Raw genomic sequence first — 57,671 nt, forward strand, 5'->3', positions numbered from 1 at the left:
TACGGGAAACGGTCACCACGGCACCTTCGGGAAACGGTCACCACGGCACCTTCGGGAAACGGTCACCACGGCACCTTCGGGAAACGGTCACCACGGCACCTTCGGGAAACGGTCACCACGGCATCGCGACGCCCCCGTTCGGGCGGAGGATCTGGCCCGTGGTGAAGGCCGAGGCGTCGGACGCCAGGTGGAGGACCGCATGGGCGATGTCCTCGGGTGCGCCCACACGGCCCAGGGGCGACATGCGGGCCATGACGGACTCCGTGTGCGCCTGGGACGCGCTGTCGTGGCGGTCGGTCATGGGGGTGCGGATCCAGCCCGGGGCGACGGCGTTGACGCGGATACCGTGCCGGCCCAGCTCCGTGGCCAGGGTCTTCGTCAGCTGGACCACCGCCGCCTTGGCCGCGCCGTAGCAGAGCAGCCCCGGGCCGCCCGTGTCGACGGCGTCCGAGGCCATCGTGACGATCCTGCCCCGGACGCCCTGGGCGATCATCAGACGGGCCGCTTCCTGGCAGGCGTACAGGACTCCCTTGAAGTTGACGTTCAGTACCCGGTCGAGGTCCTCGTCCCGCGTCTCCAGTACCGGACTGCTGTGCATGATCCCGGCGATCGTGGCCAGGACGTCCAGACGCTCGCACGAGGCGAGGGCCTGTTGCAGCCCGTGCCGGTCGGTGACGTCGAGTGTGTGGGTGTGCGCGGTGCCGCCGCTGTCCGCGATCAGGGCCGCCGTCCCCTGCAGGCCTTCGGTGTCTCGGTCGGCGCAGTGCACCGTCGCGCCCGCCTCGGCGAACAGAAGGGCCGAGGCGCGGCCGATGCCGCTCGCCGCGCCGGTGACGAACACCGTGCGGCCGGTGAGGTCGTACGCCGTGACGGGCATACAGGCGACCGTACGAGCATGTCTGACGGGTCGTCAATTGGTGCGGCCGTGCCGTGTCGGGGAGGGGGCGGGGCCCGGCTGGCAGGTGGGGCACCAGTAGGTGGGACGTTCCCGGGAGCCGTCGCCCTGGTCGGCGACACGGATCGAGGTACGGCATCGGAGGCAGGGGCGCGGGGCGCGGCCGTAGACGAAGAGGTCCTGGCCGCGGCGGCCCGTCGTGCTGCGGATGGGGCGGTCGCGGTTGGCCTCCAGCAGCCTCTTGGCGAGGGCGGGCAGCTTCGCGGCGCGCTCGGGGGGCAGGTCACCGGCCGGGAGCCAGGGGGTGACGCCGAGCAGGAAGCAGAGCTCGCTCTTGTAGACATTGCCGATGCCGGCGAGGTTGCGCTGGTCGAGCAGGGCTTCGCCGAGTTCCCGGGCGGGGTCCTTCAGGACGTTGGCGAGGGCCTGGTCGGGGTCCCAGTCCGGACCCAGGAGGTCGGGACCGAGATGGCCGACCGCGCGCTGTTCGTCGGCCGTGCGCAGGAGCTCCAGGACGGGGAGGCGGTAGCCGACGGCTGTGCGCTCGGTGTTTCCGAGGATCGCGCGGATCTGGTGGCCGGGGCCGCCGCTCCAGCGCTGGCCGTTCCCGTACACCTTCCAGGAACCGTCCATCCGCAGGTGTGAGTGGAGGGTGAGGCCGCCCTCGATGCGGGTGAGGAGGTGTTTGCCGCGCGCGGTGACGTCCAGGACGGCGCGGCCGGTGAGGTCGGCGGTGGCGAAGCGGGGCACCCGCAGATCGCTGCGGGTCAGCACCTGGCCCGCCAGGGCGTCGTCCAACCGCTTCGCGGCCTGCCAGACCGTGTCACCTTCGGGCATGGGTCAAGGGTGACACGAAGGCAGTACACCGGGCCGGTACGGCCGCGGGCTTCCGGCCGTCACGCGCGCAGGCGCAGTCCTCGGGGTGTCGCGATGAATCCCGCTCCTTCCAGGAGGTTGCCGATGGGGGAGGTCAGGGCCTGGGCGCCGTTGACACGCTCGACCGTGACGGTGCCGAGCGAACCCGCCCGGGCCGCCGCTGCGAGGGCTTCGGCGGCGCTGTGCAGCCGGGGGTCGTCGGCGGGATCGCCGTCCGGGTCGGCGGGCCAGGCCAGCAGGGTCTTGCCGCCGCGCTCCATGTAGAGCGTCAGCTCACCGTCGACCAGGACCACCAGGGAGCCCGCTTTGCGGCCCGGCTTGTGCCCCGCGCCGGTCGGCGGCTCGGGCCAGGTCAGCGCGGCGCCGTACGCGTTCGCCGGGTCGGCCGCCGCGAGCACCACGGCCCGGGAGGCGCCGTCGGGGCGGGTACGGCGCCCCGGGAACCCTCGGTCGTACGCTGCGCGGCCGCCGTTCTGCCAGGGCGGGGCGGGCTGCGGGGGGTAGTCACGGGGCGACACCCACTCACCCGGGGCCGGCTTGGGGGTGTCGTAGGAGGCGTCCAGGTCGGGGAAGCCGTCGGGGCCGGGGGTGTCGACGTGTTCGTGGGAGGAGCCGGAGTCGTCGTCCGGGCCGGCGAAGTCATGGGCGGGAAAGTCACGAGCCGGGAAGTCCTGGGCGGCGAACGGGTCGGGCGCGGAGCCGGGAGGCGGGCCCGGCAGGTCCTCGCCGCGGTCACGGGCGTTGGACACCGCGCGCAGGCGGTCCACCGCGCCGTCCATCGCGAACTGCGCGGCGCCCAGGCCCTCCACCACGTAGCCGCGACGGGCCTGGCCGCTCTCCTCGAAGACCGACAGGACGCGGTACACCGCCGAGAAGCCGCCTTCGACACCCTCCGCCGAGACCGCGCCCCTGGTGACCACGCCGTGCCGGTCGAGGAGGGTACGGGCGAGCGCGTGGGCCCGCACGGTGGGGTCCGGTTCGTGCGCCGGGAGCAGCGACCAGCGGCCGGCGACCGTCGGCGGACCCGAGCGGGACGAGGTGCGGGCCGCGGCTGTCAGGGAGCCGTAGCGGCCGCGCGGCACGGAACGCTTGGCTCGGTGGGCCGTCGAACCGGCGGTGCGGCCCGAGCCGAGCAGGGAACGCATCGGGGCGAGCGTGTCGTTCGTCAGACGGCCCGACCAGGCCAGGTCCCAGAGGGCGTCGGCCAGTTGCGGATCGCCCGCCTCGGGATGGGTGGTGGCCCGGACCTGGTCGGCGATCTGGCGGAAGAACAGGCCGTAGCCGCCGGAGAGGGTGTCCAGGACGGACTGGTGCAGGGCGGTCAGCTCCAGGGGGTGCGGGGGCGGCAGGAGCAGCGGGGCCGCGTCCGCCAGGTAGAGCGAGACCCAGCCGTCCTTGCCGGGGAGGGAGCCGGCCCCGGCCCAGACGACCTCTCCGGCGGCGGTCAGCTCGTCCAGCATGGCCGGGGTGTAGTTCGCGACTCGGGAGGGCAGCACCAGCTTCTCCAGGGCGGAGGCCGGGACGGAGGCGCCCTGGAGCTGTTCGACGGCCCGGACCAGCCCGTCGATGCCGCGCAGGGAGTGGCCCTTGCCGATGTGCTGCCACTGGGGCAGGAACTGGGCGAGCGCGGCCGGCGGCACCGGTTCCAGCTCGTGCCGCAGGGCGGCGAGGGAGCGGCGGCGCAACCGGCGCAGCACGGCCGCGTCGCACCACTCCTGGCCGATCCCGGCCGGGTGGAACTCGCCCTGGACGACCCGGCCCGCCGCGGCGAGGCGCTGCAGGGCGCCCTCCGTGACGGCGGTGCCCAGTCCGAAGCGCGCGGCGGCCGTGGCCGACGTGAACGGGCCGTGGGTGCGGGCGTAGCGGGCGAGGAGGTCACCGAGCGGATCCTTGACGGGCTCGGTGAAGGCTTCCGGGACGCCGACCGGCAACGCCGTGCCCAGGGCGTCGCGCAGGCGGCCCGCGTCCTCGATCGCCGCCCAGTGGTCCGCTCCCGCGACACGGACCCGGATGGCGCGGCGGGCACCGGCGAGTTCCTGCGCCCACTGCGGCTCGGCGCCCCGCTCGGCGAGCTCCGCGTCCGTGAGCGGGCCGAGCACGCGCAGGAGGTCGGCGACTCCCTCGGCGTCCTTGACACGGCGGTCCTCGGTGAGCCACTGCAGCTCCCGCTCCAGCTCGGTCAGCACCTCCGCGTCGAGCAGTTCGCGCAGCTCCGCCTGGCCCAGCAGCTCGGCCAGCAGTCGCGAGTCCAGGGAGAGGGCGGCGGCGCGGCGCTCGGCCAGCGGGGAGTCACCCTCGTACAGGAACTGGGCGACGTAGCCGAAGAGCAGAGAGCGCGCGAAGGGGGAGGGTTCGGCGGTGGTGACCTCGACGAGGCGCACCTTGCGGGACTCCAGGTCGCCCATCAGCTCGACGAGACCGGGCACGTCGAAGACGTCCTGGAGGCACTCGCGGACCGCCTCCAGAACGATCGGGAAGGAGCCGAACTCGCTGGCCACCTGCAGCAGCTGCGAGGCGCGCTGCCGTTGCTGCCAGAGCGGGGTGCGCTTGCCCGGGTTGCGGCGCGGCAGCAGCAGCGCACGGGCGGCGCACTCGCGGAAACGGGAGGCGAACAGGGCCGAGCTGCCCACCTGGTCGGTGACGACCTGGTCGACCTCGCCCTTGTCGAAGACGACGTCGGCGGCGCCCACGGGGGCCTGCTCGGCGTCGTACTCCCGGCCCATCTTCACCGGCTCCTGGTCCAGCAGGTCCAGGCCCATCAGGTCGGCGTCCGGCAGGCGCAGCACGATGCCGTCGTCGGCGTGCATGACCTGCGCGTCCATGCCGTACCGCTCGGACAGCTTGGCGCCCAGCGCCAGTGCCCAGGGGGCGTGCACCTGGGCGCCGAAGGGGGAGTGCACGACCACGCGCCAGTCGCCGAGCTCGTCGCGGAACCGCTCGACGACGATCGTCCGGTCGTCGGGGATGTGGCCGCAGGCCTCGCGCTGCTCGCGCAGGTACGACAGCACGTTGTCCGCCGCCCACGCGTCCAGACCGGCGGCGAGCAGCCGCAGGCGGGCGTCGTCCTCGGGCAGCGAGCCGACCTCACGCAGGAATGCGCCCACCGCCCGGCCCAGCTCCAGCGGACGGCCCAGCTGGTCGCCCTTCCAGAAGGGCAGCCTGCCGGGCACACCCGGAGCGGGGGAGACCAGGACACGGTCGCGGGTGATGTCCTCGATGCGCCAGGAGCTCGTGCCGAGGGTGAACACGTCGCCGACGCGGGACTCGTAGACCATCTCCTCGTCGAGCTCACCGACCCGGCCGCCACCCTTCTTGGGATCGGCGCCCGCGAGGAAGACGCCGAAGAGCCCGCGGTCGGGGATCGTGCCGCCGGAGGTGACGGCCAGGCGCTGCGCTCCCGGGCGGCCGGTGATCTCGCCGGTGACCCGGTCCCACACCACGCGCGGGCGCAGCTCCGCGAACGCGTCGGACGGATAGCGGCCCGCCAGCATGTCGAGGACCGCCGTGAAGGCCGACTCGGGCAGCGAGGCGAAGGGGGCGGCCCGGCGGACCGCGGCGAGGAGGTCGTCGAACTGCCAGGTGTCCAGGGCCGTCATGGCGACCACCTGCTGGGCCAGGACGTCCAGCGGGTTGGCCGGCACCTTGAGGGACTCGATGGAGCCGGTGCGCATGCGCTCCGTGACCACCGCCGCCTGCACCAGGTCGCCCCGGTACTTCGGGAACACCACGCCGGTGGAGACCGCGCCCACCTGGTGCCCCGCCCGGCCGACCCGCTGCAGCCCGGAGGCGACGGAGGGCGGCGACTCCACCTGCACGACCAGATCCACGGCGCCCATGTCGATACCCAGCTCCAGGCTGGACGTGGCCACGACAGCGGGCAGGCGGCCCGCCTTGAGGTCCTCCTCGACCAGGGCGCGCTGTTCCTTGGACACCGAGCCGTGGTGGGCGCGGGCGATGACCTGGGGGGCGCCCTGGGCCGCCCCCGAGCCGCCCATGAGCTCGGCGGGGGAGTGGTGCTCGTCGAGAGGTTCGCCCGTGGCCCGTTCGTACGCGATCTCGTTCAGACGGTTGCAGAGGCGCTCCGCGAGGCGGCGGGAGTTCGCGAAGACGATCGTGGAGCGGTGCGACTGGACGAGGTCGGCGATCCGCTCCTCCACATGCGGCCAGATGGACGGGCGCTCCCCGCCCTCCTGGCCGTCCGCCACCGGGGAGCCGCCCAGCTCGCCCAGATCCTCCACGGGCACGACCACGGACAGGTCGAACTCCTTGCCCGACTCCGGCTGGACGATCTCCACCTTGCGGCGGGGCGACAGGAAACGGGCCACCTCGTCCACCGGGCGGACCGTCGCCGAGAGGCCGATGCGGCGGGCGGGCTTCGGCAGGACGTCGTCGAGCCGCTCCAGGGAGAGCGCGAGGTGGGCACCGCGCTTGGTGCCGGCGACCGCGTGCACCTCGTCGAGGATCACCGTCTCCACACCTGCCAGCGCGTCCCGCGTGGCCGACGTCAGCATCAGGAACAGCGATTCCGGGGTCGTGATCAGGATGTCCGGCGGGCGGGTCGACAGCGCCCGGCGCTCGGCGGCGGGCGTGTCGCCCGAGCGGATGCCCACCTTGACCTCGGGCTCGGGCAGGCCGAGGCGCACGGACTCCTGGCGGATCCCGGTCAGCGGGCTGCGCAGGTTGCGCTCGACGTCGACCGCCAGGGCCTTCAGCGGGGAGACGTACAGGACCCGGCAGCGCTTCTTCGGGTCGGCGGGGGGAGGCGTCGAGGCCAGCTGGTCCAGAGCGGCCAGGAAGGCCGCCAGGGTCTTTCCGGAGCCGGTGGGAGCGACGACCAGCACGTCCGAACCCTGGTGGATGGCCTGCCACGCACCGGCCTGGGCCGTGGTGGGCGCGGAGAAGGCACCCGTGAACCAGGCGCGGGTCGCGGGTGAGAAGCCGTCCAGGGGTCGGTGCGCATTGCTGGGCATGCGTCCATCGTGCACCTCGGCACTGACAACGGGGCCGCACCATCCTCGCGACCTGCGGATTCGCCCGGAGGAGACCGTCGGCAGGCGCCAGGATCCCGGTGCGGGCCGGGGCCCCCGGGGGAGTCGGGTTTCCGGGTGGGTCAGGATCCGGTGCGCCGGGTCATCAGGATCCCGGGGTGCGCCGGGTCGTCCGCTGCCGCGGACAATGGTCATATGAACGAGCGCGCACGGCACTGGCAGTACGACGAGCTGCCCGGTGTCGACCTGCTGCGGGCCCGCTACGTGCACAAGACCTTCGTCCGGCACACGCACGAGAACTTCGTGATCGCCGCCATCGCCGACGGGGTCGAGGTGTTCCACCACCCCGGAGGAGACCAGTACGCGGGAGCAGGGGCTCTCGCACTGGTGAATCCCGACACGCCGCACACCGGGCGCGCCGGGGTGCCCGAGGGGTGGCGGTACGGCGCCGTGTACCCGCCGGCCGACGTGGTGGCCGAGATCGCGGCCGAGACGACCGGGCTGCGCGGCACACCGGGGTTCGTCAGCCCGGTGCTGGACGACCCCTACGCCGCGAAACTGGTGCACCAGGTTCTGCGGGCCGCCGACGAGGGCAACGCCCTGGCCGCGGACACCCTGCTGCGGACCGCCGTGACCCGGCTGCTGCGGTTGAACGGCGGGCCCATGCCGCCGCGGGAGGTCCGGACGGCGGGAGCCCGCATCGCGGCACGCGCGCGTGACGTGCTGGAGGAGCGGATGGCACGCCCGCCCACCCTGGAGCGGCTGGCGACCGGTCTGGGGACCAGCCCGTTCGCCCTGCTCCGGGCTTTCCGGGACACCTACGGGATGCCCCCGCACGCCTGGCTTACAGACGCGCGGGTACGGCGGGCGCGGCGGCTGCTGGACGCCGGAACAACGCCCTCCGAGGCGGCCGTGGCCGTCGGCTTCACCGACCAACCGCACCTCAACCGGCACTTCACCCGCATGGTCGGCGTACCTCCTGGGGCGTACCAGAGAGAGCGCAAGAACGTACAAGACCTCCGCTAGCCGCGGCCCGTAGCGTGCGGGGCGTGGCAGATCGGACAGTTCTCGAAGACGCAGACATCGGTGGGAAGACGGACCGGACGGTCGTACGCGACGCTCTCGGGGTCGGGGTGGCCGTAGGGCTGTCCGGCTTCGCCTTCGGAGTGACGTCGGCCGGTGGCGGACTCACCCTGCTCCAGACGTGCGCGCTCAGTCTTCTGGTGTTCACCGGGGCGTCCCAGTTCGCCCTCGTGGGGGCCCTCGCAGCCGGCGGCAGCCCCTTCACAGCCGCCGCCGGAGCCTTCTTCCTGGGCGTGCGCAACGCCTTCTACGGCCTGCGTCTGTCGCAGCTGCTCGCCCTCCCGCGCGCGGTGCGGCCCTTCGCCGCCCAGTGGGTGATCGACGAGACGACCGCCGTCGCGCTCGCCCAGCCCACCCGGCGCGCGGCGCGGCTCGGGTTCGTCGTGACCGGGCTCACCCTCTACGTCCTGTGGAACCTCACCACGCTGCTCGGCGCCCTGGGTGCCGAAGCCATCGGGGACACCGACGCGTGGGGCCTGGACGCCGCCGGGCCCGCGGTGTTCCTGGCGCTGCTCGCGCCGATGCTGAGGTCCGGCACCGAGCGGGCCGTCGCCGGGCTCGCCGTGCTGCTGGGGCTGGGACTGCTGCCCGTGCTGCCCGCCGGAGTGCCGGTGCTGCTGGCCGCGCTGGCGGCGCCGGTCGTGCTGTGGGCGGACGGCCGGCGCAAGGGGCAGGAGGACGCGCGGTGAACGTCTGGATCGCGATCGGGGCGACCTTCCTCGGCTGCTACGCCGTCAAACTGGCCGGCCTCCTCGTGCCCGCGGGGACCCTGGAACGGCCCCTCGTCAAGCGTCTGGCCGCCCTGCTGCCCGTCGCGCTGCTGGCGGCCCTCACCGCACAGCAGACCTTCGCCGACGGGCAGACGCTCGTGCTGGACGCCCGGGCCGCCGGCCTCGCCGCCGCTGCCGTGGCGCTGCTCCTGCGCGCCCCGTTCCTCGTCGTCGTCGCCGCGGCCGTGCTGGTGACCGCGGCGGCTCGGGCCATGGGGGCGGGATGATCAGTCGACGGCCCTGCCGTACGCGCTGAGCACGCGCAGGGCCTCGATCGTCACGAGCGGGCGTGCCTCCAGGGCGGGGGCGGGGGCCCAGCGACGCCACCGGACGGGCCAGCCGCCGTCCTCCTGCTGCTGCGCCGCGAGATGGTCCAGGGAGCGGGCCATCTCGTCGTCCGTGAACCACGCGCGCGCGAGCGAGCGCGGTGTCCGCGCGAAGTCGTACGGGAAGTGGTGCTCACCCGGGGCGTAGCCGGGTGAGACCGGGTAGGCGTCCAGGTCGTCGGGGTCCAGGGCCACGAGGCGGTGTTCGCGGACCAGGCGGCCGAGCCGGCCGGCGGCCGCCTCCGCGCGCGGGCGGTCCGCAGCGGAGTCCAGGAAGACCACGGCGGCCTCGATCTCGTAGGGGTGTGACATCTCCAGGGCCTCGACCGCCCGCCAGCAGAAGTCGGTGGCCCTGAACAGCCAGGCGTGCCACACCTCGTTGCGGTGCAGCAGTCCCACCACCGGCCCGGTGGCCAGCAGGGCGCTGGGCGGGTCGTCCACGACCGTCACGAAAGGGGCCGTGGGGTAGTCGCGCTGGCTGGGGTGGATCGCCGGGAGGGCGCCGTCCGCGGTGGAGACGGACGTCAGGTAGCGGCACATCCGCTCCACCCGCTGTCCGGCGCAGCGTCCGATGGCGTCCAGGACGGCCAGTGCGTGCGCGGTGTGCAGCGGCTGGCTGACCGGCCCGCGCAGATCGGGTTCCAGCGCGTGACCGTACCCGCCGTCCTCGTTGCGGTAGGCGTCCAGGGCGGTCTCCACGGGGTCGGCGGCGGCACCCCGGAAGTGGTGGGCGAAGAGGCGCTGCTCGAGCACGCGCGCGGTGAGCCAGACGAAACGCTCCGCGCGCGTGAGGGGGCTGTGCGGCGGGGGCGGCGGGGGGAGTTCGGTAGCTCCGGTTTCGGCCATGGGTCAGACCGTAGGGGCGGGAAGCGGCGCCGGCGGGCGGTCCGGGCTCAGGCCCACCCCCAGGGGCGGGATACTGGAGTCATGCGGTTGACGGTCTTCTGGCAGCGGATGGCGGAGCACTTCGGTCCTGGTTACGCCGAAACCTTCGCGCGCGACCACGTGATGTCCGAACTCGGCGGGCGCACGGTGAACGAGGCGCTTGCCGCCGGCTGGGACGCCAAGGAGGTCTGGCAGGTGGTCTGCTCCGTGATGGACGTGCCTCAGGAGAGGCGCTGACCGTTGCCTGAGGGCGTCGGGGCGCCAGGGGGTGAAGCCGGCTGGGCCCTGCCGGCGGCGGTGGAGACGCTGAACGGTCACGAAGATCGCAGGCGGGCAGACGGTTGTCGGTGGCGTGGGCGAGACTTGGACCGTGGCACCCACTGACGAGACCGGGCAGGCAGCCCAGCAGTCCTCCGCTTCCGGCACGACGCCGCCTGCCCGGCCCCCGTGGGGCGGGGCCGGGGCGAACGGCCGTATGCCGCGCTGGCTGCCCCGCGCCATGGTGCTCGCGCTCGCCCTCGTCGCGGCGTTCCAGCTGGGCAGCTGGGTGTTCCACCAGCTCACCGGTCTGCTGGTCAACATCCTCATCGCGTTCTTCCTCGCCCTCGCGATAGAACCCGCGGTGAGCTGGATGGCCTCGCGCGGCATGCGCAGGGGCCTGGCCACGTTCATCGTCTTCATCGGGGTGACGATCGTCTCGGCGGGCTTCGTCACCCTGCTCGGCTCGGTCCTCGCGGACCAGATCATCAAGCTGATCGAGGGCTTCCCTGCGTATCTCGACTCCGTCATCCACTGGATCAACACGCACTTCAAGACCGACCTGAAGCGCGTCGACATCCAGGAGGGCCTGCTCCGCTCCGACTGGCTGCGCAACTACGTCCAGAACAGCGCCACAGGCGTCCTGGACGTGTCCGCGCAGGTCATCGGCGGTCTCTTCCAGCTGCTCACGATCGCCCTGTTCTCGTTCTACTTCGCCGCGGACGGCCCGCGGCTGCGCCGTGCGATCTGCTCGGTCCTGCCGCCCGCCCATCAGGCGGAGGTGCTGCGGGCCTGGGAGATCGCAGTGAACAAGACCGGCGGCTACCTCTACTCCCGCGGCCTGATGGCGCTGATCTCCGGTGTGGCGCACTTCGTCCTGCTCCAGGCCCTGGACGTGCCCTACGCGCCCGTGCTCGCCGTGTGGGTGGGGCTGGTGTCGCAGTTCATCCCCACCATCGGCACGTACCTGGCGGGCGCCCTGCCGATGCTGATCGCGTTCACGGTGGATCCCTGGTACGCGCTGTGGGTGCTGATCTTCGTCGTGATCTACCAGCAGTTCGAGAACTACGTGCTGCAGCCCAAGCTGACCTCCAAGACCGTCGACATCCACCCCGCCGTCGCCTTCGGTTCGGTCATCGCCGGCACCGCCCTCCTCGGCGCCGTCGGCGCGCTGATCGCCATCCCCGCCGTCGCCACGCTCCAGGCCTTCCTCGGGGCGTACGTGAAGCGCTACGACGTCACGGACGACCCCCGGGTGCACGGTCACCGGCGGCGGGGAGAGGGACCGGGCCTGCTCGCGCGGGCGAAGGGACTGTGGGAGCGCCGTGAGGCCCGGCGGCATGAGAACCGGGGACCCGGGCAGAACTCCTCCTGATCCCATCGCCGGCGAACGGATCTCGTCGTCGGCGAACGGATCTTGTCGCCGGTGCTCCGGTGCGGTCGCCGTGACCGGTGCGGTGGGCCGTGATCCGCGGTCGCCGGGACGTGGCGGTCACCATGCCCGGAGCCGTCCGCGTGACCGGAGCCGGCCATGTCGCTCGCGGCGTTCGGGCTCGCCGTGCGGTCGTCGTCGTGACCCGGTGCCGTCGTCGTGACCCGGTGCCGTCGTCGGCGCCTGCCCCGGTTCCGGATGTGCCGCGTGGTGCGCTTGACACCAAAATCGAACATCCATTCTCATGGAGGCACCGGCGAGGCTCAACGAAGGGCATTTCGACGTACTTTGGGTAGAGAAATGCCCGAGTTATCCACAGGCCGGACGTGCGTCGGGGCGCGTTGTCAGTGGCAGGCGTTAGCGTCTTTGACGTGAAGCGATCGACTCAAGCAAATCGGGTGGAACCCATGGCAGGAACCGACCGCGAGAAGGCCCTGGATGCCGCTCTCGCACAGATTGAACGGCAATTCGGCAAGGGCGCGGTCATGCGCATGGGCGACCGGACCCAGGAGCCCATCGAGGTCATCTCGACCGGATCCACCGCCCTGGACGTGGCCCTCGGCGTGGGCGGCCTGCCCCGCGGCCGTGTCGTCGAGATCTACGGACCGGAGTCCTCCGGTAAGACCACCCTGACCCTGCACGCGGTGGCGAACGCACAGAAGGCCGGCGGCCAGGTCGCCTTCGTCGACGCGGAGCACGCGCTCGACCCCGAGTACGCGAAGAAGCTCGGCGTCGACATCGACAATCTCATCCTCTCCCAGCCGGACAACGGCGAGCAGGCCCTGGAGATCGTGGACATGCTGGTCCGCTCCGGCGCCCTCGACCTCATCGTCATCGACTCCGTCGCCGCGCTCGTCCCGCGCGCGGAGATCGAGGGTGAGATGGGCGACAGCCACGTCGGTCTGCAGGCCCGCCTGATGAGCCAGGCCCTGCGGAAGATCACCAGCGCGCTCAACCAGTCCAAGACCACCGCGATCTTCATCAACCAGCTCCGCGAGAAGATCGGCGTGATGTTCGGCTCGCCGGAGACCACGACCGGTGGCCGGGCGCTCAAGTTCTACGCCTCGGTGCGCATCGACATCCGCCGCATCGAGACCCTGAAGGACGGCACCGAGGCGGTCGGAAACCGCACCCGCTGCAAGGTCGTCAAGAACAAGGTCGCGCCGCCCTTCAAGCAGGCCGAGTTCGACATCCTCTACGGCCAGGGCATCAGCCGCGAGGGCGGTCTGATCGACATGGGCGTGGAGCACGGCTTCGTCCGCAAGGCCGGCGCCTGGTACACGTACGAGGGCGACCAGCTCGGCCAGGGCAAGGAGAACGCGCGCAACTTCCTCAAGGACAACCCCGACCTGGCCAACGAGATCGAGAAGAAGATCAAGGAGAAGCTGGGCGTCGGCGTGCGGCCCGAGGAGCCGGCCTCCGAGCCGGGTGCCGACGCCGCAGCCTCCGCACCGGCCGACGCCACGCCCGCCGTCCCGGCACCGGCCAAGACCGCCAAGTCCAAGGCCGCCGCAGCCAAGAGCTGACCCTGTGACACGGCGAACCGACTGGGCGGAGTACGAGTACACCGCCTCCGGTGCCCCACGGGGGAGGGGCACCGGAGGTGACACGGGCTCAGCCGCCGACGAGGCGGACGGCCCGGGGCACACCCCGCACGAGAACGACCGGCTCTACGGGGACGAGGGCGACACCGGGCCGCAAAGGGGCGGCCACCCCGGGGGCTCGCGTGACGGGGGCTCGCGTGACGGAGGCTCGCGTGACGGCGGGCCGGGCGGCAGGCGCGGTCGTCGTCGGCGCGGCTTCGGTGAGGCGGCGGCAGGCACCGGGGACGGAGGTGCCCTCTCCTCATCGAGGGCCGAGCAGGAGGCACCTCAGGGGGACCCGGTCGAGCGGGCTCGGGCGATCTGCCTGCGCCTGCTCACCGGGACCCCACGGACCCGAAAGCAACTCGCCGACGCCCTGCGCAAGCGGGAGATCCCCGACGACGCCGCCGAGGAGGTCCTCTCACGGTTCGAAGAAGTCGGCCTCATCAACGACAGTGCCTTCGCGGACGCCTGGGTGGAGTCCCGCCACCACGGCAGGGGCCTCGCGCGTCGCGCGCTCGCCCGGGAGCTGCGCACCAAGGGCGTCGACACCGCGCTGATCGACGAAGCCGTCTCCCAGCTCGACTCCGAGCAGGAAGAGGAGACCGCGCGCGAGCTCGTCGCCCGCAAGCTCCGCTCCACCCGAGGCCTCGACCGCGACAAACGCCTCCGCCGCCTCGCAGGCATGCTCGCCCGCAAGGGCTACTCCGAGGGCATGGCCCTGCGAGTGGTCCGCCAGGCCCTGGAGGAGGAGGGCGAGGACACGGAGTTCCTCGGGGACGAGGGGTTCTGAGGGTTCGGGTTCAGCTCCTGGCGGCGAATGACGCGTGCGTCGCCTTCACTCCGACACCACCGGCAACCCGGCCTCCCGCCACGCCTGGAACCCTCCGATCAGGTCCGTGGCCCGGTGGAGGCCCAGGTGGTGGAGGGACTGGGCCGCCAGGCTGGACGCGTAGCCCTCGTTGCAGATGACGACGATGCGCAGGGCGTGACTGGTGGCCTCGGGAAGGCGGTGGCTGCCCTGGGGGTCGAGGCGCCATTCCAGTTCGTTGCGCTCGACGACCACGGCGCCGGGGATGAGGCCGTCCCGCTCGCGCAGGGCGGCGTAGCGGATGTCGACCAGGAGCGCGTCGCCGGCCCGGGCGGCGTCGTACGCCTCCCGCGGCTCGATCCGCTCGTAGGACGCCCGCACGCGTTCCAGCAACTCGTCGATGCCGAGCGGTGGTGGGGTGCCGGGCCCCGTCGGCCCGGGTGCGGCGCTCACTGCCAGTCCTCCGGACGCTCGACCTGCTCGAGTCGCAGGACCGGGCCGCTGCGGCTGTAGCGGCGGATCTGCGGCAGCGGCGGGTAGTAGGCGTGGACGGAGACCGCATGCCGGTCGGGGGACTCGTTGAGCACCTCGTGGACGTGATGCCGGCCGAAAGCGCGGCCCTGACCGGCCCGCAGCCGCCGTTCCCGGTCCACACCCTCGTCGAGTTCCAGGGTCTTCCAGCCGTCCGTGGGCAGCCGGACGGCGAGCGAGTGCTCCTTGAGCTCGCCTGAGGCGGTCAGAAAGGCCCCGACCGAATCGGCGTGGTCGTGCCAGCCGGTGCCCGAGCCGGGCGGCCAGCCGATCAGCCAGGCCTCACTGCCACCGGGCCCGTCCAGCCGCACCCAGGTGCGGCCCTCCGGGTCGAGTGGCAGGGAGTCGATCAGCTCGGTGTCGGCGGCCGTGCGCCGCACGAAGTCATAGAGGTCGGCCTGCGTGGGAGCCGGGCCGGTGGCGACAGAGGGGATCGCAGAGGGGGATACAGACACGGGTGCCGTCCTGGAGGTCCTGATGAGGGTTCGCGAATGAGGCGCGGCGGCCGGCGGACAGAGCACGGCGCGGCGGCGCGCAGGAAAGCGGAATGCGAAATCAGCAGGACGGGCGACACACGCAGCCCGCATAGCGGATGAGGTCCATATGGACCCTCCGCCACAGGCGCACACAGGTGTCGGTCACGCACCGGAGTACACCACGACCGCCCGGACGGGTCAACTCACTGTCACCATGCGGACGCAGCGTGACAGTGAGCACATTCACCCCGGCGGGCGTCAGCGCGACCCGGCCGAAGCACCCGCCTCCGTCTGCGCCTCCACCGGACCGCCCACCGTCGCCTCCGCCGCCGCGTACAGATCGGCCGGGCGTACTCCGCCCAGAGCGGTGACGAGGTGCCCGTCGGGACGCACGAGCAGGACCGTGTGCGCGGCCGCGCCCGGGTAGCTCTCCGCGACGAGCAGCTCGGCGGGGTGGGGCAGCGCGGCGACCGCCGCCGCCAGCTGCGGCATGATGCCCGCGCCGACCCAGTGCCTGCGCTCCCAGACGCCTGTGCCCGGCGCGATCAGCACCACGAGCAGCGCACCGCGGCCGAGCCGGTCCCGCAGTTGAACGAACGTGCCGTCCTCCGCGGTGACCCGGACGTCGGTGACCGGCGCTCCGAGCGGTGTGTCGACCGGGACCTCCCCCTCCAGCCGCGGGGACGCGAGCGGCGAGTCGGCGTACGCCCCCGGCGCGCCGAGCTGGCCGTGCCCCAAATGGCCTTCGGTGAGCAGCGTGTCGTGCCCCCGGGAGGAGCCGGGCACGACGGCGCGCAGCCCTCCACCACCGCGCAGCACCGGCAGCGCCTGGTCCGCGGCGCGGAGCCGGGCGGCGACGACCGCCCGGCGTTCGGTCTGGTAGCTGTCGAGGAGCGCCTCGTGGGGCCCGTGGTGCCAGGCCAGGGCCAGTTTCCAGGCGAGGTTGTCGGCGTCCCGCAGGCCTTCGTCCAGCCCGTGTGTGCCCAGCGCGCCGAGCAGGTGGGCCGCGTCCCCCGCGAGGAACACCCGGTCGGCGCGCCAGCGGCGGGCCAGCCGGTGGTGGACGGTGTGGACACCGGTGTCCAGCAGCTCGTAGGGCGGGGTCGTGCCGCCCGCCCAGCCGGCCAGGGTCTCCCGGATGCGGGTGAGGAGCAGTTCGGGGGTGACCAGGTCCTTGCCGGGCGGCAGGAGCCAGTCCAGACGCCAGACGCCGTCCGGCAGCGGGCGCGCCGTGACCTCGCCGGCCGAGGGGCCCGACGTGCGCCAGGGCGGCAGGCGGTGCAGCAGCGCCTCGTCGTGCCAGGGCAGTTCCGTACGGAGCGCGGCGACGGCGTGACGTTCCACCGCCGTGCGGCCCGGGAAGCGGATGTCCTGGATCTTGCGGACGGTCGAGCGGGGCCCGTCGCAGCCGACCAGGTAACTGCCGCGCCACCATGTGCCCTTGGGGCCGCGGGTGTGGGCCGTCACGCCCGAGGGTTCCTGTTCGAGGCCGTCGAGGCGGCTGTCCACGGCGACCTTGACGAGCCGTTCGTCCGCGAGGGCCGCGCGCAGGGCGCCGGTGAGCACGTGCTGGGCGATGTGCAGGGGGGCGGGCTCGGTGCCGTCGAAGACGACCTCGCGCATCACCTGCTTGCGCCGCATCGACCGCCATCCGGCCCAGTGCGCACCGGCCTTGGCGAGCGGCACACCGGTCAGCCGTTCCATCAGGGCGGCGGTGTCCTCGCGCAGGACGACGGTGCGCGCCGCACGGGGTTCGTCCTTGCCCGGGCCCTCGTCGAGGACGACGCACGGCACCTCCTGACGCGCCAGCGCCAGGGCGAGCGTGAGCCCGACGGGCCCCGCTCCGACGATGATCACCGGATCCACGGCGAGGCGCCCCCTGCCCGCGGTGGTGTCTTGAGAGACGTAGGTGAACAGGAAGGTGGAGCAGGGTGCACGATCACAGAACGTATGCAACCCATTGCCGGTGCTTGCGTCAAGTGACCAGGGGCAGTGGCGATCATGCCACTGCCCCTGAGGGTGTCACGTGAGGTGACCGGGTGTCAGACGGTGCCTCCGGCGCCGGTTCCCGCCGTACCGGCGATCTCCGCGTCGTTCGGGCCCACGACCGCGCCCGTCGACTTCTTCGCGCGCCGCAACCGGCGTTCCAGCCAGCTGGCGAACGAGGTCAGGGCGAAGTTGAGCACGATGAAGATCACGGACACGACGATGAGGCTTTGGATGATGTTCCCGCCGTAGTAGCCGCTCATCGTGCTGGCAGCGGCGAGCAACTCCGCGTAGGTCAGGACCGCGCCGCCGAGTGCGGTGTCCTTCACGATGACGACGAGCTGACTCACGATCGCCGGAAGCATAGCCGTGACCGCCTGCGGCAGCAGGATGAGGCGCATCAGCTGTCCCTTCCGCAGGCCGATCGCCACCGCCGCCTCGGACTGGCCCTTGGGCAGGGCCAGAATGCCCGCCCGGACGATCTCGGCGAGGACGGAGGCGTTGTACAGCACCAGACCGGTGACGACCGCGTACAGCGGACGGTCGTCGGAGCTCACAGCGGTGTACTCGGCGAACAGCGCGAGACCGAAGATCATCAAGACCAGCACGGGGATGGACCGGAAGAACTCGACCACGACCGCGGCCGGCACCCTGACCCACGCGTGGTCCGACAGGCGGGCGATGCCGAGGACCGCGCCCAGCGGCAGCGCGATGATCATCGCCAGGGCCGCGGCCTTCAGGGTGTTCTGCAGACCCGGCCAGATGTACGTGGACCAGGCCTCGGTGTGGAAGAACGGCTCCCACAGGGCCCATTCCAGCTGGCCCTTGTCCTTGAGGGTGCCGATCACCCACCACAGCAGAGCGGCGACGGCGACCAGGAAGACGATCGTGAGGACGATGTTGCGACGCTTGGCGCGAGGCCCCTGCGCGTCGTACAGGACGGAGCTCATCGCTTCACCGCCACCTTCTTGCCCACCCAGCCGAGGATCAGGCCGGTCGGCAGCGTCAGGATCACGAAACCGAACGCGATGATCGCCGAGATCAGCAGCAGCTGCGCCTCGTTCTCGATCATCTCCTTCATCAGTACCGCCGCTTCGGCGACACCGATGGCGGCGGCCACCGTGGTGTTCTTGATGAGGGCGATCAGCACGTTCGCGAGCGGGACGACGGACGAACGGAACGCCTGGGGCAGCACGACGAGCCCCAGTACCTGGCGGAAGTTGAGACCGATCGCGCGGGCCGCCTCCGCCTGCCCCACCGGCACCGTGTTGATGCCGGAACGCAGCGCCTCGCACACGAAGGACGAGGTGTAGAGAATGAGGCCCAGTACGGCGAGCCGGAAGTTGATCGTCTCGACGTCGTCCGCGCCGAGGGAGACTCCCAACGTCTGGTTCAGGCCCAGCGACGTGAACAGGATGATGACGGTCAGCGGGATGTTGCGCACGATGTTCACGTACGCGGTCCCGAAGCCGCGCATCAGCGGCACCGGGCCGACGCGCATGGCGGCCAGCAGGGTGCCCCAGATCAGGGAGCCGACGGCGGAGAGCACAGCGAGCTGCACTGTCGTCCAGAAGGCTCCCAGCAGGTCGTAATCCTCAAGAAAGTCGAACACGATCTCCCGTGCTTCCGCGTGTAGGAATGTCCACGCCGGTGCGCCGCCCCCTCCGGTGGGCGGCGCACCCTGTCAGGCGCTGCCTCAGCTCTTGATCTCGCCGATCTTCGGCGCCGGCTCGTTCTTGTAGTCGGCCGGGCCGAGGTTCTCGTCCACGGCCTTCTGCCAGGCACCGTCCGCGACCATGGCCTCGAGGGCCTTGTTGATCTTGTTCTTGAGGTCGCTGCCCTTCTTGACGCCGATGCCGTAGTTCTCGTTGGTCAGCTTGAAGCCGCCGAGCTTGAACTTGCCCTTGAACTGCGACTGGGCGGCGTAACCGGCGAGGATCGAGTCATCGGTGGTCAGCGCGTCGACGGCACCGTTCTGCAGACCGGGCAGACAGGCGGAGTACGTCGGGTACGGCTGCAGCTGCGCCTTGGGGGCCAGCTTGTCCTTGACGTTCTGCGCCGAGGTGGAGCCGGTGACCGAGCAGAGCTTGGCGTTGTTCAGGTCCTTCGGCGTCTTGATCTTGTTGTCGTCCGCCCGGACCAGAACATCCTGGTGCGCCAGCAGGTAAGGACCGGCGAAGTCGACCTTCTCCTGGCGCTCGGGGGTGATCGAGTAGGTCGCCGCGATGAAGTCGACGTCACCGCGCTGGAGCATGGTCTCGCGGTCGGCGCTCTTGGCTTCCTTCCACTCGATCTGGTCCTCGTTGTAACCGAGCTTCTTCGCGACGTAGGTGGCGACGTCGACGTCGAAGCCGGCGTACCCCTGCGGCGTCTTCTGGCCGAGGCCGGGCTGGTCGAACTTGATGCCGACCGTGATCGTCTTGCCACCGCCGTCGGAGCCGGAGTCGCCGCCCGTGCTGTTGTCGCCGCCGCACGCGGTGGCGGTGAGGGCGAGAGCGAAGACGGTGGCCGAGGCGGCGGTGACCTTGCGGAGCTTCATGATGAACATCCTTTGGCTGGTGAAGAGATGCGGGCCCTCAAGGGATGGGCGACACGGGGGCGCGTCGGACGCGACCCGCGCCGTCAGTGGTGCAGGATCTTCGACAGGAAATCCTTGGCACGGTCGCTGCGCGGATTGCTGAAGAACTGGTCGGGCGCAGCCTCCTCGACGATTCGGCCGTCTGCCATGAACACCACGCGGTTTGCGGCCGATCGCGCGAAACCCATCTCGTGGGTGACGACGATCATGGTCATGCCGTCGCGGGCGAGCTGCTGCATGACCTCCAGCACCTCGTTGATCATCTCGGGGTCGAGCGCGGAGGTGGGCTCGTCGAAGAGCATCACCTTCGGCTCCATGGCCAGAGCCCTGGCGATGGCGACGCGCTGCTGCTGGCCGCCGGAGAGCTGCGCCGGGTACTTCTCGGCCTGCGCGCCCACGCCGACCCGGTCGAGGAGGGCCCGGGCCCGGTCCTCGGCGGCCTTCTTGTCCTTCCTGCGGACCTTGATCTGGCCGAGCATCACGTTCTCGAGCACGGTCTTGTGCGCGAAGAGGTTGAAGGACTGGAAGACCATCCCGACGTCGGCCCGCAGCCGGGCGAGTTCCTTGCCCTCGGCGGGCAGCGGCTTGCCGTCGATCGTGATCGAGCCGGAGTCGATCGTCTCCAGGCGGTTGATGGTGCGGCACAGGGTGGACTTGCCGGACCCGGAGGGTCCGATGACCACGACGACTTCACCGCGGGCGATCGTCAGGTCGATGTCCTGGAGTACGTGCAACGCGCCGAAGTGCTTGTTGACGCTCTTCAGGACGACCAGATCGCCGGTCGCGGCCACATCTTCCTTGGCCACCGATACTTCGGTCATCGCTCTCAGGCTCCGTCCTCCTCGGTTTCGGAGGACAGTAGTTACCCTCTACGACCTGCGTCATTACATCTGAGGGGAATCTGAGCATCACGATCCGATAGCAATCGGACACGTGTCGTAGCACTTGTGAGCAGCGCTGATATCGGCCGGATAACGGAAGGGCTCCGCAACCGGAACTCTCTTGACGCCGTCCTCTTTCATCAGCGTGACTGCACAGGATGCACGCGCGCGTGTGCACGCGTCTTGCTACACATCCTGATCGTACGGCCAGTGAACGGAAGGGGGACCGGATGAGACTGCTGCTCGTCGAGGACGACAACCACGTCGCCGCCGCCCTGTCGGCTGTTCTGGCGCGGCACGGGTTCGACGTCACGCACGCGCGCAGCGGTGAGGAGGCCCTCCAGGCACTCGTCCCCGAGGGTGACTGCTTCGGCGTCGTCCTCCTCGACCTCGGTCTGCCCGACCAGGACGGATACGAGGTCTGCGGCAAGATCCGCAAGCGCACCAGCACCCCGGTGATCATGGTCACGGCCCGCTCCGACGTGCGCTCCCGTATCCACGGCCTCAACCTCGGTGCCGACGACTACGTGGTGAAGCCCTACGACACCGGGGAACTGCTCGCCCGGATCCACGCGGTCAGCCGGCGCACCTCCCACGAGGACACCTCCAGCGGCATCGAGACCGAGCTGCGGCTCGGCCCCGTGCACATCGAGCTGCCCACGCGCAGGGTCAGTGTCGACGGGTCGGTGATCAGCCTGACCCGCAAGGAGTTCGACCTGCTGGCCCTGCTCGCGCAGCGGCCCGGAGTGGTCTTCCGCCGGGAGCAGATCATCAGCGAGGTGTGGCAGACCAGCTGGGAGGGCACCGGGCGCACCCTGGAGGTGCACGTCGCGTCCCTGCGCGCCAAGCTGCGGATGCCGGCCCTCATCGAGACCGTCCGCGGAGTCGGATACCGGCTCGTCGCGCCTGCCGGGTAGCGGGGCCGGGTGCGCACTCGTCTGCTCCCCCTGCTCATCGTCCTGATGGCGGCCGTGCTGCTCGCACTCGGCGTGCCGCTGGCCGTGAGCCTCGCCGGCGCGCAGCAGCAGAAGGTCGTCGTCGACCGCATCGACGACACGGCCCGCTTCGCCGCCCTCGCCCAGTTCGTCACCGACTCGCCCGACGGCACCACCGGCGCCTTCGAGAACGAGCGCCTGGCCACGCTCCGCAGCGAGCTCCGCAGCTACTACGAGGTCTACGGCATCCGGTCCGGTGTCTTCTACCGCACCGGCCGTGCCATGGCCCACGCCCCCGAGGAGTGGTCGCTGCCCGGGGAGGGCGAGGTGCGTGACGCCTTCGACGAGGCGAAGCTCAGCCGCCGCAGCCACGACCCGAAGCAGGTGTGGCCGTGGCAGCACCGCAACCTCGTGGTCGCCTCGCCGGTCATCCGGGACGGCGACGTCGTCGCGGTCGTCGTCACTGACTCGCCCACCGGGCAGATGCGCTCCCGCACGCTGCACGGCTGGCTGGTCATCGGCGCGGGTGAGTTCGCCGCGATGCTGCTGGCCGTCGGCGCCGCCCTGCGGCTGACCGGCTGGGTGCTCAAGCCCGTGCGCGTCCTCGACGCCACCACCCACGACATCGCCACCGGACGGCTCAAGTCCCGGGTCGCGGCCGCCGGCGGGCCACCGGAACTCCAACGCCTGGCCCGGTCGTTCAACGAGATGGCGGACCACGTCGAGAACGTGCTGGAGCAGCAGCGCGCCTTCGTCGCCGACGCCTCGCACCAGCTGCGCAACCCCCTCGCCGCGCTGCTGCTGCGCATCGAGCTGCTCTCGTTCGAACTGCCCGAGGGCAACAAGGAGATCGCCTCCGTCCAGGCCGAGGGCAAGCGCCTCGCGCAGGTCCTGGACGATCTGCTCGACCTGGCGCTGGCCGAGCACACCGAGGCCGATCTGAAGGTCACCGACATCGGGGAGCTCGCCGCCGAACGTGTCGCCGCCTGGGCGCCGACCGCCGAGGCCAAGGGCGTGCGCCTGGTGGGGGACTGCCCGCCCACGACCGCGTGGGCGGACCCGGTCGCGCTGTCCAGCGCGCTGGACGCGGTCATCGACAACGCGGTGAAGTTCACGCCCGAGGGGCAAGCAGTGGAGGTGGCCGTCGCCTCCAACGGCGACACCTCCACGGTCGTCGTGACCGATCAGGGGCCGGGCCTGAGCGAGGAGGAGCTGGCCCGCGTCGGTGACCGCTTCTGGCGCAGCGGCCGGCACCAGAACATCAAGGGCTCGGGCCTCGGGCTGTCCATCTCCCGGGCCCTGCTCGCGGCGGGCGGCGGTTCGATCGCGTACGACGGTCACGAGCCGCACGGACTGAAGGTGACGGTGTCGGTGCCGCGGTCGGCGCCCACGGCCTGACGGACCGCGATCGGGCCGGCCGGGTGCGGCTCGGGTGCTACGGCTTGACCGACTGGTAGTAGCGCTGGGCGCCGACGTGCAGTTTCAGCGGGTCGGTGTAGATCGCGGTACGGACGTCGACCAGCTGCGCGGAGTGGACGGTCGCGCCGATGAGGTCGCGGCTGTCGAGCACCGTGCGGGTCATCCACTCGGTGAGCCGTGGATCCATGTCGCTGCGCGTGATCAGCAGGTTGGACACCGCCAGCGTCGGCACCGCCTTGCCGCGCTGGATGGTGGGGTAGGCCGACTCCGGCATCTGGGTGGCACGGTAGAAGCGCGTCGCACCGCCCTGGTCGTGCAGTTTGGCGACCAGCGTGGCGTCGATCGGCACGAACCGGAAGGCCGACGCCGACTTCTTGGCCGGCTCGCTGAGCCCGTCCGTGGGCAGGCCGCCCGACCAGAAGAACGCGTCCAGGCCGTGCCCCAGCCGCTTGGGGCCGGTGTTGATGCCGTCGGACGAGGGCTGGATGTCCTTCTCCGGATCGATGCCGGCGGCCCTCAGCACGCGGTTCGCTATCAGCCGCACACCGGAGTCGGGCAGCCCTATGGCCACGCGCTTGCCCCGCAGGTCCGCCACGGAGCGGATGTCCGAGTCCGGCGGCACCACGAGCTGGACGTAGTCGTCGTACAGACGCGCGACACCGCGCAGCCGGTCGGCGCCCTCGCCGTTGCCGCGTGCGTACGTGGCGACCGCGTCGGCCGCGGCGATCGCGAAGTCGGCGTCGCCCGTCGCCACGTCCGAGACGTTCTCCTGTGATCCTGCGCTGGGCTGCAGCCGCACCTTCAGGTCGGGCATGTCCTTGTCGATCTCGCCGCTCAGGAGCCGGCCGTACTCGTGGTAGACGCCCGCGCGGGTGCCCGTGCTGAACGTGATCGTCCCGCTCGGTGGTTCCTCCGCCCAGGGGCGCAGCCACCACATCAGCAGCCCGAGGACCACGAGGGAGGCGGCGCCGCCCTGCAGGGCCCGGCGCCTGCCGACGGGGGTGAGCGTTCTGGACATGCGGGCGATCCTGCCAGCCGGGTGGCGCCCTGACCAGGGCAGGGGTCACAAGCCGGTGGTGGGGGAGCGCCGGCGGGCGGTACTACAGTCGCCCCCATGAGCTCTTCGCCCGCTGACCTGGTCCGTGAATTCCACCGCGCCTTCGGCCTGGACGCCCGCAGTACGCCGACGGAGGTCTCCGCGGACCTGGCGGCCCATCGCGGCGAACTGCTCGCGGAGGAGGCGGCGGAGGTCGCCGAGGTGTCGGTGCGGGGTCCGCTCGACCGGCTCGCGCACGAGCTTGCGGACGTGGTGTACGTCGCGTACGGGACCGCTCTCGTGCACGGCATCGACCTCGACGCGGTGCTCGCCGAGATCCACCGCTCCAACATGACGAAGCTCGGCCCCGACGGCACGGTCTCCCGCCGGGAGGACGGCAAGGTCCTCAAGGGCGAGCACTACGAGGCGCCGGACGTGCTCGGGGTGCTGCGCAAGCAGGGGTGGGTTCCGGGCGGAAACGCCTGACCGGGTTCCCGTGCCGGCCCCGGCGTGGTGGCCGGACCGGCACGGGAGCACCTCGGGCGCCGGCCCGGGCGTCACCCGCGGGCACGGGGACCGGCCCCTCGTCTGTCCGGGGCGCCCGGCCCGGGCTCCCCCATGGGGCACGGGGACCGGCCCCTCGCCTGTCCAGGGCACCCGGCGCGGGCTCCCCCATGGGGCACGGGGACCCGCCCCTCGCCTGTCCGGGGCGCCCGGCCCGGGCTTCGCCCCGCCACGTCCTTTCAGTCGGCGACCGGCGCCTCCGTCTCCGCTGCTCGGGGTGCGGGCTGCGAGGGGCGGGGGGTGCGGCGGCGGGACCACCAGGTCGCCACCGGCTCGGTGTAGCGCGCGGTGAGCGGGCCCAGGACGACCAGGATCAGGACGTACGCCGTGGCCAGCGGGCCGAGGGACGGTTCCACACCGGCCGCGACGGCGAGACCCGCGATGACGATCGAGAACTCGCCGCGGGCCACCAGCGCCCCGCCGGCCCGCCAGCGGCCCTTGACGGAGATGCCCGCCCGCCGGGCCGCCCAGTAGCCGGTGGCGATCTTCGTCAGTGCGGTGAGGACGGCCAGTCCGAGAGCGGGCAGCAGGACGGGCGGGATGCTCGACGGGTCGGTGTGCAGCCCGAAGAAGACGAAGAACACCGCGGCGAACAGATCACGCAACGGGCTCAGCAGGGTGTGCGCGCCCTCCGCGACCTCCCCCGACAGCGCGATGCCCACCAGGAAGGCCCCGACCGCCGCCGACACCTGGAGCTGCTGGGCGACACCGGCGACCAGGATCGTCAGGCCCAGCACCACCAGCAGCAGCTTCTCCGGGTCGTCGCTGGAGACGAACCGCGAGATGAGCCTGCCGTAGCGCAGGGCGAGGAACAGCACGAGCCCGGCCGCGCCCAGAGCGACCGCCAGTGTCACGCTGCCGGCCAGCAGCCCGACGCCCGCCACCAGCGCCGTGACGATGGGCAGGTACACCGCCATCGCCAGATCCTCCAGCACCAGCACGCTGAGGATCACCGGCGTCTCCCGGTTGCCGACCCGGCCCAGATCGCCCAGCACCTTCGCGATCACACCGGACGACGAGATCCACGTGACACCGGCCAGCACCACGGCGGCCACCGGCCCCCAGCCCAGCAGCAGCGCCACCGCGGCACCGGGAAGCGCGTTGAGGGCGCAGTCGACCAGACCGGCCGGGTAGTGCGTCTTGAGGTTGGAGACCAGGTCGCTCGCCGTGTACTCCAGGCCCAGCATCAGCAGCAGGAGGATGACGCCGATCTCCGCGCCCGTGGCGATGAACTCCTCGCTCGCGCCGAGCGGCAGCAGACCGCCCTCACCGAAGGCCAGACCGGCCAGGAGGTACAGGGGTATCGGCGAGAGCCGGAACCGGGCGGCGAACCGGCCGAGGAGGCCGAGGCCGAGGATGATGGAACCGAACTCGATGAGCAGGACAGCGGAGTGCAAAGCTCACTCCCGCCCGAGTATGGTCGCGGCCGCGTCGACGCCCTCGCGGGTGCCGACGACGATCAGCGTGTCACCGCCCGACAGACGGAAGTCCGGCGCGGGCGACGGGATGGCCTCGGCCCGCCGCAGCACCGCCACCACCGACGCACCCGTCTCCGTCCGCATCCGCATGTCGCCGAGCACCCGCCCGTTCCAGCGCGAGGCGGCGGGCACCTCGATCCGCTCGGCGACCAGCCCGAGATCGGTCGTGTACAGCAGGCTCGGGCTGTGGTGGGACGGCTTCAGCGCGTCGATCAGCGAGCCCGCCTCCGAGCTGGTCAGCTTCAGCGAGTGTGCGCAGGAGTCGGGGTCGTCGGACCGGTACATGTTCACCGTGCGCGTGCCGTCGCGGTGCGCCACCACCGACAGATGGCGGTGTTCCCGGGTCTCCAGGTCGTACTGGACCCCGATGCCCGGCAGCGGCGTCGCCCTCAGGCGCGGAGCTGACACGTTGCTTCCCCTTGTTCGTCTCGTCCGGCTGTTCGTCTCGTCCGGCGTGTTCGTGCGGTTCATGCTGTTGGTCCTGTTTGTCCTGCTTTGCCTGTCCGGTGACCGATGTCGATCACCGGACGGGTCAACTCCGCATGCTTCCATCCGGCCGTACGGTGACGACATGGGTGTCGTGACGGATATACGCACCGGCCGGTCGCGGGAGACGGTGGACGGGGCTGTGCACTGCGCGAAGGCGGAAAGGAGCGGATCGGCGAGCGTGTCGTTGTTCTGGCGGATCTTCTCGCTCAACGCCGCAGGTCTGATCGTGGCCACGGCGCTGCTGCTCGGCCCGGTCACCGTGTCCACCCCCGTCCTCCTGGGCGAGGCCCTCGTGCTGCTCGGCGGCCTGGTGCTGCTGCTCGCCGGCAACGCCCTGGTGTTGCGGTTCGGCCTGGTGCCCCTGCAGCGGCTGGACCGGGCCATGGCCACGGCGGACCTGCTGCGCCCGGGCTCCCGGCCCGTGGTGTCGGGCCCGGCGGAGACGGCCGGTCTGATCACGACGTACAACACGATGCTCGACCGCCTGGAGGCCGAGCGGGCCGCCGGCACGGCCCGGGCGCTGTCCGCGCAGGAGAGCGAACGGCACCGCATCGCCCGGGAGCTCCACGACGAGGTCGGGCAGACCCTGACCGCCGTCCTCCTCCAGCTCAAGCGTGTCGCCGACCGGGCGCCCGAGGATCTCCGCGAGGAGGTGGGCCAGGCACAGGAGGCGACCCGGGCCGGCCTGGACGAGATCCGCCGCATCGCCCGCCGCCTGCGGCCCGGCGTGCTGGAGGAACTCGGACTGGCCAGCGCCCTGCGCTCGCTCGCCGGCGAGTTCACGACCCACGGGCTCACCGTGCGCCATCACGTCACCGGCGAGCTTCCCGCCCTGACCCCGGAGGCGGAGCTCGTCGTCTACCGGGTCGCCCAGGAGGGCCTGACCAACACCGCCCGGCACGCCGCCGCCGACCGCGCCGAACTCCGCCTCCAGCCCGGCCCCGACGGCGTCGAGCTCCTCGTACGCGACAACGGCACGGGCCTCGGCGACGCTCCCGAGGGCGCCGGCATCACCGGCATGCGCGAGCGCGCCCTGCTGGTCGGTGCCACCCTGACCCTGGAGCCGGCGCCGGGCGGGGGCACCGACGTACGGCTGCGCGTGCCGGTGACCGAAGGACCCCGCTGATGACCACACCGATCCGTGTCCTGCTCGCCGACGACCACACGCTCGTACGCCGGGGCGTGCGCCTCATCCTGGACGGCGAGCCCGACCTCACCGTGGTGGCGGAGGCCGGGGACGGCGCCGAGGCCGTGACCAAGGCCCGGGAGACGCCCGTGGACCTGGCCGTCCTGGACGTCGCCATGCCCCGCATGACCGGCCTCCAGGCCGCCCGCGAACTCTCCCGCCGGCTGCCCGGCCTGCACATCCTGATCCTCACGATGTACGACAACGAGGAGTACTTCTTCGAGGCGCTCAGGGCCGGAGCCAGCGGCTACGTCCTCAAGTCGGTCGCCGACCGCGACCTCGTCGAGGCCTGCCGGGCCGCCGTGCGCGACGAGCCGTTCATCTACCCGGGAGCCGAACGCGCCCTCGTGCGCTCCTACCTGGAGCGGCTGCACCGGGGTGACGGCCTCCCGGAACGGGCCATCACCGAGCGCGAGGAAGAGATCCTCAAGCTGGTCGCCGAGGGCCACACCTCGAAGGAGATCGGGGAACTCCTCTTCATCAGCGCCAAGACGGTGGAGCGCCACCGCGCCAACCTGCTGCAGAAGCTCGGCATGCGCGACCGCCTGGAGCTGACCCGGTACGCGATCAGGGCCGGACTCATCGAACCGTGAGCGCGGGCTGAGGTTGTCCACAGGCGGCCGAGCCACGTTCGCCGACCGCCTACCCTTGTCCCCATGAGCAGCATCGACCGGAGCCAGTCAGTGGGCGGCACGCGCACATACGAGGTACGCACCTACGGGTGCCAGATGAACGTCCACGACTCCGAGCGATTGTCCGGACTGCTGGAGGACGCGGGCTACGTCCGTGCCCCCGAGGGGGCCGACGCGGCGGACGTCGTCGTCTTCAACACCTGCGCCGTGCGGGAGAACGCCGACAACAAGCTGTACGGCAACCTCGGCCACCTCGCCCCGAAGAAGGCGAGCCGCCCCGGGATGCAGATCGCGGTCGGCGGCTGCCTCGCCCAGAAGGACCGGGACACCATCGTGAAGAGGGCGCCCTGGGTGGACGTCGTCTTCGGCACGCACAACATCGGCAAGCTGCCCGTCCTGCTGGAGCGCGCACGCGTCCAGGACGAGGCGCAGGTCGAGATCGCCGAATCGCTGGAGGCGTTCCCGTCGACGCTGCCGACCCGCCGCGAGAGCGCCTACGCGGCCTGGGTCTCCATCTCCGTCGGCTGCAACAACACCTGCACCTTCTGCATCGTCCCGGCCCTGCGCGGCAAGGAGAAGGACCGCCGCCCCGGCGACATCCTCGCCGAGATCGAGGCCCTGGTCGCAGAGGGCGTCTCCGAGATCACGCTGCTCGGGCAGAACGTCAACGCCTACGGCTCCGACATCGGCGACCGTGAGGCCTTCAGCAAGCTGCTGCGCGCCTGCGGGAAGATCGACGGACTGGAGCGCGTCCGCTTCACCTCGCCCCACCCGCGCGACTTCACCGACGACGTCATCGCCGCCATGGCCGAGACGCCGAACGTGATGCCCCAGCTGCACATGCCGCTCCAGTCCGGCTCCGACCCGGTCCTGAAGGCGATGCGCCGCTCCTACCGCCAGGAGCGCTTCCTGGGGATCATCGAGAAGGTCCGCGCCGCCATCCCGCACGCCGCGATCAGCACGGACATCATCGTGGGCTTCCCCGGCGAGACCGAGGAGGACTTCGAGCAGACGCTGCACGTGGTGCGCGAGGCCCGCTTCGCCCAGGCGTTCACGTTCCAGTACTCCAAGCGCCCCGGCACCCCGGCCGCCGAGATGGACGGCCAGATCCCCAAGAAGGTCGTCCAGGAGCGCTACGAGCGGCTCGTCGCCCTCCAGGAGGAGATCTCCTGGGAGGAGAACAAGAAGCAGGTCGGCCGCACGCTGGAGCTGATGGTCGCCGAGGGCGAGGGCCGCAAGGACGACACCACCCACCGCCTGTCCGGCCGCGCCCCCGACAACCGCCTCGTCCACTTCACCAAGCCGGAGCAGGACGTCCGCCCCGGCGACGTCGTCACCGTCGAGATCACCTACGCCGCCCCGCACCACCTCCTCGCCGAGGGTCCCGTCCTGGACGTGCGCCGCACGCGCGCGGGTGACGCCTGGGAGAAGCGGAACGCGGCCGAGCAGTCCAAGCCCGTCGGTGTGATGCTGGGCCTGCCGAAGATCGGCGCCCCTGAGCCCCTGCCCGCCGTGGCGAGCGGCTGCGGCTGCGACTGAGCGGGGCGTTGCCACGGGTGCGGTTGTGTCCGTGCCGCATCTGCCGCCCCTGTGTGGGTGCGGCTGCGAGCGAGCCGGGTCGTCTCCGTCTCATGCGGTGACGCTGCGGGTGCGGTTGTGATCGTGCCGGGGCTCTATCGGGCCCGGCCAGGTACGGCCGCGAGCGAGCCGGGCTGCCTCCCTCCCATGCGGTGACGCTGCGGGTGCGGGTGCGGGTGCGGGTGCGGGTGCGGGCGCGGGTGCGGTGGTGATGGGCCGGGGCGCCGGCGCCCCGTGCCGTGGCGGCGGCGGGTGAGCGTTACCCTGCCGATCATGCTTGTCGCCGCCGCTGTGTGCCCTTGCCCGCCCCTCCTGGTGCCCGACGTCGCCGCGGGCGCCGCGCCGGAACTGGACGCGGCGCGAGCCGCCTGCACGGACGCGCTGGGCGTGCTCGCCGCCGCCCGGCCGGGACGGCTCGTGGTCGTCGGCCCGCAGGAGGCTTCCGGGCTCGTGACCTACCCGGAGGGGACGGCAGGGACCTTCCGGGGCTTCGGCGTCGACCTCGACGTGCGGCTCGGAACGGCCGAGGGCGCGGACACGGACCCGCGGTTGCCGTACTCGCTGGCCGTCGCCGCCTGGCTGCTGGAGCGGACCGGCTGGTCGGACGCCCCGGTCGAGGGTCGCGGGGTGGGGGAGTCCTCCCCGCCGGAGCTGTGCGTGCGGTCCGGCGCGGACCTCGCCGCCCGGGACGAGCGCGTGGCACTGCTGGTGATGGGGGACGCCAGCGCGTGCCGGACGCTCAAGGCTCCGGGCTACCTGGACGAACGCGCCGCGCCCTTCGACGCGGAGGTCGCACGGGCCCTCGGCGCGGCCGACCTGGCCGCACTGACCGGCCTGGACGCCGATCTGGGCCACGAGCTGAAGGTGTCGGGCCGGGCCCCCTGGCAGGTCCTGGCGGGCGCGGCCGAGGGTGCGGACCTCGGCGGCTCCCTGCTGTACGAGGACGCGCCGTACGGGGTGGGCTACGTCGTCGCCGCCTGGTCGTAGCTCGTCGCGGCGCGGTGGTGCGAGCAGGGCTCCAGCCCGGGCCGCAGTGCGCGGAAACGGCGGACGGCCGGGAGCCCTCGTGCTCCGCGGCCGTCCGCCGATGTGTCGTGCCGTGCCCTCCGCTGTGCCTTGCGCGCTCGGGCCCTCGACGGCTGCGCGACCTCAGGAAGTGGGCGGTGGCGCCTCGGGAGGCGGAGTCCCGCCCGCGTCCGTCGGAGGAGCCGTCTCGGGTGGGGGAGCCGCGTCCCGTGACGGTGCCGTCCGGCCGGTGCCGGGCGGCGTCGTCGTGGCGTCCGCCCCGGGCGTGGCCGTGCCGCCCGTGCCCGGTGCGTCGTCGCCATGGTGCGTGAATCGGCCCATGGCGCCCTTGGCCCGGCCCGTGCCCGACTGGATCCTGTCGCTGTACTTGCCCTTGGTCGTCTTGTCGACGGCCTGCGCGGCCTTGTCGAGACCGTGGTGGATCTTGCCCTCATGCCGGTGCGCGAGATCGGCGACCTTGTCCTTGGCAGGGCCCAGCTTGGCTTTCACGTTGTCCATGAGACCCATGGCTCACCTTCCCTCACGCGGGGCGGTCACGTACGGGCGCCCTCGCCGGCCTCGTTGTCGGCCGCCTTCTCGGTGGACTGCTGCTTGGGGATGTCGACGCCCTCGGTCTCGCCGACCTCGGCTCCGGCCTCCCGGGCCGGCGTGACCGCTTCGGCGTCGGTGCCCTTCGCCTCCGTTGCCCCCGCTGCCTCGGCCGTCTGCGCCTCGGCCGTCTGCGCCTCGGCGGTCTCCGCCTCCGTCTCGGTCCCGGCCTTCGCGGCGTCGGCCTGGACCTCGGCTGCCGGCGTCTCCGCCGTGGCCTTCGACCGCCGGAGAAGTCGTGCAAAAACGCCCATATCCACTCCATACGTTACTCGTGCGGGCGAAATCCCGCGTTGCCCGGTGCGCCCGATTGCGCGGCTCGGGCCACCGCCTCGGTGATCCGGCGGCAGGAACCTCGCAACGGGCAACGACCCCGCGTCCGTCGCGTCACGTAACTCGTTCGAGAGCAGGTGGCGAGGTTTGCGAGACTGGGGCGGTGAGCAGCGCACCCCTCGCCCCCCGCGTCATCGCCGTCGTCGGTCCGACCGCGGCCGGAAAGTCCGATCTGGGCGTTTTCCTGGCCCACCGGCTCGGCGGTGAGGTCGTCAACGCCGACTCCATGCAGCTCTACCGAGGGATGGACATCGGCACCGCCAAGCTGACGCCCGAGGAGCGCGACGGAGTCCCTCACCACCTGCTGGACATCTGGGACGTGACCGTCACGGCGTCCGTCGCCGAGTACCAGCGTCTGGCCCGCGAGCGGATCGACGCGCTGCTCGCCGAAGGCCGCTGGCCGATCCTGGTCGGCGGTTCCGGCCTGTACGTGCGCGGGGCCGTCGACAACCTGGAGTTCCCCGGCACCGACCCCGAGGTCCGCGCCCGCCTGGAGGGGGAGCTCGCGTTGCACGGCTCCGGCGCCCTGCACGCCCGCCTGGCCACCGCCGACCCCGAGGCGGCCCGCGCGATCCTGCCGAGCAACGGCCGCCGGATCGTCCGCGCGCTCGAGGTGATCGAGATCACCGGCAAGCCCTTCACGGCCAACCTCCCCGGCCATGACTCGGTGTACGACACTCTCCAGATCGGTGTCGACGTGACCCGCCCCGAGCTCGACGAGCGCATCGCGCGCCGGGTCGACCGGATGTGGGACGCCGGTCTCGTCGACGAGGTGCGCGCACTTGAGGCGCACGGGTTGCGCGAAGGGCGTACGGCCTCGCGCGCGCTCGGCTACCAGCAGGTGCTCGCGGCGCTCTCCGGGGAGTGCACGCTCGACGAAGCGCGGGCCGAGACCGTGCGTGCCACCAAGCGCTTCGCGCGCCGCCAGGATTCGTGGTTCAGGCGCGATCCGCGGGTGCACTGGTTGAGTGGGGCGGCGGCCGACCTCACGGAACTTCCGCAGCTCGCACTGTCCTTGGTCGAACGACCGGTTACAGCCTGATCACGTCATGGCATCGGGACGCCCAGGCCGTCATCCGGCCCTTCGGCGGCGTGCCATCATCGAGCTTCGATCGACCGAGTTGAGTCCTAGTTGGGAGGGCGCGTGGCGATGGAGGCCGGCCCTCGCGACACCGCACGAAGCACCGATCACATCACCGCCGAGCGGGATGAGCCGGGGCGGGGGGACCTGTCGGAGCAGGAGGCGGAGCAGCTCAGCTCCGACGGGCCCGACGAGACGCAGGGTGTGACGGACGACGGTCCCGAGCCGGGCGAGATGTTCGCCGACGAGGTCGAGGTCGAACTGCGGCCGCAGCGCAGACTCCGTATCTGGCAGCTGGCGCCGATCGTGGCCCTCGCGGCACTCGGCTCCCTGATGTTCGCCTTCCCGCTCGCCTTCGACTTCGGCGACAGCGGGGCCGTCATCGCCATGCTGGGCCTGCTGATCTGCTCGTGCGCGGCCGGCTGGGGCATGATGGCCGCCCGTCGCGTGGGGTACACCTGGCCCGGCCTGCCGGCCCGCGGCTCCGGCCGCAGACCGGACTGGCGGGTCGCCCTCGCGTACGCCCTGGTCGTGGCCGTCGTGGTGGTCCTCGCCGTGTGGCGTGTGGCGCGACTGCGCTGATCGCCGTAGCGCGGGATGCCTCCTGGGAGCTGCCCCGGGCACACCGGAGCGCTGTCGTCAGGCGTGGCAGGGGCGCGGTTCCAGGCACTCCGCCCGGCTGTCGGCGAGCGCTCCCGGGGGCTGTCGCGGGCGCGGCGGGGCGATGTCGGGGGCACCCCTTACGATCGAGGCATGAGCACGCGGATCGCCTTCCTCAAGGGTCACGGCACCGAGAACGACTTCGTGATCGTCCCGGACCCGGAGAACGCCGTCGACCTGCCGCCTGCCGCCGTCGCCGCCCTGTGCGACCGGCACGCGGGCATCGGTGGTGACGGCCTCCTGCACGTGGTGCGGTCTGCCGCGCACCCCGAGGCGAGGGACATGGCCGCCGAGGCGGAGTGGTTCATGGACTACCGCAACAGCGACGGCTCGATCGCCGAGATGTGCGGCAACGGCGTGCGGGTGTTCGCGCGCTACCTCCAGCGCGCCGGTCACGTGACCGAGGGGGACCTCGCGGTCGCCACGCGCGGGGGCGTGAAGACGGTGCACATCGCCAAGGACGGTGACGTGACCGTCGGCATGGGCCGCGCCGTGCTCCCGGAGGGCGACGTCACGGTGAGCGTCGGCGAGCGCAGCTGGCCCGCCCGGAACGTCAACATGGGCAACCCGCACGCGGTCGCCTTCGTGGACGACCTGACGCACGCCGGTGACCTGCTCTCCCCGCCGCCCTTCAGCCCGGCGTCCGCCTACCCGGACGGAGTGAACGTCGAGTTCGTGGTCGACCGCGGCCCCGGGCACGTCGCGCTGCGTGTGCACGAGCGCGGCTCGGGGGAGACCCGCTCGTGCGGCACGGGCGCGTGCGCGGTCGCCGTGGCCGCCGCCCGGCGCGACGGCGCCGACCCGGCCGCCACGGGCACCCCCGCCACCTACACGGTCGACGTCCCGGGCGGCACACTGGTGATCACCGAGCGCCCCGACGGCGAGATCGAGATGACCGGTCCGGCCGTGATCGTGGCCGAGGGCGAGATCGACGCGGACTGGCTGGAAACGGCGACCTCCGCCTGAGCCGGCGCCCGCAGTCCTGAAACACCCGCGCATCTTCGGCCGAAGAACCGAAACAGCCGTTGCAATTCGGCCAGTTGGCGGGATCCGTATCACCGGCCTCGCTCTGCACAGGGGTACAAACCTCACATTCATCCCTCGAATGGGTGATCAGTTTCACGCTCGGCGAGAGGCGGCCGGTCCGGCGTGGTGGGCTCGGTAGCATCAAGCACCGGCCCGGACGGGGGACCGAAGCCGCCCCCTGAGCCGTGTCCGCTCTGGGGCACCCCGTCCGCCGGTTGACGCAGCCGGAGGTGCCCATGAGTGCGGAGGCCACGAATTCCGTGACCCCAGGCCCGATGCCGGGCGCGGTGTCAGCAGCGGTGACGCCGACAGCCCCTCGCAGAAAGGCCCGCCCCCGGATCGACCTGCGCCGCCTCGGCCGCGCGGCCCTGCTCGGCCCCGCCGCCCGCGGCCGGCTGCCCGACGCCATCAGTCACGTCGTGGAGGCCCACCGCGCCCACCACCCCGACGCGGACCTCGAACCCCTGCGCCACGCCTACGTCCTCGCCGAGTCCTCGCACCGCGGCCAGATGCGCAAGAGCGGCGAGCCGTACATCACGCACCCGCTCGCGGTGACCCTGATCCTCGCCGAACTCGGCGCCGAGACCACGACGTTGACCGCGTCCCTGCTGCACGACACCGTCGAGGACACGGATGTGACGCTGGATCAGGTGCGCGACCAGTTCGGCGAGGAGGTCCGCTACCTCGTCGACGGCGTCACCAAACTGGAGAAGGTCGACTACGGCGCCGCCGCCGAACCCGAGACGTTCCGCAAGATGCTCGTCGCCACCGGCAACGACGTCCGTGTCATGTCGATCAAGCTCGCCGACCGGCTGCACAATATGCGCACCCTCGGTGTCATGCGCCCCGAGAAGCAGGAGCGCATCGCCAAGGTGACACGTGACGTGCTCATCCCGCTCGCCGAACGGCTCGGCGTCCAGGCGCTCAAGACCGAACTGGAAGACCTCGTCTTCGCGATCCTGCACCCCGAGGAGTACGCGCACACCAGGGAGTTGATCGTCCGCAACGCGGCCCGCGCGGACGACCCGCTCGCCGAGGTCGCCGACGAGGTGCGCGGTGTGCTGCGCGAGGCGGACATCCCGGCGGAGGTCCTCATCCGGCCCCGCCACTTCGTCTCGGTGCACCGCGTCTCCCGCAAACGCGGCCGGCTCCGCGGCTCCGACTTCGGCCGCGTCCTGGTCCTGGTGAACGAGGACGCCGACTGCTACGCCGTCCTGGGCGAACTGCACACCTGCATGAAACCGGTGGTCTCGGAGTTCAAGGACTTCATCGCCGTACCTAAGTTCAACCTGTACCAGTCGCTGCACACGGCCGTGGCGCGTGAGGACGGCCAGGTCGTCGAGGTCCTGATCCGCACGCACCAGATGCACAAGGTCGCCGAGGCCGGCGTCGTCGCCCTCGGCAACCCGTACGCACCGGCCCCCGACGACCCGGCCGACGGTGAGCGCGTCGACCCCACCCGCCCCGGCTGGCTCTCCCGGCTTCTCGACTGGCAGGAGGCGGCACCCGACCCCGACCACTTCTGGTCGACCCTGCGCGAGGACCTCGCGCAGGACCGTGAGATCACCGTCTTCCGCCCCGACGGCGGCACCCTCGGCCTGCCCGAGGGGGCGACCTGCGTGGACGCGGCCTACGCGCAGTACGGCGAGGACGCGCACGCCTGTATCGGCGCCCGGGTGAACGGCCGCCTGGCGACGCTGAGCACCGTGCTGAAGGACGGCGACACCATCCAGCTCCTCATGGGCCAGGACGCGGCGTCGGAGCCGTCCCGGGAGTGGCTGGAGCACGCGCGCACCCCCGCCGCCCGGATCGCCATCCAGCGGTGGCTGGCCGCCCATCCGGCACAGGCGGACTCCCAGCACGACGAGACGCGGATCGCGGAGAACCGGACAGCGAGCCGGCCCACCGAGGGCCTGCCGGGCGTCCGGCCCGCCGACGGCCGCAAGGGGGCCCGGCCCACCGACGTAGCCGAACCGGACGTGGCGCCCGAACAGCCCGCCGACCGCTCCGCCACCGGCACCGTCCTCGCCGACCTGCCCGGCGCCTCCGTCCGGCTCGCCCGCTGCTGCACCCCCGTGCCGCCCGACGAGATCACCGGCTTCGCCGTACGCGGGGGAGCGGTCACCGTGCACCGCGTGGAGTGCGCCGCGGTGGCGCGCATGAAGAGCGGGGGGCGTGCGGAGGTCGGCGTGCACTGGGGGGAGGCCGCCGAGTGCCGGGTCACGCTGGTCGCGGAATCGTTCGTCCGTCCCCACCTCCTGGCCGACCTCACCGAGGCCATGGCCTCCGAGGGTGCCGAGATCGTCTCGGCGACCGTCGAGCCGCCGACCCAGCAGCAGGTACGGCACACCTACACGGTGCAGCTTCCTGACGCCGGCCACCTGCCGGGCCTGATGCGCGCGATGCGCGACGTGGCCGGGGTGTACGACGTCAGCAGATCCCAGCCGCAGCCGCAGGGCACCTGACACGGCCACGGCCGGGGGCGGTCGGCCACGGCCGGGGGCGGTCGCGGCACCCGGCGCAGGCCGCGGTCCCCGGTTCGGGTGGGGCAAAAGCGCGCCGTCCACGCCGTTCAGCCGTGCGCTGATAGCCGTGGGGCATGCTCCTGACCCCCCACAGCCAGGCCACCACCCCCACCCGTCGGCGGACCGCCGCCGCACTGCTCACGTCGGCCGTCTCCGTCTGCCTCGTCGCCGCGAGCACCCCCGCCGAACCGCTCGGCGTCGGCGACCGGCTCTTCCCGCACCTCGGCAACCCCGGCTACGACGTGGCGTCGTACGACCTCTCGTTCACCTACCCGGGCGGCAACAGCGAGCCGCTGCGGGCCGTCACGACCATCGACGCCTGGACCACCGCCGACCTGGACCGCGTCAACCTGGACTTCGCCCACGGCACGGTCGAGTCGGTCGAGGTGGACGGCGACCCCGCCCAGTTCCACACCGCCGGCGAGGACCTCGTGATCACGCCCGAGGACTCGGTGTCGGACGGCAACTGGATGCGGATCACCGTGCGGCACACCAGCGACCCCGTGCCGGCCGAGGGCCGTGAGGGCGGCTGGGTGCGCACCGCGGACGGCCTCGCCATGGCCAACCAGGCCGACGCCGCGCACCTGGTCTTCCCCTGCAACGACCACCCCTCCGACAAGGCGATGTTCACCATCCGGGTGACCGCGCCGGACGAGGACACGGTCGTCGCCAACGGCCTGCCCGCCGGAGTGGAGAAGACGGGCGGGACGACGACGTGGACCTACCGCACCCAGCACCCCATGGCCACCGAACTCGCCCAGATCTCCATCGGCCGCTCCACGGTGCTGCACCGCACCGGCCCGCACGGGCTGCCCGTGCGGGACGTCGTCCCGACCCGGCACCGCAAGGCGCTCGAACCCTGGCTGGAGAAGACCCCAGGACAGATCACCTGGATGGAGAACAAGGTCGGCCGCTACCCCTTCGAGACCTACGGCGTGCTCATGGCCGACGCCTCCACCGGCTTCGAACTGGAGACCCAGACGCTCTCGCTCTTCGAGCGCGAACTCTTCACCGAGCCGGTCTACCCGCCGTGGTACGTCGAGTCCGTCATGGTCCACGAGCTGGCCCACCAGTGGTTCGGCAACAGCGTCAGCCCCCGCACCTGGTCCGACCTGTGGCTCAACGAGGGACACGCCACCTGGTACGAGGCCCTGTACGCCGAGGAACACGCGGACAAGCCGATGCGGGACCGGATGAAGGCCGCCTACGGAGCCTCCGACCGCTGGCGCGCCGCCGGCGGGCCACCCGCGGCCCCCAAGGCACCGGACGCCGGCCGCAAGACCAGCATCTTCCGGCCCAATGTCTACGACGGCGCGGCGCTCGTCCTGTACGCCCTGCGCCAGGAGATCGGCCTTCCGGCCTTCGACCGCCTGGAACGCGCCTGGGCCGAGCGGTACCGGGACGACACGGCCACGACGGCGGACTTCGTCCGGCTCGCCACCGAGATCTCCGGGCGCGACCTGGAGGGCTTCTTCCAGGGCTGGCTGTACGGCGAGAAGACCCCGCCGATGCCCGGCCACCCGGACTGGAAGCCGCAGGCATCCACCAAGACGTCCCAGACGCGGACTCCGGTGAGGCCGCAGGCGGCCGCACGGCAGGCCCGGCCGGCCGAGGCGGCGGCCCGATAACACGGTGACGAGACGCCCCGTGCCGTGCGACCATCGTCAGGTCGGCGCGGCACGAAGCGCCGGGAATCTCCCGGACCCCCCGTGCGTTGCAGACAGTGAACGGTTTCCCACCAACGTAAGGATCCAATGACCTCCTCTTCTTCCTTTTCCCAGGACTCCAAGCGCTTCGCGCACAGCCACCCCGAGGGTCTTCGGGCCGATGCCCTGATGGAAGAGGACGTCGCCTGGAGCCACGAGATCGACGGAGAGCGGGACGGCGACCAGTTCGACCGCTCCGACCGCGCGGCACTGCGCCGCGTGGCGGGCCTCTCCACCGAGCTCGAGGACGTCACCGAGGTCGAGTACCGCCAGCTCCGCCTGGAGCGGGTCGTCCTCGTCGGCGTCTGGACCTCGGGAACCGTGCAGGACGCGGAGAACTCCCTCGCGGAGCTCGCCGCCCTCGCCGAGACGGCCGGCGCGCTGGTGCTCGACGGCGTCACGCAGCGCCGCGACAAGCCCGACGCGGCCACGTACATCGGCTCCGGCAAGGCCGAGGAGCTGCGCGACATCGTCCTCGAGACGGGCGCGGACACCGTCATCTGCGACGGTGAGCTCAGCCCAGGCCAGCTGATCCACCTCGAGGACGTCGTCAAGGTCAAGGTCATCGACCGGACGGCCCTGATCCTGGACATCTTCGCCCAGCACGCCAAGTCCCGAGAGGGCAAGGCGCAGGTCGCCCTCGCGCAGATGCAGTACATGCTGCCGCGACTGCGCGGCTGGGGTCAGTCGCTGTCCCGGCAGATGGGCGGCGGCAAGGGCGGCGGCCTCGCCACCCGTGGTCCCGGTGAGACCAAGATCGAGACGGACCGGCGCCGGATCCGCGAGAAGATGGCGAAGATGCGCCGGGAGATCGCGGAGATGAAGACCGGCCGCGAGGTCAAGCGCCAGGAGCGCAAGCGTCACAAGGTGCCGTCCGTGGCCATCGCCGGCTACACCAACGCCGGCAAGTCCTCGCTGCTCAACCGCCTCACGGGTGCGGGTGTGCTGGTGGAGAACGCCCTGTTCGCGACCCTGGACCCGACCGTGCGCCGGGCCGAGACGCCGAGCGGACGGCTGTACACGCTGGCCGACACGGTCGGCTTCGTGCGCCATCTGCCCCACCACCTGGTCGAGGCGTTCCGCTCCACGATGGAGGAGGTCGGCGAGTCCGACCTGATCCTGCACGTGGTCGACGGTTCGCACCCGTTCCCGGAGGAGCAGCTCGCCGCCGTGCGCGAGGTCGTCCGGGACGTGGGCGCCACCGACGTGCCCGAGATCGTCGTGATCAACAAGGCGGACGCGGCCGACCCGCTGACGCTCCAGCGGCTGCTGCGCGTGGAGAAGCGGTCCATCGCGATCTCCGCCCGCACCGGCCAGGGCATCGAGGAGCTGCTCGCGCTCATCGACAACGAGCTGCCGCGCCCGTCGGTCGAGATCGAGGCGCTCGTGCCGTACACGCACGGCAAGCTGGTCGCCCGTGCGCACGACGAGGGCGAGGTGATCTCCGAGGAGCACACCCCGGAGGGCACCCTGCTCAAGGTGCGGGTCCACGAGGAACTGGCGGCGGAGCTCACGCCCTACGCTCCGGCGCCGGCGCTCTGAGTCGGGCGTGAGCGCGCGTCTTGCTTGGGCGTGGGTCTTGCTTGAGCGTGGGTTTCGCCTGAGTGTGCCCGTTGCTTGAGCATGCTTTCGCCTGAGCGTTCGTGCTGCTTGAGCGCGCGTGTGGCCTGAGCGCGCATCTCGGCCGGACGCGTGCGCCGTGCTCGAACGCGGGAAGGCCCGCCCCCTGGCCGGGGGCGGGCCTTCTTCATGCACACGCCTTGCGGGTCACTGACCGCCGTAGGTCTTGCTCATGTTCTGGTAGAGCGCTTCGGCGTCACGGCCGAGCTGCGGCCCCGCCAGCCAGGTGTTGTCCGCCGGGCCGATCGAGGTGTTCGAGACCAGCACCGACTTGCCGTTCAGGACCCGGAACCAGCCGCCGCCCGAGGAACCGCCGGTCATGTCACAGCCGATGCGGTACATCGTCGGCAGGGACGGGCTGAGCGAGAACCGGCCGGGGGTGTCGACGCACTTGAACATCTTCTCGCCGTTGTACGGCGGCGCGGCCGGGTAGCCCCAGGCGCCCATCGTGGCCGCCTCGGCCGCGGACGGAGCGGAGAAGTCCACGTCCAGCGCGGCGCCGACCGTCTCCTCCAGGGACTTGGCGCCCTGCTCGGGCTTCACGTGCAGCACGGCGTAGTCGTACGCGGCGCCGTCACCCCCGCTTTCGGAACCGCCCTGGATCCACTGGTTCGAGGTGGAGGCCCAGTTCGCCCACCAGTTGCCGTACGGGGCGATCTCCGCCGGGTTGGCGTTGGTCAGCTCCGCCTCGGACTTGCCGAGGTCGTTGTAGGCCGGGACGAACACGATGTTGCGGTACCAGCCGCCGTTGCCCCCGGCGTGCACGCAGTGGCCCGCCGTCCACACCAGGTTGGACTTGCCCGGGTGGTTGACGTCCTTGACGACCGTGCCGGAGCAGACGGCCGGGCCGTCGGGGGAGTCGAAGAAGACCTTGCCGACCGGCGCCGCGTTGCGGTGGTAGGGCGTCTTCTCGGCCTGCGCCCGGACGGGCGCGGGATCCGGGTCGCTGACGCCCTAGCCGGCCGACGCGTCCTTCGTCGTGACCTTCTTGTCCGCCTCGTCGGCGGACTGCATCCGCTCCGGCTTCCAGAGACCTTCGATCACCGGGTTGACGAAGTCCTTGGCGTCACTGAGCCACTTGTCCTTGTCCCAGTCCTTCCAGCCGCCCTTCTTCCACTGGTCGACGTCGATCCCGTGGTCCTTGAGCCTGCCCGCGAGATCGGCCGGGATCCGGACCTTGCCGCCGCCGTCCGTGGCGGCCCGGGAGCCGGTGGCGTCAGGCTTGTCGCTGGCCGCATCCCCGGAACCGCCACAGGCGGTCGTGGTGAGCGCCAGAGCGGCGACGATCCCGGCGGCGGTGAGGACGGTGCGCCGTCCGCGCCCGGACGCGGGCGTACGTGTGGAACGCATGGTGCGATGACCCCCGTTGGTACGAATGAATGTGGTGCTGGAGGCAGTGGTGTCCGTGCCGGCGCCGCGTGTGCGGGCACGGGCGCGGACCTGCCGGCTCCGCGCGACACCCCACTATGCCCGTGGAGTTGAGGGCGTACCGGGGTGGGGCGGTGAAGGTTTGCGAGAGCCCCCTGGGGCGGATGCCACATAGCCGGGGCTCCGGGGCTCCGGGGCTCCGGGGCTCTGGGGCCCCCGGGGCACCCGGGGGCGCCCCGGAGGAGCGTGTGCGCCGCCTGGGACCCCCTGCGGCGCCGAGGTTCAGCAGGCCGTCACCGGCCGGCGAACTTCTTGCTGACGGAGTCGTACACGCCCTTGGCCACCCCGCCCAGCCGCGGTCCGGCCAGCCACCCCGAGGTCACCGGCCCGATCGAGGTGTTGGACACCAGCGCCGGCTTGCCGTCCGAGCCGGTCGCGACCCAGCCGCCGCCGGACGAACCACCGGTCATGGTGCAACCGATGCGGTACATGGTCGGATCCGACGCGGTGACCGACAGCCGCCCGGGCCGGTCCTCGCACCGGTACAGCTTCTGCCCGTCGTAGGGCTTCGCGGCCGGGTAGCCGATCGCCGTGACGCTCTTCACCCGCGGCACCGCGGGCGCCTTGAAGTCGACCGGCAGCGCCGAACCGACCATTTCCTCCAGCGACTTGCCGCCGCTGCCCTTCTCGGGCGTGACATGGATGACCGCGAAGTCGTACGGCGCGCCGTCACCGCCCGTCGAACCGCCCTGCTCGATCCACTGGTCCGAGGTCTGCGCCCAGTCGCCCCACCAGACTCCGTACGGGGCGACGTCCTCGCGGGTGGCGTTCTCCAGCTCCGCCACCGGCCTGCCGTCGTCGTTGTACGACGGCACGAACGCGATGTTGCGGTACCAGCCGCCCTTCTTGCCCGCGTGCACGCAGTGGCCCGCCGTCCACACCAGGTTGGACTTGCCCGGGTGCGCGGGGTCCTTCACCACCGTCGCCGAGCAGACGGCCGACCCCTCGGGGGAGTCGAAGAACACCTTCCCGGCCGTGGGGACGTTGGCGTGGTACGACGGCGGCACGGCCTGCGCCGGGACGGGATCGGGCGTCGCGTCGGTCACACCCTGGTCCTCGTTGATCTCGCTCTCGTCGACGCCCTGGTCGGGTTCCTCGGCCTCCCGCATGCGGTCCGGGTTCCAGAGGCCCTCGATGATCGGGTTGATGTACTCGTTCGCCTCGCGCAGCCAGTCGTCCCGGTCCCAGTTCTTCCAGGCGCCGTTCTTCCACTTGTCGATGTCGATCCCGTGCTCGCGGAGCCGGTCCCTGATGTCGTCCGGGACCTTGAACTTGCCGTCGTCGGTGCCGGAACCGGAGGCCGAGGCGGACGCGGAGGCTTCCCCGTCGGCCGTCGCATCGCCCGACTCGCAGGCGGTGGCGGTCAGGGCGAGCGCCGATACGAGGGCCATGGCAGCCAGGACGGGGGAGTTCCTGCGGCGCGCCCTCCCCCCTCGGGCGGCATCGGACGACGGTCGTCGTATGGGTCGCATGAGCTGACTCTCCCCCTGGATGGAACGAACGTGGACGAACCGGTGGTTTCCTCCCCAACTTCTTTAATTGGACGGGAAGTTCGGGGTGGCTTCGCGGTGTCCGGGAACGGCATCACACACTATGCGGTGGCTGTGGGGGCCATCCGACGGATCCGCAACAGTTCCGTCACGGAAAGGATCTTGAGGCAACCCGTAACCCGGTGAGTGATCCGGGGTTGGTAGCGGTGGGGGGCCTGCTGTCCGTGCGCGGTCCTCTGTGCCCGTGCGCGGTGGGAGGTCAGGGACGTCGTGACGGAAACCACCCCTGGGGGTTGTGTGTCGGAGGAGGCCGCTGTGGGGCGTACGCAGGCGACAGCCCCTCCCGGCGGAGCCCTTGACGACGCCGCCCGTGCCCAGCGCCAGGCGCACGAGGGAATCCTCCGTCGCCAAGCCGCGCGCGAACCGGCCGCCCGGACGTACGCCCGTGCCCTGCCGATCGTTCCGGTGCGGGCCCGGGGACTCACCATCGAGGGCGCGGACGGCCGCCGCTACCTGGACTGCCTCTCCGGGGCCGGCACTCTGGCCCTCGGCCACAACCACCCGGTCGTCCTGGAGTCCATCCGCAAGGTCCTCGACTCCGGGGCACCGTTGAGCACCCTCGACCTGGCGACACCCGTCAAGGACGCCTTCCTCACCGAACTGTTCCGCACGCTGCCCCCGGGCCTCGCCGAGCGGGCGCACGTACGGTTCTGCGGGCCGGCCGGCATCGACGCCGTCGAGACGGCCCGCGCACTGGTCCGTGGAGCGACCGGCAGGAACGGTCTCCTGGCATTCACCGGAGCCGACCGTACGGGAACCGCCGGGTCCCTCGACTACGCCTCCGCCGATATCCACGCCCCACGGATCCACCGCCTGCCCTGTCCACAGGACTACCGCGCCGCTTTCCGTGCCGGGGCAGAGGATGGAGCCGCCCTGGCCACCCGTTCGACCGAGTCCTTCCTCGGTGACGCCCGGGACGAGACGCCACTGCCCGCCGGGGTGATCGTCGAGCCCGTCCAGAGCGACGGCGGCGTCATCCCCGCCCCGGACGCCTGGCTGCGCCGCATCCGACAGCTCACCGCCGACCGGTCCATCCCTCTGATCGCCGACGAGACCCGGACCGGCGTCGGCCGGACCGGCACCTTCTGGGCGGTCGAGCACAGCGGCGTCACCCCCGACGTGATGGTGCTCTCCCACGCCATCGGCGGCAGCCTGCCCCTGGCCGTCGTGGTCCACCGCGACGACCTCGACACCGGGCAACCCGGCGCCCCCGCCGAAACCTTCCCCGGCAACCAGCTCGCCATGGCCGCCGGCACGGCGACCCTCGCCCACGTCCGAGAGAACGCCCTCGCCGAGCGCGCGGCGACGCTTGGGGCGCGGATGCTGGGGCAACTCCGCTCCCTCGCATCCGAGTTCGCCTGCGTGGAGGAGGTGCGGGGGCGGGGGCTGATGATCGGCGTCACATTGGTGGATCCGCAGGGCGCCGACCTCCGAGGGGCGAGAGCCACAGCCGCTGTCCCGGGGGTCGCAGAGGGTGCTCCGGAGGCGCCGGTGATGCCGGGCAGCGGGCCGCACGGACCCAGACCGCTCCCCGCCGCGTCCGAACTCGCGGCCGCGGTCCAGCGGGAGTGCCTGCGACGCGGCCTCATCGTCGGACTCGCTGGCGGGTCGGCGAGCGTCGTGCAGCTGCTGCCGCCCCTGACCATCACGGACGAGCAAGCGGCCGCCGTACTGGACCGCTTGGCCGACGCGGTCCGGGCGGCGGCCCGGTGCCGTGGGGGTGACACGGCAGCCGCACCGTGAACGCGGTGCACGCAGGCGGCCGCGTGCGTAGCGGTCCGTCTCGTACCTGCGCGTCACGGCGACCTCTGGCCGACGGCCCCCGTTCGCCGTGAGCTCCGCAACGCGCGGCACGCCCCGTACGCCGTCGCCCCGAGCTCCGAGGGTCAGGAGCCCCGCCGGCCCACACGCCCGCAGCCCGCACGCCCCCGGGCCCGTAGGCCGGAACGTCCCCGAGCCCGTAGGTCCGTACATTCCCGGGGTCGTAGGTCCGTACGGCCCCGGGCCCGTAGGTCCGTACATCCCCGGGGCCGTGGGTCCGCACGTCCCCGGGCCCGTAAGCCCGCACGCCGCGGGACCTCGCGTCCCGCATGTCGCGCCGAGTGAAGCCGCTCGGCACGCCTCCCTCGCCCGCTCGATCCGGAACCACCCCACGAGGTACCTGCCGTGAACGCCACCCCGCACCCCGACGACCAAGCCCCGGACTGGACCCCGACCTCGGCCCCGGGCCCGGTTGCCTCGGCCCTGGTCCCGGCCTCTGCTTCGGCCCCAGGACAACACCCCGCCGAAGCCATGCCGACACCGGCATCGCCGGACCGGAGGGTTCCTCACCAACGGCCGGCGGCTGACCTCACCCCGGGATCGAGCGAAGGACAAGCCACGACGGACCCACTGGAGCATCCCGATCCGCACATCGTGGCCCAGGCCGCCGCCGTGGAGAACCTTCTCCGCTGCTGGGCGCGCGAGACCGATCAGCCGGCCCCGACCGACGGCGTCCTGCGCATCCCCCTCCCGGCCAGTGGCACGGTCCTCCTCGCCCCGGTGCGCTACTGGTCCCCAACGGGCTGGCACCGCTTCGGCCCTCCTCGTCTCGCCGATGCTCCCGAAACCGGCCCCCCGGCCGACGCCGTCACGATCGCCGCCCTGCTCATGAGAGAGACGTCGGCAGCGGCCTCCGTCCCCCAGAACTCCACTGTCAGTACATCCGTTTCGATCGACGGCTTCGCTCTCGTCGCCGGCGTCGCCGACTCCCTCCGACGCGTCACCACCTTCATCACCGAACGCCGGGAACACCCCGCCGACGGCCCCGACCTCTTCCTCTCCGCGGAACAGGCACTCGTCCTCGGACACCCTCTGCACCCCACCCCGAAGAGCCGCGAAGGCCTCGCGGAGTCCGAAGCACCCCTGTACGCGCCCGAGACGCGCGGCGCCTTCCCCTTGCACTGGATGGCTGTCGCTCCCTCCGTCCTCGCCACCGACTCCTCCTGGACCGAACGAGGCCGCCCCGTCCCCGCACCCCGGCTCATCGCGCGACTCGCCGGGACCGTGACGAACCTGCCCGAGGGGTACGCCCTTCTGCCCCTGCACCCCTGGCAGGCACACGAGGTCCGGCATCGCCCGCGAACCGCCGCCCTGTTGGACGCCGGACTGCTCCAAGACCTCGGCAGCCACGGCCCTGACTGGCACCCCACCTCCTCCCTGCGCACCGTCTACCGAACCCACGCCCCGGCGATGCTCAAGCTCTCGCTGGGCCTGCGCATCACCAACTCCCGCCGCGAGAACCTCCGCAAGGAACTCCACCGCGGCGTCGAGGTCCACCGCCTGCTCCGCAGCGGTCTGGGGCAGGAATGGCGCTCCACGCACCCGGGATTCGACGTCGTCCGGGATCCGGCCTGGCTCGCCGTGGACACCGCTGATGGCACTCCCGTGCCCGGACTGGACGTGGTGATCCGCCACAACCCGTTCGGCCCCACCGACGACGTCTCCTGCGTCGCGGGGCTCCTCTCGCCGCGCCCATACCCCAGGGCCCCGCTGGAGAGGACTCCCGGGAACCGCGACAAGCACGGCCCTGCTCTGCGGTCCCGGCTGGCCGAACTGGTCACGCGTCTCGCCCGGCGCACCGGCCGGCCCCGCGGAGCCGTCGCCGCCGAGTGGTTCCTGCGCTACCTCGAACACGTGGTGCGTCCCGTCCTCTGGCTGGACGGTGAGGCAGGCGTCGCGCTGGAAGCGCACCAGCAGAACACCCTGCTCCTGCTGGACGCCGACGGCTGGCCCAGCGGCGGCCGCTACCGGGACAACCAGGGCTACTACTTCCGTGAGTCCCGGCGCCCAGAACTCGACGCCCGGTTGCCCGGCATCGGAGAGCGGAGTGACACCTTCGTCTGCGACCGGGTGACCGACGAGCGGCTCGTCTACTACCTGGTGATCAACAACGTGCTCGGTCTGATCGGCGCGTTCGGCTCCCAAGGGCTCGCCGACGAGCAGCTACTGCTCGCCGCCTTCCGACGATTCCTGCGGACTCTCGCCTCCGGCCCCGCCCGGCTGCGCACCTCGCTGCCCTCCCTGTTGCTCGACTCGCCCGTCCTGCGGTGCAAGGCCAACCTGCTGACCCGGCTGCACGGGCTCGATGAACTGGTCGGCCCCGTCGACACCCAGTCCGTCTACGTCACCATCGCCAACCCCTTGCATCCCTGACCGCTGCGACCGACCCCGACCACCGCTGACCTACCTCCTTCATCTCTGAGGACTCGCCACCCCCTTTCCTGAGAGGAGCGTCCGGTGTCTCCCCCCGACCCGATCGCCGAGACGTGTATCGCCGTCTCCGTCCCCGCCCACATCGTTGCCAAGACCGCCACGGCCTCTGGCGCCGACAGCGCGGGCGCCTCCGGTCCCGATGACGATGTCCGTGTTCCGGGCGCTGCCGAGGGCGGGGACTTCGCCGGTGAGGATCCTCTCGACGACTTCGCCTCATGGGGTCCGGCAGACACGCCCGCAGGCCGGTTCCACCTCGTCCCGGCGCGCCCCGAACGCGACCTCCCGCGGATCAGCCGCTGGATGAACGAGCCCGCCGCCGCGGCGTTCTGGGAGCTCTCAGGACCGCAGCGCGTGACGGAAGACCACCTGCGAGCTCAGCTCACCGGCGACGGGCGCAGCGTGCCGTCAATGGGCCTCCTGGACGGGGTGCCGATGAGCTACTGGGAGATCTACCGGGCCGATCTCGACCCGCTGGCGCGGCACTATGCCGCCCGCCCTCATGACACGGGTATCCATCTCCTGATCGGCGGAGTCGCCGATCGAGGGCGTGGCCTGGGAGGTGTGCTGCTCCGGGCCGTGGCCGAGCTCGTTCTCACGCGGCGGCCCTCCTGCGCCCGTGTCATCGCGGAACCCGACATCCGCAACACCCCCTCCATCGCCGCTTTCCTGACCGCCGGCTTCCGGTTCTCCGCCGAGGTCGACCTGCCCGCCAAGCGAGCCGCTCTCATGGTCCGAGAGCGGTCACTCCGGCACGTGTTGTAGCGCTGTGTCATCGCGCCGTCACTCATGGAACGCGGCTCGTGCCGCGACAGTTCCCGCCCGCCACGGTCCCACCGTTCACCTTCCGCCGCCCGCCCCGAGGAGCCCACGCCCTTGATCCCGTACCCGGCACCCGCCTTGCTCGCCCGTTTGTCAGTGCGGGGTCGTAGGGTGGTCGCGCTATGACGAAGCCCTCACTCCCCGAACTCCTGCATGCTGCCGTCGCTGCCGTCGGCGGTACGGAGCGCCCCGGTCAGGTGGCCATGGCCGAAGCTGTCGAGGAAGCGATCGACGACGGCTCCCACCTGCTGGTCCAGGCCGGCACCGGTACCGGTAAGTCGCTGGGCTACCTGGTGCCCGCGCTCGCCCACGGGGAGCGTGTGGTCGTCGCGACCGCCACCCTCGCCCTGCAGCGCCAGCTGGTGGAGCGCGACCTGCCGAGAACGGTCGAGTCGCTGCACCCCCTGCTGCGCCGCCGCCCGGAGTTCGCGATGCTCAAGGGCCGGTCGAACTACCTGTGTCTGCACCGACTGCACGAGGGCGTCCCGCAGGACGAGGAGGAGGGCCTCTTCGATCAGTTCGAGGCCGCCGCGCCCACCAGCAAGCTGGGCCAGGACCTGCTGAGGGTGCGCGACTGGGCCGACGAGACGGAGACGGGCGACCGTGACGACCTGACGCCCGGCATCTCGGACCGGGCCTGGTCCCAGGTGTCGGTCTCGTCGAGGGAGTGCCTGGGCGCGTCGAAGTGCGCGTACGGCGCCGAGTGCTTCGCCGAGATGGCCCGTGAGCGGGCGAAGCTCGCCGAGGTCGTCGTCACCAATCACGCGCTGCTCGCGATCGATGCCATCGAGGGTGCCCCGGTCCTTCCGCAGCACGAGGTGCTGATCGTCGACGAGGCGCACGAGCTGGTCTCCCGGGTCACCGGGGTCGCCACCGGTGAGCTCACCCCCGGCCAGGTCAACCGGGCGGTGCGGCGCGCCGCGAAACTCGTGAACGAGAAGGCCGCCGACCAGCTCCAGACCGCCGCCGAGGGTTTCGAACGGCTGATGGAGCTGGCGCTGCCGGGCCGCCTGGAGGAGATCCCCGAGGATCTCGGGTACGCCCTCATGGCGCTGCGCGACGCGTGCCGCACGGTCATCTCCGCGATCGGCACGACCCGCGACAAGTCCGTCCAGGACGAGGACGCGGTCCGCAAGCAGGCCCTGGCCTCCGTGGAGAACGTGCACGACGTGGCGGAGCGCATCACGAACGGCTCCGAGTGGGACGTGGTCTGGTACGAGCGCCACGATCGTTTCGGTGCCTCCCTGCGTGTCGCCCCCATGTCCGTCTCCGGGCTGCTGCGCGAGAAGCTGTTCGCGGACCGCTCCGTGGTCCTGACGTCCGCGACGCTGAAGCTGGGCGGCGACTTCAACGGTGTGGGCGCCTCCCTGGGCCTCGCCCCCGAGGGCACCGAGGGCGACGACCTCCCGAAGTGGAAGGGCATCGACGTCGGCTCGCCCTTCGACTACCGCAAGCAGGGCATCCTGTATGTCGCCAAGCACTTGGCACGCCCCGCGCGGGACGGTGACCGCGCCGACATGCTGGACGAGCTCACGGAGCTGATCCAGGCGGCGGGGGGCCGGACCCTCGGGCTGTTCTCCTCGATGCGAGGCGCCCAGCTCGCCGCCGAGGAACTGCGCTCCCGGATCCCCGAGTATCCGATCCTGCTCCAGGGCGAGGAGACGCTCGGAGAGCTCATCAAGAACTTCGCCGCCGACCCGAAGACCTGTCTCTTCGGCACGCTGTCGCTCTGGCAGGGCGTGGATGTCCCGGGTCCCAGTTGTCAGCTGGTCGTCATGGACAAGATTCCGTTCCCCCGCCCGGACGATCCGCTGATGAGCGCCCGCCAGAAGGCCGTGGAAGACGCCGGGGGAAACGGCTTCATGGCAGTCGCCGCCACGCACGCCGCTCTGCTCATGGCCCAGGGTGCCGGCCGGCTGGTAAGGGCGTCGGGGGACCGGGGCGTGGTCGCCGTCCTCGACCAGCGGCTGGCGACGGCCCGCTACGGCAGCTACCTGAAGGCCTCGCTGCCCGACTTCTGGTTCACGACGGACCGGAACCAGGTGCGGAAGTCGCTCGCGGCGATCGACGCGACAGCGCAGCAGGCCGAAGCGGCAGCTCAGCAGACCGAAGGGGCGTGAGCCACGGGCCGGCCACGGCACACCGAAGGGGAGTGGGCCACGGCCCTGCCACGGCACACCGAGGGGGAGTGGGCCTCGGGCCGGCCGGCGGCTCGGCCGCTGACCCGCTCCCGCAGGGACGGGCAGTCGGCCCTGCGGTTCGGCGGTCGCCGCACGTTCTGGACAGCGCAGGGCCCCGGAACCGGCGCAGGGGTTCCGGGGCCCGGTCAGAGGGCGGGCCTGTCGGCCCTGCCCAGCGCGGGGTGCGCTGTCAGACGCGCCGCAGTACGGCCACCACCTTGCCGAGGATGGTCGCGTCGTCGCCGGGGATCGGCTCGTAGGACGCGTTGTGCGGCAGGAGCCAGACATGGCCGTCCTCGCGCTTGAAGCGCTTGACGGTGGCCTCGCCGTCGAGCATCGCGGCCACGATGTCGCCGTTCTCGGCGACCGGCTGACGGCGCACGGTGACCCAGTCGCCGTCACAGATCGCGGCCTCGATCATCGAGTCACCCACGACCTTCAGGACGAACAGCTCACCGTCGCCGACGAGCTGGCGGGGGAGGGGGAAAACGTCCTCGACGGACTCCTCGGCGAGGATCGGGCCACCGGCGGCGATCCGGCCCACCAGCGGCACATAGGACGCGGCGGGCTTGCCCGCGGTGTCCGTCGGCTGCACCGAGGCGGCCTGGTCGGAGCCGCGCACCTCGTAGGCGCGCGGGCGGTGCGGGTCACGGCGCAGGAAGCCCTTGCGCTCCAGTGCCATCAGCTGGTGTGCCACGGAGGACGTGCTGGAAAGGCCGACGGCCTGGCCGATCTCCCGCATCGACGGCGGGTAGCCCCGTCGCTGCACGGAGTCCCGGATGACCTCGATCACCCGGCGCTGGCGGTCGGTGAGTCCGGAACTGTCCGCCCGGATGCCGGGAGGTCGGCCCGGCAGGGAGCGCTTGTGCCCCTCAGGGTTCGTGGCTTCGTTCATCGCATGCACCGGCTCCAGTCGGCCCTGGGAGCGGTCCTGGGCAGCGATGGCGGCACTGTCTGCGGTGGTGGTCACGTCGGCCCCTCTCGATGGTCTCCCTGCTGGACAACGGTAGTTGCTTTCGAAAGGTTGCGCCAAACACACGTTCGAGTGAAAAAACGCGAATCGGCGGACGCGATCATGTGTCCGGGTGTATTGGCGGACGCGCCACCTGGCGGGCAAAAGGGCCCATTGCTGTACTCTTCACCGCCGGGGTGATCGCCTGGTGGACTGTGCCCCAGTCTGCCATCCGGCATTCCCGTGCTTCGGGGCCAGCCCTCATCTGTGCGGGAGTCCCACCTCCCCTCCTCGCGGCGCCCACGGTATCTCCGCATGCACCGCGGCGATACGCCCGTGCATGAATGGATGCGGACGCGCCCCCGGGTGAGGTCGTCAACAGGCGGCGCATGTGAGGCGAACGGGCGGGCGTGGCGGGGGTGGTCACTCGTCACCTGCGCCTATGCGCGCGACACGCGGGACGGGCCTGCATGTATGAGCCAATCCCCACATCTAGTGGTTGGATTGCAACAGCAGCCCAGAAGTTGTGGTCCCCCGGGTCTCGGGGCTCATGGTCATCGCCTATGCTTGGGGCTGCTTCGTGGGGCGCAGGATGCCCGGCGAGGCTATTGAGTCTGCTGTGAGGAGGGTTGTTTTTCCATGCACTGCCCCTTCTGCAGGCACCCCGACAGCCGGGTCGTGGACAGTCGTACGACCGACGACGGCACGTCGATCCGCAGGCGCCGCCAGTGCCCTGACTGCTCCCGTCGTTTCACGACCGTGGAGACGTGCTCGCTCATGGTGGTGAAGCGGTCCGGAGTCACCGAGCCCTTCAGTCGTACGAAGATCATCAATGGCGTGCGCAAGGCGTGCCAGGGACGGCCCGTCACCGAGGACGCGCTCGCCCAGCTCGGCCAGCGGGTCGAGGAGGCGGTGCGAGCGACCGGCAGTGCCGAGCTGACCACCCACGACGTGGGGCTGGCCATACTCGGCCCGTTGCAGGAACTCGATCTCGTGGCCTACCTGCGGTTCGCCTCGGTCTACCGGGCGTTCGACTCGCTGGACGACTTCGAGGCGGCCATCACGGAACTGAGGGCGCAGACGGGACCCCCCGAGACGGATGACCCGGACCGCGAGGGCGCGGCCGCGGGGAGCCGGCAGGACGAGCGCGGGCCCGGAGGGACCAAGCAGGTCCCCGAGCCCGCAGGCGCCGCCGACTGACCGGCGGGCCGGACCCGGAAGGCAGCTCCGGGACCCGGCCGGGCGGCGGCGTGAGAGGACCCGTTGCGGGCGTATGAGTGGGCGTTCGCAACATCAGACAGAACAACGTGCACCGGGAACAACGGGGCACTTCAGGGCGTTTTCGCCCGTACAGGGAGGCGGCATGACAGAGACGGCGAGCGGTCCGGCACGGAGTTCCCGCGCCAAGAGCGCCAAGGCGAGCAAGGGCCTGCGTGTCGAGCGCATCCACACCACCCCTGGGGTCCACCCCTATGACGAGGTGGCCTGGGAGAGCCGTGACGTCGTCATGACCAACTGGCGCGACGGCTCGGTCAACTTCGAGCAGCGCGGCGTGGAGTTCCCCGACTTCTGGTCGGTGAACGCGGTCAACATCGTCACCAGCAAGTACTTCCGCGGTGCCGTGGGCACCCCGCAGCGCGAGACCAGCCTCAAGCAGCTGATCGACCGCATCGTGAAGACGTACCGGAAGGCCGGTGAGGACTACAAGTACTTCGCCTCGCCCGCCGACGCCGAGATCTTCGAGCACGAGCTGGCCTACGCTCTCCTGCACCAGATCTTCAGCTTCAACAGCCCCGTGTGGTTCAACGTGGGCACGCCGCAGCCCCAGCAGGTCTCCGCCTGCTTCATCCTGTCCGTCGACGACTCCATGGAGTCGATCCTCGACTGGTACAAGGAAGAGGGCATGATCTTCAAGGGCGGCTCCGGCGCCGGCCTGAACCTCTCCCGCATCCGCTCCTCCAAGGAGCTGCTGTCCTCCGGTGGCAACGCCTCCGGCCCGGTCTCCTTCATGCGCGGCGCCGACGCCTCCGCAGGAACGATCAAGTCCGGTGGCGCCACCCGCCGCGCCGCCAAGATGGTCGTCCTCGACGTGGACCACCCGGACATCGAGGACTTCATCGAGACCAAGGTCAAGGAAGAAGAGAAGATCCGCGTCCTGCGCGACGCCGGCTTCGACATGGACCTGGGCGGCGACGACATCACGTCCGTCCAGTACCAGAACGCCAACAACTCGGTCCGCGTGAACGACGAGTTCATGAAGGCGGTCGACCAGGGCGGCCGGTTCGGGCTGCGCGGCCGGATGACCGGCGAGGTCATCGAGGAGGTCGACGCCAAGGCGCTCTTCCGCAAGATCGCCGAGGCCGCCTGGGCCTGTGCCGACCCCGGCATCCAGTACGACGACACCATCAACACCTGGCACACCTGCCCCGAGTCCGGCCGGATCACCGCGTCGAACCCGTGCAGCGAGTACATGCACCTGGACAACACGTCCTGCAACCTGGCCTCGCTGAACCTGATGAAGTTCCTGAAGGACGACGGCAAGGGCAACCAGTCCTTCCAGGCCGAGCGCTTCCAGAAGGTCGTCGAGCTGGTCATCACCGCGATGGACATCTCCATCTGCTTCGCGGACTTCCCGACCCAGAAGATCGGCGAGAACACGCGCGCGTTCCGCCAGCTCGGCATCGGCTACGCCAACCTCGGCGCCCTGCTGATGGCCACCGGTCACGCCTACGACTCCGACGGCGGCCGCGCCCTCGCCGGTGCCATCACCTCCCTGATGACCGGTACGGCGTACCGGCGCTCCGCCGAACTCGCCGCGGTCGTCGGCCCCTACGACGGCTACGCCCGTAACGCCGACGCCCACAAGCGCGTCATGAAGCAGCACTCCGACGCCAACGACAAGGCCGTCCGCATGGACGACCTGGACACCCCGGTGTGGGCCGCCGCCAGCGAGGCCTGGGGCGACGTGCTCCGCATCGGTGAGAAGAACGGTTTCCGTAACTCGCAGGCGTCCGTGCTCGCCCCGACCGGCACCATCGGCCTGGCGATGTCCTGCGACACCACCGGTGTCGAGCCCGACCTCGCGCTGGTCAAGTTCAAGAAGCTGGTCGGCGGCGGCTCGATGCAGATCGTCAACGGCACCGTCCCGCAGGCCCTGCGCCGCCTGGGCTACCTGGAAGAGCAGATCGAGGCGATCGTCGCCCACATCGCCGACCACGGCAACGTGATCGACGCCCCCGGTCTCAAGCCCGAGCACTACGAGGTGTTCGACTGCGCCATGGGCGAGCGGGCCATCTCCCCGATGGGCCACGTCCGCATGATGGCCGCGATCCAGCCGTGGATCTCCGGCGCGATCTCCAAGACGGTCAACATGCCGGAGACGGCGACCGTCGAGGAGGTCGAGGAGATCTACTTCGAGGCCTGGAAGCTCGGCGTCAAGGCGCTCGCGATCTACCGCGACAACTGCAAGGTCGGCCAGCCGCTCTCCGCCAAGACCAAGGAGAAGGAGAAGGCGGAGATCACCGAGAAGGCCGAGGAGACGATCCGTACCGCGGTCGAGAAGGTGGTCGAGTACCGCCCGGTCCGCAAGCGCCTGCCGAAGGGACGCCCCGGCATCACCACGTCCTTCACCGTCGGCGGTGCCGAGGGCTACATGACCGCCAACTCCTACCCGGACGACGGTCTCGGTGAGGTCTTCCTCAAGATGTCCAAGCAGGGTTCGACCCTCGCGGGCATGATGGACGCCTTCTCCATCGCGGTCTCCGTCGGCCTGCAGTACGGCGTGCCGCTGGAGACGTACGTCTCGAAGTTCACCAACATGCGCTTCGAGCCGGCCGGTATGACGGACGACCCGGACGTGCGGATGGCGCAGTCGATCGTCGACTACATCTTCCGCCGCCTGGCGCTGGACTTCCTGCCCTTCGAGACGCGCTCCGCGCTCGGCATCCACTCCGCCGAGGAGCGTCAGCGTCACCTCGAGACCGGTTCGTACGAGCCGTCGGAGGACGAGGTCGACGTCGAGGGTCTGGCCCAGTCCGCGCCGCGCGCCCAGGAGCTGAAGGCCGTGTCCGCCCCGAAGGCGGAGGAGGCGGTCAAGCCCGCCCCGCAGCAGGCCCACACCAGCGCCGAACTGGTGGAGATGCAGCTGGGCATCCAGGCCGACGCCCCGCTGTGCTTCTCGTGCGGTACGAAGATGCAGCGCGCCGGTTCGTGCTACATCTGCGAGGGCTGCGGCTCGACCAGCGGCTGCAGCTGACGCCGGGAACCTGAGCCGATGACAGAGGGGCACCGCCTGCGGGCGGTGCCCCTCTCGTCGTGCGTGTCCGTTCCGCGGCGGGTCAGGAACGGCGGACCGCACCCATCGTCCTGGTGAAGTCCACCGGGTCGCCCTCGAAACCCCTGATCCCGGCGCGGAAGGTCCATGGCCCGGAGCCCTCCCGGGTGAACTCCGCCACCGTCGCCGCCGTGGCTCCGAGGACCCCGCCGAAGTCGTCCTCCGCCAGGACGCTGTACCCCTCCCGGATGCGCAGTCCAGGGCTGCGCACACTGACGAAGGTGCGCTCCGCCGGGTGCTGCTGGATGACGACACCGACGACCACGCGCGCGTAGCGCTCGTCGAGCCGGTCGAGTTCCAGTGTCATGACTTCGTCGTATCCGAAGCCCTGGCCGTCCTTGCTGTCCCTGTTGAGGGTGATGGTGCCGTCCGGGGAGCGGCTGTCGAAGTGCACCACGTACGCCGGATCGCCGTGTGGATCGTCCGCCAGGTAGGTCGCGGCGATCAGGTCCAGGTCGGTGGACGGCTGCCCCGCCGGGCTGGGATCCCACCGCACCGCGACCTCGACCTTGCGCAGTCCCTTGTTGAGCCCGTCCACCAGAGTCCCCTTCCCCGTACCGACCGGTCCGCCGGCCCCAACTGCCGGGCGGGCACGACTGTTTGTCCATCCTGCCACGCGCGCGGGTGCGAGCGGGAAGGAGCGGTCCGGTCGACAGTGACCGACGCCACGCTCGGTGGCCTTACCATGGCGCGGTGCTGGTCAAGTGGATTCGCTGCACCGTGGTGGACCGCCGTGGTTTCGAGCGGGGGCAGCGGAAGTGGGCGGGGCTTCTGGGGGAGCCGGGGTTTCGCGGACAGGGGGGTGGCTGGAGCCGGGGGCGACCGGACGTGGCGCACATTTTCGCGTTCTGGGAGAGCCGCGCGTTCTACGACTCCTTCATGGCGCGCTCCCACGACCGGCTCGCATCGGCCCAGGCGGGGACGTTCAAGCACGCCCAGGTCAGGTTGTTCGACTACCGCTTCGACGTGAAGACCGGCTTCGAACCGCGCTTCACGGACGCCGACCTGCTCAGGGTCGCGCTCTGCCGTGTCCACGAGGAGCGGGCCGAGCACTTCGTGCTGATGCAGGAGAAGGTCTGGAATCCGGCGATGGCCGGTTCGCCCGGCATGGTCCGCGGGCTGTTCGGCGAGGCGCCAGGCAGCGAGTTCCTCGTGCTGTCGATGTGGCGCTCGGCCGCCGAGCACGGCAAGTACCGCACGGAGCGCGTGGAGCGCCTCGCCCTGAGGGCTCAGACGGAGGCGGACGTGGCGGCGCTGACCGGTGACGTCGTGGACATGGAGTCGAGCTGGACGGTGTGATGCGCATGGCGCGCACCGGGGCATCACGACTTCCGCTGGGGAGAACCGCGACAGTCGGGGGGAGTCGTCTCGGTTGGACAAACGTGCGATCAGAGTGATCTGTGGTGCAGGATTGATGTGACCTACGCTCTATGGGGGCGGTGGGAGTGCTCCCGCGGCCCTCACCCGATCTAGGGTCTTGGCATGGCACGACCACGGCGCATCGTCCTTGTCCGGCACGGCGAGTCAACGGGCAATGTTGATGACTCCGTCTACGAGCGCGAACCCGACCACGCACTGGCACTCACCGCGCGCGGCCGCCGGCAGGCGGAGGCGACGGGAAAGCAGCTGCGCGAGCTGTTCGGAGACGAGCGCGTCAGCGTCTACGTCTCCCCGTATCGCCGCACGCACGAGACCCTGCGCGCGTTCCACCTGGACCCCGGTCGCATACGGGTGCGCGAGGAGCCCAGGCTGCGTGAGCAGGACTGGGGCAACTGGCAGGACCGGGACGAGGTCCGCCTCCAGAAGACCTACCGCGACGCGTACGGCCACTTCTTCTACCGTTTCGCCCAGGGCGAGTCCGGCGCCGACGTCTATGACCGGGTCGGAGGCTTCCTGGAGAGCCTCTTCCGCAGC

At 71.4% G+C, this 57,671-nt stretch carries 48 protein-coding genes and 1 pseudogene (1 of these 49 running past the window's edge); 28 read left to right on the forward strand and 21 right to left on the reverse strand.

Annotated elements, in window-relative coordinates; genetic code table 11:
- Positions 1-112 precede the first annotated feature (112 nt).
- From ACFV20_RS20735 to ACFV20_RS20745, 3 genes are read right to left on the reverse strand one after another with little or no spacing between them, the layout of a single operon-like run.
- Positions 113-877 (reverse strand): SDR family NAD(P)-dependent oxidoreductase, encoded by a 765-nt coding sequence (locus ACFV20_RS20735; protein WP_385658529.1) that lies wholly within the window; start codon positions 875-877, stop codon positions 113-115.
- Positions 878-910: 33 nt separating this feature from the next.
- Positions 911-1,732 (reverse strand): Fpg/Nei family DNA glycosylase, encoded by an 822-nt coding sequence (locus ACFV20_RS20740; RefSeq protein WP_385658530.1) that lies wholly within the window; start codon positions 1,730-1,732, stop codon positions 911-913.
- 59 nt (positions 1,733-1,791) lie between these two features.
- The gene (locus ACFV20_RS20745; RefSeq protein ID WP_385658532.1) at positions 1,792-6,741 is read right to left on the reverse strand and encodes an ATP-dependent helicase; all 4,950 of its coding nucleotides are present in this window, start codon (positions 6,739-6,741) and stop codon (positions 1,792-1,794) included.
- 213 nt (positions 6,742-6,954) lie between these two features.
- Here ACFV20_RS20745 and ACFV20_RS20750 point away from each other — a divergent pair, with 213 nt between their 5' ends.
- From ACFV20_RS20750 to ACFV20_RS20760, 3 genes are read left to right on the forward strand one after another with little or no spacing between them, the layout of a single operon-like run.
- Positions 6,955-7,785, forward strand: coding sequence for an AraC family transcriptional regulator (locus ACFV20_RS20750; protein WP_385658534.1), 831 nt, complete (start codon positions 6,955-6,957; stop codon positions 7,783-7,785).
- Between the two features lie 23 nt (positions 7,786-7,808).
- On the forward strand, positions 7,809-8,531 hold the full coding sequence (locus ACFV20_RS20755) for an AzlC family ABC transporter permease (protein WP_385658536.1): 723 nt from the start codon (positions 7,809-7,811) through the stop codon (positions 8,529-8,531).
- Positions 8,528-8,839, forward strand: a complete 312-nt coding sequence (locus ACFV20_RS20760) for an AzlD domain-containing protein (protein ID WP_385658537.1) — start codon at positions 8,528-8,530, stop codon at positions 8,837-8,839. The genes ACFV20_RS20755 and ACFV20_RS20760 overlap by 4 nt, the downstream gene beginning before the upstream one ends.
- Here ACFV20_RS20760 and ACFV20_RS20765 read toward each other — a convergent pair whose 3' ends face one another.
- Positions 8,840-9,784 (reverse strand): hypothetical protein, encoded by a 945-nt coding sequence (locus ACFV20_RS20765; RefSeq protein WP_385658539.1) that lies wholly within the window; start codon positions 9,782-9,784, stop codon positions 8,840-8,842. It abuts the gene before it with no gap.
- A gap of 81 nt (positions 9,785-9,865) precedes the next feature.
- Here ACFV20_RS20765 and ACFV20_RS20770 point away from each other — a divergent pair, with 81 nt between their 5' ends.
- From ACFV20_RS20770 to recX, 4 genes are all read left to right on the forward strand, one after another.
- Positions 9,866-10,060, forward strand: coding sequence for a DUF3046 domain-containing protein (locus tag ACFV20_RS20770; protein ID WP_385658541.1), 195 nt, complete (start codon positions 9,866-9,868; stop codon positions 10,058-10,060).
- A gap of 133 nt (positions 10,061-10,193) precedes the next feature.
- Positions 10,194-11,456 carry an AI-2E family transporter gene (locus tag ACFV20_RS20775; protein WP_385658543.1) on the forward strand — a complete coding sequence of 421 codons (1,263 nt, stop codon included), beginning with the start codon at positions 10,194-10,196 and terminating at the stop codon, positions 11,454-11,456.
- 464 nt (positions 11,457-11,920) lie between these two features.
- Entirely contained in the window at positions 11,921-13,039 is a 1,119-nt protein-coding gene (gene recA / locus ACFV20_RS20780; protein WP_366714369.1) for a recombinase RecA, read from the forward strand.
- A 4-nt stretch (positions 13,040-13,043) separates the two neighbouring features.
- Positions 13,044-13,889, forward strand: coding sequence for a recombination regulator RecX (gene recX / locus ACFV20_RS20785; RefSeq protein WP_385658545.1), 846 nt, complete (start codon positions 13,044-13,046; stop codon positions 13,887-13,889).
- 45 nt (positions 13,890-13,934) lie between these two features.
- On the opposite strand, the gene ACFV20_RS20790 is transcribed toward recX, so the two are convergent.
- The 8 genes from ACFV20_RS20790 to ACFV20_RS20825 form a co-directional block, all read right to left on the reverse strand.
- Entirely contained in the window at positions 13,935-14,360 is a 426-nt protein-coding gene (locus ACFV20_RS20790; RefSeq protein WP_385658547.1) for a rhodanese-like domain-containing protein, read from the reverse strand.
- Positions 14,357-14,893, reverse strand: a complete 537-nt coding sequence (locus ACFV20_RS20795; protein ID WP_385658549.1) for a cysteine dioxygenase — start codon at positions 14,891-14,893, stop codon at positions 14,357-14,359. The genes ACFV20_RS20790 and ACFV20_RS20795 overlap by 4 nt, the downstream gene beginning before the upstream one ends.
- 100 nt (positions 14,894-14,993) lie before the next feature.
- Positions 14,994-15,041 (reverse strand): hypothetical protein, encoded by a 48-nt coding sequence (locus ACFV20_RS20800; protein WP_342781581.1) that lies wholly within the window; start codon positions 15,039-15,041, stop codon positions 14,994-14,996.
- A 131-nt stretch (positions 15,042-15,172) separates the two neighbouring features.
- Positions 15,173-16,780, reverse strand: coding sequence for an FAD-dependent monooxygenase (locus ACFV20_RS20805; protein ID WP_385658551.1), 1,608 nt, complete (start codon positions 16,778-16,780; stop codon positions 15,173-15,175).
- 176 nt (positions 16,781-16,956) lie between these two features.
- Entirely contained in the window at positions 16,957-17,850 is an 894-nt protein-coding gene (locus ACFV20_RS20810) for an amino acid ABC transporter permease (RefSeq protein ID WP_385658553.1), read from the reverse strand.
- Positions 17,847-18,512: an amino acid ABC transporter permease gene (locus ACFV20_RS20815; RefSeq protein WP_352101439.1), complete on the reverse strand. Its 666-nt coding sequence runs from the start codon at positions 18,510-18,512 to the stop codon at positions 17,847-17,849. The genes ACFV20_RS20810 and ACFV20_RS20815 overlap by 4 nt, the downstream gene beginning before the upstream one ends.
- An 84-nt stretch (positions 18,513-18,596) precedes the next feature.
- Complete coding sequence (locus ACFV20_RS20820; RefSeq protein WP_385658555.1) at positions 18,597-19,439, reverse strand: transporter substrate-binding domain-containing protein; 843 nt, start codon at positions 19,437-19,439, stop codon at positions 18,597-18,599.
- An 83-nt stretch (positions 19,440-19,522) separates the two neighbouring features.
- Positions 19,523-20,299: an amino acid ABC transporter ATP-binding protein gene (locus ACFV20_RS20825; RefSeq protein ID WP_385658556.1), complete on the reverse strand. Its 777-nt coding sequence runs from the start codon at positions 20,297-20,299 to the stop codon at positions 19,523-19,525.
- Positions 20,300-20,589: 290 nt separating this feature from the next.
- Here ACFV20_RS20825 and ACFV20_RS20830 point away from each other — a divergent pair, with 290 nt between their 5' ends.
- Together ACFV20_RS20830 and ACFV20_RS20835 are read left to right on the forward strand one after the other, a co-directional pair.
- Positions 20,590-21,276 carry a response regulator transcription factor gene (locus ACFV20_RS20830; protein ID WP_053671050.1) on the forward strand — a complete coding sequence of 229 codons (687 nt, stop codon included), beginning with the start codon at positions 20,590-20,592 and terminating at the stop codon, positions 21,274-21,276.
- Positions 21,277-21,285: 9 nt separating this feature from the next.
- On the forward strand, positions 21,286-22,692 hold the full coding sequence (locus ACFV20_RS20835) for a sensor histidine kinase (protein ID WP_385658558.1): 1,407 nt from the start codon (positions 21,286-21,288) through the stop codon (positions 22,690-22,692).
- A gap of 37 nt (positions 22,693-22,729) precedes the next feature.
- Here ACFV20_RS20835 and ACFV20_RS20840 read toward each other — a convergent pair whose 3' ends face one another.
- On the reverse strand, positions 22,730-23,731 hold the full coding sequence (locus ACFV20_RS20840; protein WP_385658560.1) for a TAXI family TRAP transporter solute-binding subunit: 1,002 nt from the start codon (positions 23,729-23,731) through the stop codon (positions 22,730-22,732).
- Between the two features lie 96 nt (positions 23,732-23,827).
- Here ACFV20_RS20840 and ACFV20_RS20845 point away from each other — a divergent pair, with 96 nt between their 5' ends.
- A complete protein-coding gene (locus ACFV20_RS20845) occupies positions 23,828-24,235 on the forward strand; it encodes a MazG nucleotide pyrophosphohydrolase domain-containing protein (RefSeq protein WP_385658562.1) in 408 nt (135 codons plus the stop codon).
- 257 nt (positions 24,236-24,492) lie between these two features.
- Here ACFV20_RS20845 and ACFV20_RS20850 read toward each other — a convergent pair whose 3' ends face one another.
- Positions 24,493-25,710, reverse strand: a complete 1,218-nt coding sequence (locus tag ACFV20_RS20850) for a cation:proton antiporter (protein ID WP_385658564.1) — start codon at positions 25,708-25,710, stop codon at positions 24,493-24,495.
- Between the two features lie 3 nt (positions 25,711-25,713).
- The gene (locus ACFV20_RS20855) at positions 25,714-26,199 is read right to left on the reverse strand and encodes a cation:proton antiporter regulatory subunit (protein ID WP_385658566.1); all 486 of its coding nucleotides are present in this window, start codon (positions 26,197-26,199) and stop codon (positions 25,714-25,716) included.
- A 163-nt stretch (positions 26,200-26,362) separates the two neighbouring features.
- On the opposite strand from ACFV20_RS20855, the gene ACFV20_RS20860 reads away from it, so the two are divergent.
- The 4 genes from ACFV20_RS20860 to ACFV20_RS20875 all read left to right on the forward strand — a co-directional run bounded on the left by ACFV20_RS20860 (position 26,363) and on the right by ACFV20_RS20875 (position 30,663).
- Positions 26,363-27,406: a sensor histidine kinase gene (locus tag ACFV20_RS20860; protein WP_385658568.1), complete on the forward strand. Its 1,044-nt coding sequence runs from the start codon at positions 26,363-26,365 to the stop codon at positions 27,404-27,406.
- Entirely contained in the window at positions 27,406-28,059 is a 654-nt protein-coding gene (locus ACFV20_RS20865) for a response regulator (RefSeq protein WP_385658570.1), read from the forward strand. The genes ACFV20_RS20860 and ACFV20_RS20865 overlap by 1 nt, the downstream gene beginning before the upstream one ends.
- 63 nt (positions 28,060-28,122) lie before the next feature.
- A complete protein-coding gene (gene miaB, locus ACFV20_RS20870) occupies positions 28,123-29,637 on the forward strand; it encodes a tRNA (N6-isopentenyl adenosine(37)-C2)-methylthiotransferase MiaB (protein ID WP_385658572.1) in 1,515 nt (504 codons plus the stop codon).
- Positions 29,638-29,949: 312 nt separating this feature from the next.
- Complete coding sequence (locus ACFV20_RS20875; RefSeq protein ID WP_385658573.1) at positions 29,950-30,663, forward strand: class III extradiol dioxygenase subunit B-like domain-containing protein; 714 nt, start codon at positions 29,950-29,952, stop codon at positions 30,661-30,663.
- Between the two features lie 162 nt (positions 30,664-30,825).
- Here ACFV20_RS20875 and ACFV20_RS20880 read toward each other — a convergent pair whose 3' ends face one another.
- Together ACFV20_RS20880 and ACFV20_RS20885 are read right to left on the reverse strand one after the other, a co-directional pair.
- Entirely contained in the window at positions 30,826-31,209 is a 384-nt protein-coding gene (locus tag ACFV20_RS20880) for an antitoxin (RefSeq protein WP_385658575.1), read from the reverse strand.
- A 26-nt stretch (positions 31,210-31,235) separates the two neighbouring features.
- Positions 31,236-31,544, reverse strand: a complete 309-nt coding sequence (locus ACFV20_RS20885; protein ID WP_385658576.1) for a hypothetical protein — start codon at positions 31,542-31,544, stop codon at positions 31,236-31,238.
- Between the two features lie 182 nt (positions 31,545-31,726).
- Between ACFV20_RS20885 and miaA the strand changes: the two genes are divergently transcribed.
- From miaA to hflX, 6 genes are all read left to right on the forward strand, one after another.
- Positions 31,727-32,665 (forward strand): tRNA (adenosine(37)-N6)-dimethylallyltransferase MiaA, encoded by a 939-nt coding sequence (miaA, locus tag ACFV20_RS20890; protein WP_385658578.1) that lies wholly within the window; start codon positions 31,727-31,729, stop codon positions 32,663-32,665.
- 108 nt (positions 32,666-32,773) lie between these two features.
- A complete protein-coding gene (locus tag ACFV20_RS20895; RefSeq protein WP_385658579.1) occupies positions 32,774-33,286 on the forward strand; it encodes a hypothetical protein in 513 nt (170 codons plus the stop codon).
- 171 nt (positions 33,287-33,457) lie between these two features.
- A complete protein-coding gene (gene dapF / locus ACFV20_RS20900) occupies positions 33,458-34,330 on the forward strand; it encodes a diaminopimelate epimerase (RefSeq protein ID WP_385658580.1) in 873 nt (290 codons plus the stop codon).
- Positions 34,331-34,626: 296 nt separating this feature from the next.
- Positions 34,627-36,855 carry a RelA/SpoT family protein gene (locus ACFV20_RS20905; RefSeq protein WP_385658582.1) on the forward strand — a complete coding sequence of 743 codons (2,229 nt, stop codon included), beginning with the start codon at positions 34,627-34,629 and terminating at the stop codon, positions 36,853-36,855.
- A gap of 134 nt (positions 36,856-36,989) precedes the next feature.
- Positions 36,990-38,543, forward strand: a complete 1,554-nt coding sequence (locus ACFV20_RS20910) for a M1 family metallopeptidase (protein WP_385658584.1) — start codon at positions 36,990-36,992, stop codon at positions 38,541-38,543.
- A gap of 126 nt (positions 38,544-38,669) precedes the next feature.
- On the forward strand, positions 38,670-40,163 hold the full coding sequence (hflX, locus tag ACFV20_RS20915) for a GTPase HflX (RefSeq protein WP_385658586.1): 1,494 nt from the start codon (positions 38,670-38,672) through the stop codon (positions 40,161-40,163).
- Between the two features lie 225 nt (positions 40,164-40,388).
- Here hflX and ACFV20_RS20920 read toward each other — a convergent pair.
- Positions 40,389-41,591, reverse strand: a pseudogene (locus tag ACFV20_RS20920) (trypsin-like serine peptidase).
- Positions 41,592-41,902: 311 nt separating this feature from the next.
- Positions 41,903-43,141 carry a trypsin-like serine peptidase gene (locus tag ACFV20_RS20925; RefSeq protein WP_385658588.1) on the reverse strand — a complete coding sequence of 413 codons (1,239 nt, stop codon included), beginning with the start codon at positions 43,139-43,141 and terminating at the stop codon, positions 41,903-41,905.
- Positions 43,142-43,474: 333 nt separating this feature from the next.
- Between ACFV20_RS20925 and ACFV20_RS20930 the strand changes: the two genes are divergently transcribed.
- The 4 genes from ACFV20_RS20930 to ACFV20_RS20945 all read left to right on the forward strand — a co-directional run bounded on the left by ACFV20_RS20930 (position 43,475) and on the right by ACFV20_RS20945 (position 50,412).
- Positions 43,475-44,962: an aminotransferase class III-fold pyridoxal phosphate-dependent enzyme gene (locus tag ACFV20_RS20930; protein WP_385658590.1), complete on the forward strand. Its 1,488-nt coding sequence runs from the start codon at positions 43,475-43,477 to the stop codon at positions 44,960-44,962.
- Between the two features lie 549 nt (positions 44,963-45,511).
- Positions 45,512-47,413, forward strand: a complete 1,902-nt coding sequence (locus ACFV20_RS20935; RefSeq protein WP_385658592.1) for an IucA/IucC family protein — start codon at positions 45,512-45,514, stop codon at positions 47,411-47,413.
- 84 nt (positions 47,414-47,497) lie between these two features.
- A complete protein-coding gene (locus ACFV20_RS20940) occupies positions 47,498-48,235 on the forward strand; it encodes a GNAT family N-acetyltransferase (RefSeq protein WP_385658593.1) in 738 nt (245 codons plus the stop codon).
- 179 nt (positions 48,236-48,414) lie between these two features.
- A complete protein-coding gene (locus tag ACFV20_RS20945) occupies positions 48,415-50,412 on the forward strand; it encodes an ATP-dependent DNA helicase (RefSeq protein ID WP_385658594.1) in 1,998 nt (665 codons plus the stop codon).
- Between the two features lie 250 nt (positions 50,413-50,662).
- On the opposite strand, the gene lexA is transcribed toward ACFV20_RS20945, so the two are convergent.
- Complete coding sequence (gene lexA / locus ACFV20_RS20950) at positions 50,663-51,442, reverse strand: transcriptional repressor LexA (protein ID WP_053671024.1); 780 nt, start codon at positions 51,440-51,442, stop codon at positions 50,663-50,665.
- A gap of 621 nt (positions 51,443-52,063) precedes the next feature.
- Here lexA and nrdR point away from each other — a divergent pair.
- Both nrdR and ACFV20_RS20960 read left to right on the forward strand, forming a co-directional pair.
- The gene (gene nrdR, locus ACFV20_RS20955; RefSeq protein ID WP_385658595.1) at positions 52,064-52,624 is read left to right on the forward strand and encodes a transcriptional regulator NrdR; all 561 of its coding nucleotides are present in this window, start codon (positions 52,064-52,066) and stop codon (positions 52,622-52,624) included.
- Between the two features lie 163 nt (positions 52,625-52,787).
- A complete protein-coding gene (locus ACFV20_RS20960) occupies positions 52,788-55,679 on the forward strand; it encodes a vitamin B12-dependent ribonucleotide reductase (protein WP_385658596.1) in 2,892 nt (963 codons plus the stop codon).
- Positions 55,680-55,761: 82 nt separating this feature from the next.
- Here ACFV20_RS20960 and ACFV20_RS20965 read toward each other — a convergent pair whose 3' ends face one another.
- Positions 55,762-56,295: a TerD family protein gene (locus ACFV20_RS20965; RefSeq protein ID WP_385658598.1), complete on the reverse strand. Its 534-nt coding sequence runs from the start codon at positions 56,293-56,295 to the stop codon at positions 55,762-55,764.
- A gap of 155 nt (positions 56,296-56,450) precedes the next feature.
- Between ACFV20_RS20965 and ACFV20_RS20970 the strand changes: the two genes are divergently transcribed.
- Both ACFV20_RS20970 and ACFV20_RS20975 read left to right on the forward strand, forming a co-directional pair.
- Positions 56,451-57,056, forward strand: a complete 606-nt coding sequence (locus ACFV20_RS20970) for a YdbC family protein (protein WP_385658599.1) — start codon at positions 56,451-56,453, stop codon at positions 57,054-57,056.
- A 183-nt stretch (positions 57,057-57,239) separates the two neighbouring features.
- Positions 57,240-57,671, forward strand: partial view of a histidine phosphatase family protein gene (locus ACFV20_RS20975; protein WP_385658601.1) — the 5' portion only. The gene runs 228 nt beyond the window's last position; 432 of the gene's 660 nt are visible here — the first part of the coding sequence; its start codon is at positions 57,240-57,242; the stop codon falls past the right edge of the window.

Source organism: Streptomyces sp. NPDC059696 (assembly GCF_042733745.1).
Taxonomy (GTDB): Bacteria; Actinomycetota; Actinomycetes; order Streptomycetales; family Streptomycetaceae; genus Streptomyces.

Bases quoted from the DNA above. Each gene is read 5' to 3' on its own strand.
- ACFV20_RS20735 (WP_385658529.1), bottom strand. From the start codon at position 877: ATGCCCGTCACGGCGTACGACCTCACCGGCCGCACGGTGTTCGTCACC.
- ACFV20_RS20740 (WP_385658530.1), bottom strand. From the start codon at position 1,732: ATGCCCGAAGGTGACACGGTCTGGCAGGCCGCGAAGCGGTTGGACGAC.
- ACFV20_RS20745 (WP_385658532.1), bottom strand. From the start codon at position 6,741: ATGCCCAGCAATGCGCACCGACCCCTGGACGGCTTCTCACCCGCGACC.
- ACFV20_RS20750 (WP_385658534.1), top strand. From the start codon at position 6,955: ATGAACGAGCGCGCACGGCACTGGCAGTACGACGAGCTGCCCGGTGTC.
- ACFV20_RS20765 (WP_385658539.1), bottom strand. From the start codon at position 9,784: ATGGCCGAAACCGGAGCTACCGAACTCCCCCCGCCGCCCCCGCCGCAC.
- ACFV20_RS20770 (WP_385658541.1), top strand. From the start codon at position 9,866: ATGCGGTTGACGGTCTTCTGGCAGCGGATGGCGGAGCACTTCGGTCCT.
- recA (WP_366714369.1), top strand. From the start codon at position 11,921: ATGGCAGGAACCGACCGCGAGAAGGCCCTGGATGCCGCTCTCGCACAG.
- ACFV20_RS20810 (WP_385658553.1), bottom strand. From the start codon at position 17,850: ATGAGCTCCGTCCTGTACGACGCGCAGGGGCCTCGCGCCAAGCGTCGC.
- ACFV20_RS20820 (WP_385658555.1), bottom strand. From the start codon at position 19,439: ATGAAGCTCCGCAAGGTCACCGCCGCCTCGGCCACCGTCTTCGCTCTC.
- ACFV20_RS20825 (WP_385658556.1), bottom strand. From the start codon at position 20,299: ATGACCGAAGTATCGGTGGCCAAGGAAGATGTGGCCGCGACCGGCGAT.
- ACFV20_RS20830 (WP_053671050.1), top strand. From the start codon at position 20,590: ATGAGACTGCTGCTCGTCGAGGACGACAACCACGTCGCCGCCGCCCTG.
- ACFV20_RS20840 (WP_385658560.1), bottom strand. From the start codon at position 23,731: ATGTCCAGAACGCTCACCCCCGTCGGCAGGCGCCGGGCCCTGCAGGGC.
- ACFV20_RS20845 (WP_385658562.1), top strand. From the start codon at position 23,828: ATGAGCTCTTCGCCCGCTGACCTGGTCCGTGAATTCCACCGCGCCTTC.
- ACFV20_RS20860 (WP_385658568.1), top strand. From the start codon at position 26,363: ATGGGTGTCGTGACGGATATACGCACCGGCCGGTCGCGGGAGACGGTG.
- ACFV20_RS20865 (WP_385658570.1), top strand. From the start codon at position 27,406: ATGACCACACCGATCCGTGTCCTGCTCGCCGACGACCACACGCTCGTA.
- miaB (WP_385658572.1), top strand. From the start codon at position 28,123: ATGAGCAGCATCGACCGGAGCCAGTCAGTGGGCGGCACGCGCACATAC.
- ACFV20_RS20875 (WP_385658573.1), top strand. From the start codon at position 29,950: ATGCTTGTCGCCGCCGCTGTGTGCCCTTGCCCGCCCCTCCTGGTGCCC.
- ACFV20_RS20880 (WP_385658575.1), bottom strand. From the start codon at position 31,209: ATGGGTCTCATGGACAACGTGAAAGCCAAGCTGGGCCCTGCCAAGGAC.
- ACFV20_RS20885 (WP_385658576.1), bottom strand. From the start codon at position 31,544: ATGGGCGTTTTTGCACGACTTCTCCGGCGGTCGAAGGCCACGGCGGAG.
- ACFV20_RS20895 (WP_385658579.1), top strand. From the start codon at position 32,774: ATGGAGGCCGGCCCTCGCGACACCGCACGAAGCACCGATCACATCACC.
- dapF (WP_385658580.1), top strand. From the start codon at position 33,458: ATGAGCACGCGGATCGCCTTCCTCAAGGGTCACGGCACCGAGAACGAC.
- ACFV20_RS20905 (WP_385658582.1), top strand. From the start codon at position 34,627: ATGAGTGCGGAGGCCACGAATTCCGTGACCCCAGGCCCGATGCCGGGC.
- ACFV20_RS20910 (WP_385658584.1), top strand. From the start codon at position 36,990: ATGCTCCTGACCCCCCACAGCCAGGCCACCACCCCCACCCGTCGGCGG.
- hflX (WP_385658586.1), top strand. From the start codon at position 38,670: ATGACCTCCTCTTCTTCCTTTTCCCAGGACTCCAAGCGCTTCGCGCAC.
- ACFV20_RS20925 (WP_385658588.1), bottom strand. From the start codon at position 43,141: ATGCGACCCATACGACGACCGTCGTCCGATGCCGCCCGAGGGGGGAGG.
- ACFV20_RS20935 (WP_385658592.1), top strand. From the start codon at position 45,512: ATGCCGACACCGGCATCGCCGGACCGGAGGGTTCCTCACCAACGGCCG.
- ACFV20_RS20945 (WP_385658594.1), top strand. From the start codon at position 48,415: ATGACGAAGCCCTCACTCCCCGAACTCCTGCATGCTGCCGTCGCTGCC.
- nrdR (WP_385658595.1), top strand. From the start codon at position 52,064: ATGCACTGCCCCTTCTGCAGGCACCCCGACAGCCGGGTCGTGGACAGT.
- ACFV20_RS20960 (WP_385658596.1), top strand. From the start codon at position 52,788: ATGACAGAGACGGCGAGCGGTCCGGCACGGAGTTCCCGCGCCAAGAGC.